This window comes from Litoreibacter sp. (assembly GCF_058136045.1).
Genome location: NZ_JBYVDD010000004.1, coordinates 1 through 55,141 on the forward strand (window position 1 = coordinate 1; position 55,141 = coordinate 55,141).

General features: G+C 54.2%; 61 protein-coding genes, 1 tRNA gene and 1 pseudogene (1 of these 63 cut by a window edge). 42 read left to right on the forward strand and 21 right to left on the reverse strand.

Annotation, left to right across the window (positions count from 1 at the left end; translation table 11 throughout):
• Nucleotides 1–254: 254 nt before the first annotated feature.
• From AC3Y7R_RS05335 to AC3Y7R_RS05345, 3 genes are all read left to right on the forward strand, one after another.
• The gene (locus AC3Y7R_RS05335) at nucleotides 255–536 is read left to right on the forward strand and encodes a hypothetical protein (RefSeq protein ID WP_490040989.1); all 282 of its coding nucleotides are present in this window, start codon (nucleotides 255–257) and stop codon (nucleotides 534–536) included.
• Nucleotides 529–702, forward strand: coding sequence for a hypothetical protein (locus AC3Y7R_RS05340; protein ID WP_490040990.1), 174 nt, complete (start codon nucleotides 529–531; stop codon nucleotides 700–702). Before AC3Y7R_RS05335 ends, AC3Y7R_RS05340 begins: the two co-directional genes overlap by 8 nt.
• 680 nt (nucleotides 703–1,382) lie before the next feature.
• Entirely contained in the window at nucleotides 1,383–2,294 is a 912-nt protein-coding gene (locus AC3Y7R_RS05345) for a BsuBI/PstI family type II restriction endonuclease (RefSeq protein ID WP_490040991.1), read from the forward strand.
• Here the strand turns inward: AC3Y7R_RS05345 and AC3Y7R_RS05350 are convergent.
• Complete coding sequence (locus AC3Y7R_RS05350; RefSeq protein ID WP_490040992.1) at nucleotides 2,291–3,700, reverse strand: Eco57I restriction-modification methylase domain-containing protein; 1,410 nt, start codon at nucleotides 3,698–3,700, stop codon at nucleotides 2,291–2,293. The genes AC3Y7R_RS05345 and AC3Y7R_RS05350 overlap by 4 nt on opposite strands.
• 184 nt (nucleotides 3,701–3,884) lie before the next feature.
• On the opposite strand from AC3Y7R_RS05350, the gene AC3Y7R_RS05355 reads away from it, so the two are divergent.
• From AC3Y7R_RS05355 to AC3Y7R_RS05370, 4 genes are all read left to right on the forward strand, one after another.
• Nucleotides 3,885–4,451, forward strand: coding sequence for a T4SS efffector SepA family protein (locus tag AC3Y7R_RS05355; RefSeq protein WP_490040993.1), 567 nt, complete (start codon nucleotides 3,885–3,887; stop codon nucleotides 4,449–4,451).
• A 279-nt stretch (nucleotides 4,452–4,730) separates the two neighbouring features.
• On the forward strand, nucleotides 4,731–5,180 hold the full coding sequence (locus AC3Y7R_RS05360) for a hypothetical protein (RefSeq protein ID WP_490040994.1): 450 nt from the start codon (nucleotides 4,731–4,733) through the stop codon (nucleotides 5,178–5,180).
• A complete protein-coding gene (locus tag AC3Y7R_RS05365) occupies nucleotides 5,177–7,936 on the forward strand; it encodes an AAA family ATPase (protein WP_490040995.1) in 2,760 nt (919 codons plus the stop codon). Before AC3Y7R_RS05360 ends, AC3Y7R_RS05365 begins: the two co-directional genes overlap by 4 nt.
• 439 nt (nucleotides 7,937–8,375) lie before the next feature.
• Nucleotides 8,376–9,767: an SEL1-like repeat protein gene (locus AC3Y7R_RS05370; protein ID WP_490040996.1), complete on the forward strand. Its 1,392-nt coding sequence runs from the start codon at nucleotides 8,376–8,378 to the stop codon at nucleotides 9,765–9,767.
• A gap of 344 nt (nucleotides 9,768–10,111) precedes the next feature.
• On the opposite strand, the gene AC3Y7R_RS05375 is transcribed toward AC3Y7R_RS05370, so the two are convergent.
• Nucleotides 10,112–10,855, reverse strand: a complete 744-nt coding sequence (locus AC3Y7R_RS05375) for a hypothetical protein (RefSeq protein WP_490040997.1) — start codon at nucleotides 10,853–10,855, stop codon at nucleotides 10,112–10,114.
• Nucleotides 10,856–11,215: a hypothetical protein gene (locus AC3Y7R_RS05380; RefSeq protein WP_490040998.1), complete on the reverse strand. Its 360-nt coding sequence runs from the start codon at nucleotides 11,213–11,215 to the stop codon at nucleotides 10,856–10,858.
• A 189-nt stretch (nucleotides 11,216–11,404) separates the two neighbouring features.
• On the opposite strand from AC3Y7R_RS05380, the gene AC3Y7R_RS05385 reads away from it, so the two are divergent.
• Both AC3Y7R_RS05385 and AC3Y7R_RS05390 read left to right on the forward strand, forming a co-directional pair.
• Entirely contained in the window at nucleotides 11,405–11,962 is a 558-nt protein-coding gene (locus AC3Y7R_RS05385) for a recombinase family protein (protein ID WP_490040999.1), read from the forward strand.
• A 136-nt stretch (nucleotides 11,963–12,098) separates the two neighbouring features.
• The gene (locus AC3Y7R_RS05390; protein WP_490041000.1) at nucleotides 12,099–13,292 is read left to right on the forward strand and encodes a Fic family protein; all 1,194 of its coding nucleotides are present in this window, start codon (nucleotides 12,099–12,101) and stop codon (nucleotides 13,290–13,292) included.
• An 86-nt stretch (nucleotides 13,293–13,378) separates the two neighbouring features.
• On the opposite strand, the gene AC3Y7R_RS05395 is transcribed toward AC3Y7R_RS05390, so the two are convergent.
• Nucleotides 13,379–13,726, reverse strand: a complete 348-nt coding sequence (locus AC3Y7R_RS05395; RefSeq protein ID WP_490041001.1) for a hypothetical protein — start codon at nucleotides 13,724–13,726, stop codon at nucleotides 13,379–13,381.
• A gap of 14 nt (nucleotides 13,727–13,740) precedes the next feature.
• Nucleotides 13,741–14,247, reverse strand: coding sequence for an antirestriction protein ArdA (locus AC3Y7R_RS05400; protein WP_490041002.1), 507 nt, complete (start codon nucleotides 14,245–14,247; stop codon nucleotides 13,741–13,743).
• Nucleotides 14,248–14,658: 411 nt separating this feature from the next.
• Here AC3Y7R_RS05400 and AC3Y7R_RS05405 point away from each other — a divergent pair, with 411 nt between their 5' ends.
• Nucleotides 14,659–18,411, forward strand: a complete 3,753-nt coding sequence (locus AC3Y7R_RS05405; RefSeq protein ID WP_490041003.1) for a YobI family P-loop NTPase — start codon at nucleotides 14,659–14,661, stop codon at nucleotides 18,409–18,411.
• Between the two features lie 206 nt (nucleotides 18,412–18,617).
• Here AC3Y7R_RS05405 and AC3Y7R_RS05410 read toward each other — a convergent pair whose 3' ends face one another.
• Nucleotides 18,618–19,916 carry a hypothetical protein gene (locus AC3Y7R_RS05410; protein WP_490041004.1) on the reverse strand — a complete coding sequence of 433 codons (1,299 nt, stop codon included), beginning with the start codon at nucleotides 19,914–19,916 and terminating at the stop codon, nucleotides 18,618–18,620.
• Between the two features lie 50 nt (nucleotides 19,917–19,966).
• Nucleotides 19,967–20,371: a hypothetical protein gene (locus tag AC3Y7R_RS05415; protein ID WP_490041005.1), complete on the reverse strand. Its 405-nt coding sequence runs from the start codon at nucleotides 20,369–20,371 to the stop codon at nucleotides 19,967–19,969.
• A gap of 218 nt (nucleotides 20,372–20,589) precedes the next feature.
• Between AC3Y7R_RS05415 and AC3Y7R_RS05420 the strand changes: the two genes are divergently transcribed.
• From AC3Y7R_RS05420 to AC3Y7R_RS05450, 7 genes are all read left to right on the forward strand, one after another.
• Nucleotides 20,590–21,036 (forward strand): hypothetical protein, encoded by a 447-nt coding sequence (locus tag AC3Y7R_RS05420; protein ID WP_490041006.1) that lies wholly within the window; start codon nucleotides 20,590–20,592, stop codon nucleotides 21,034–21,036.
• A 100-nt stretch (nucleotides 21,037–21,136) separates the two neighbouring features.
• On the forward strand, nucleotides 21,137–22,372 hold the full coding sequence (locus tag AC3Y7R_RS05425) for a hypothetical protein (protein ID WP_490041007.1): 1,236 nt from the start codon (nucleotides 21,137–21,139) through the stop codon (nucleotides 22,370–22,372).
• 197 nt (nucleotides 22,373–22,569) lie between these two features.
• Entirely contained in the window at nucleotides 22,570–23,100 is a 531-nt protein-coding gene (locus tag AC3Y7R_RS05430) for a hypothetical protein (protein ID WP_490041008.1), read from the forward strand.
• Complete coding sequence (locus AC3Y7R_RS05435) at nucleotides 23,100–23,474, forward strand: hypothetical protein (protein ID WP_490041009.1); 375 nt, start codon at nucleotides 23,100–23,102, stop codon at nucleotides 23,472–23,474. The genes AC3Y7R_RS05430 and AC3Y7R_RS05435 overlap by 1 nt, the downstream gene beginning before the upstream one ends.
• Complete coding sequence (locus AC3Y7R_RS05440; RefSeq protein WP_490041010.1) at nucleotides 23,471–23,779, forward strand: hypothetical protein; 309 nt, start codon at nucleotides 23,471–23,473, stop codon at nucleotides 23,777–23,779. Before AC3Y7R_RS05435 ends, AC3Y7R_RS05440 begins: the two co-directional genes overlap by 4 nt.
• Complete coding sequence (locus AC3Y7R_RS05445) at nucleotides 23,776–25,248, forward strand: type IV secretory system conjugative DNA transfer family protein (protein WP_490041011.1); 1,473 nt, start codon at nucleotides 23,776–23,778, stop codon at nucleotides 25,246–25,248. Before AC3Y7R_RS05440 ends, AC3Y7R_RS05445 begins: the two co-directional genes overlap by 4 nt.
• Nucleotides 25,245–25,490, forward strand: a complete 246-nt coding sequence (locus tag AC3Y7R_RS05450) for a hypothetical protein (protein WP_490041012.1) — start codon at nucleotides 25,245–25,247, stop codon at nucleotides 25,488–25,490. Before AC3Y7R_RS05445 ends, AC3Y7R_RS05450 begins: the two co-directional genes overlap by 4 nt.
• Nucleotides 25,491–25,498: 8 nt before the next feature.
• Here AC3Y7R_RS05450 and AC3Y7R_RS05455 read toward each other — a convergent pair whose 3' ends face one another.
• Nucleotides 25,499–25,765: a hypothetical protein gene (locus AC3Y7R_RS05455; RefSeq protein ID WP_490041013.1), complete on the reverse strand. Its 267-nt coding sequence runs from the start codon at nucleotides 25,763–25,765 to the stop codon at nucleotides 25,499–25,501.
• Between the two features lie 60 nt (nucleotides 25,766–25,825).
• Here AC3Y7R_RS05455 and AC3Y7R_RS05460 point away from each other — a divergent pair, with 60 nt between their 5' ends.
• The 5 genes and pseudogenes from AC3Y7R_RS05460 to AC3Y7R_RS05480 form a co-directional block, all read left to right on the forward strand.
• Nucleotides 25,826–26,287, forward strand: coding sequence for a hypothetical protein (locus tag AC3Y7R_RS05460; protein ID WP_490041014.1), 462 nt, complete (start codon nucleotides 25,826–25,828; stop codon nucleotides 26,285–26,287).
• Nucleotides 26,284–26,772: a hypothetical protein gene (locus tag AC3Y7R_RS05465; protein WP_490041015.1), complete on the forward strand. Its 489-nt coding sequence runs from the start codon at nucleotides 26,284–26,286 to the stop codon at nucleotides 26,770–26,772. The genes AC3Y7R_RS05460 and AC3Y7R_RS05465 overlap by 4 nt, the downstream gene beginning before the upstream one ends.
• A 33-nt stretch (nucleotides 26,773–26,805) precedes the next feature.
• Nucleotides 26,806–27,501, forward strand: coding sequence for a hypothetical protein (locus tag AC3Y7R_RS05470; RefSeq protein ID WP_490041016.1), 696 nt, complete (start codon nucleotides 26,806–26,808; stop codon nucleotides 27,499–27,501).
• Between the two features lie 109 nt (nucleotides 27,502–27,610).
• Entirely contained in the window at nucleotides 27,611–27,949 is a 339-nt protein-coding gene (locus AC3Y7R_RS05475) for a hypothetical protein (RefSeq protein ID WP_490041017.1), read from the forward strand.
• Nucleotides 27,946–28,968 (forward strand): annotated as a pseudogene (locus AC3Y7R_RS05480) (recombinase family protein); the annotation flags it as partial. The gene AC3Y7R_RS05475 and the pseudogene AC3Y7R_RS05480, both read left to right, overlap by 4 nt.
• 506 nt (nucleotides 28,969–29,474) lie before the next feature.
• Here AC3Y7R_RS05480 and AC3Y7R_RS05485 read toward each other — a convergent pair.
• Nucleotides 29,475–29,550, reverse strand: a tRNA-Thr gene (locus AC3Y7R_RS05485).
• A gap of 160 nt (nucleotides 29,551–29,710) precedes the next feature.
• Here AC3Y7R_RS05485 and AC3Y7R_RS05490 point away from each other — a divergent pair.
• Nucleotides 29,711–30,583 (forward strand): hypothetical protein, encoded by an 873-nt coding sequence (locus AC3Y7R_RS05490; protein WP_490041018.1) that lies wholly within the window; start codon nucleotides 29,711–29,713, stop codon nucleotides 30,581–30,583.
• A 3-nt stretch (nucleotides 30,584–30,586) separates the two neighbouring features.
• Here the strand turns inward: AC3Y7R_RS05490 and AC3Y7R_RS05495 are convergent, their stop codons facing one another.
• A complete protein-coding gene (locus AC3Y7R_RS05495; RefSeq protein ID WP_490041019.1) occupies nucleotides 30,587–30,844 on the reverse strand; it encodes a DUF2312 domain-containing protein in 258 nt (85 codons plus the stop codon).
• 132 nt (nucleotides 30,845–30,976) lie between these two features.
• Between AC3Y7R_RS05495 and AC3Y7R_RS05500 the strand changes: the two genes are divergently transcribed.
• On the forward strand, nucleotides 30,977–31,192 hold the full coding sequence (locus tag AC3Y7R_RS05500; protein ID WP_490041020.1) for a hypothetical protein: 216 nt from the start codon (nucleotides 30,977–30,979) through the stop codon (nucleotides 31,190–31,192).
• Between the two features lie 3 nt (nucleotides 31,193–31,195).
• Here AC3Y7R_RS05500 and AC3Y7R_RS05505 read toward each other — a convergent pair whose 3' ends face one another.
• Nucleotides 31,196–31,945, reverse strand: a complete 750-nt coding sequence (locus AC3Y7R_RS05505; protein WP_490041021.1) for an SDR family NAD(P)-dependent oxidoreductase — start codon at nucleotides 31,943–31,945, stop codon at nucleotides 31,196–31,198.
• A 76-nt stretch (nucleotides 31,946–32,021) separates the two neighbouring features.
• On the opposite strand from AC3Y7R_RS05505, the gene AC3Y7R_RS05510 reads away from it, so the two are divergent.
• Nucleotides 32,022–32,918: an NAD(P)-dependent oxidoreductase gene (locus AC3Y7R_RS05510; RefSeq protein ID WP_490041022.1), complete on the forward strand. Its 897-nt coding sequence runs from the start codon at nucleotides 32,022–32,024 to the stop codon at nucleotides 32,916–32,918.
• Nucleotide 32,919: 1 nt separating this feature from the next.
• On the opposite strand, the gene AC3Y7R_RS05515 is transcribed toward AC3Y7R_RS05510, so the two are convergent.
• A complete protein-coding gene (locus tag AC3Y7R_RS05515) occupies nucleotides 32,920–35,031 on the reverse strand; it encodes a 3-hydroxyacyl-CoA dehydrogenase NAD-binding domain-containing protein (RefSeq protein ID WP_490041023.1) in 2,112 nt (703 codons plus the stop codon).
• Nucleotides 35,028–36,074, reverse strand: coding sequence for a phosphotransferase family protein (locus AC3Y7R_RS05520; protein WP_490041024.1), 1,047 nt, complete (start codon nucleotides 36,072–36,074; stop codon nucleotides 35,028–35,030). The genes AC3Y7R_RS05515 and AC3Y7R_RS05520 overlap by 4 nt, the downstream gene beginning before the upstream one ends.
• A gap of 81 nt (nucleotides 36,075–36,155) precedes the next feature.
• Between AC3Y7R_RS05520 and AC3Y7R_RS05525 the strand changes: the two genes are divergently transcribed.
• From AC3Y7R_RS05525 to AC3Y7R_RS05560, 8 genes are read left to right on the forward strand one after another with little or no spacing between them, the layout of a single operon-like run.
• Complete coding sequence (locus AC3Y7R_RS05525; protein WP_490041025.1) at nucleotides 36,156–37,376, forward strand: acyl-CoA dehydrogenase family protein; 1,221 nt, start codon at nucleotides 36,156–36,158, stop codon at nucleotides 37,374–37,376.
• Complete coding sequence (locus tag AC3Y7R_RS05530; protein ID WP_490041026.1) at nucleotides 37,377–38,084, forward strand: dienelactone hydrolase family protein; 708 nt, start codon at nucleotides 37,377–37,379, stop codon at nucleotides 38,082–38,084.
• A gap of 33 nt (nucleotides 38,085–38,117) precedes the next feature.
• Complete coding sequence (locus AC3Y7R_RS05535) at nucleotides 38,118–38,528, forward strand: protein tyrosine phosphatase family protein (protein WP_490041027.1); 411 nt, start codon at nucleotides 38,118–38,120, stop codon at nucleotides 38,526–38,528.
• Between the two features lie 3 nt (nucleotides 38,529–38,531).
• The gene (locus tag AC3Y7R_RS05540) at nucleotides 38,532–38,882 is read left to right on the forward strand and encodes a ScnB-like protein (protein ID WP_490041028.1); all 351 of its coding nucleotides are present in this window, start codon (nucleotides 38,532–38,534) and stop codon (nucleotides 38,880–38,882) included.
• The gene (locus AC3Y7R_RS05545; RefSeq protein WP_490041029.1) at nucleotides 38,879–39,157 is read left to right on the forward strand and encodes an SH3-like domain-containing protein; all 279 of its coding nucleotides are present in this window, start codon (nucleotides 38,879–38,881) and stop codon (nucleotides 39,155–39,157) included. Before AC3Y7R_RS05540 ends, AC3Y7R_RS05545 begins: the two co-directional genes overlap by 4 nt.
• Nucleotides 39,147–39,815, forward strand: coding sequence for a nitrile hydratase subunit alpha (nthA, locus tag AC3Y7R_RS05550; RefSeq protein WP_490041030.1), 669 nt, complete (start codon nucleotides 39,147–39,149; stop codon nucleotides 39,813–39,815). Before AC3Y7R_RS05545 ends, nthA begins: the two co-directional genes overlap by 11 nt.
• A 3-nt stretch (nucleotides 39,816–39,818) precedes the next feature.
• Nucleotides 39,819–40,682, forward strand: a complete 864-nt coding sequence (locus AC3Y7R_RS05555) for a DMT family transporter (RefSeq protein ID WP_490041031.1) — start codon at nucleotides 39,819–39,821, stop codon at nucleotides 40,680–40,682.
• 3 nt (nucleotides 40,683–40,685) lie between these two features.
• A complete protein-coding gene (locus tag AC3Y7R_RS05560; protein ID WP_490041032.1) occupies nucleotides 40,686–41,633 on the forward strand; it encodes a lysophospholipid acyltransferase family protein in 948 nt (315 codons plus the stop codon).
• Here the strand turns inward: AC3Y7R_RS05560 and AC3Y7R_RS05565 are convergent.
• The 3 genes from AC3Y7R_RS05565 to acnA form a co-directional block, all read right to left on the reverse strand.
• Nucleotides 41,585–42,286 (reverse strand): DUF1223 domain-containing protein, encoded by a 702-nt coding sequence (locus AC3Y7R_RS05565; RefSeq protein WP_490041033.1) that lies wholly within the window; start codon nucleotides 42,284–42,286, stop codon nucleotides 41,585–41,587. The genes AC3Y7R_RS05560 and AC3Y7R_RS05565 overlap by 49 nt on opposite strands.
• 85 nt (nucleotides 42,287–42,371) lie before the next feature.
• The gene (locus AC3Y7R_RS05570; protein WP_490041034.1) at nucleotides 42,372–42,818 is read right to left on the reverse strand and encodes a methyltransferase family protein; all 447 of its coding nucleotides are present in this window, start codon (nucleotides 42,816–42,818) and stop codon (nucleotides 42,372–42,374) included.
• 99 nt (nucleotides 42,819–42,917) lie between these two features.
• Entirely contained in the window at nucleotides 42,918–45,605 is a 2,688-nt protein-coding gene (gene acnA / locus AC3Y7R_RS05575) for an aconitate hydratase AcnA (protein WP_490041035.1), read from the reverse strand.
• A 165-nt stretch (nucleotides 45,606–45,770) separates the two neighbouring features.
• On the opposite strand from acnA, the gene ccmA reads away from it, so the two are divergent.
• The 4 genes from ccmA to ccmD all read left to right on the forward strand — a co-directional run bounded on the left by ccmA (nucleotide 45,771) and on the right by ccmD (nucleotide 48,086).
• Nucleotides 45,771–46,400, forward strand: coding sequence for a heme ABC exporter ATP-binding protein CcmA (gene ccmA / locus AC3Y7R_RS05580; RefSeq protein WP_490041036.1), 630 nt, complete (start codon nucleotides 45,771–45,773; stop codon nucleotides 46,398–46,400).
• On the forward strand, nucleotides 46,397–47,053 hold the full coding sequence (ccmB, locus tag AC3Y7R_RS05585; RefSeq protein ID WP_490041037.1) for a heme exporter protein CcmB: 657 nt from the start codon (nucleotides 46,397–46,399) through the stop codon (nucleotides 47,051–47,053). Before ccmA ends, ccmB begins: the two co-directional genes overlap by 4 nt.
• A 97-nt stretch (nucleotides 47,054–47,150) precedes the next feature.
• Nucleotides 47,151–47,879 (forward strand): heme ABC transporter permease, encoded by a 729-nt coding sequence (locus tag AC3Y7R_RS05590; RefSeq protein WP_490041038.1) that lies wholly within the window; start codon nucleotides 47,151–47,153, stop codon nucleotides 47,877–47,879.
• A gap of 36 nt (nucleotides 47,880–47,915) precedes the next feature.
• Nucleotides 47,916–48,086: a heme exporter protein CcmD gene (gene ccmD, locus AC3Y7R_RS05595; protein ID WP_490041039.1), complete on the forward strand. Its 171-nt coding sequence runs from the start codon at nucleotides 47,916–47,918 to the stop codon at nucleotides 48,084–48,086.
• Between the two features lie 61 nt (nucleotides 48,087–48,147).
• On the opposite strand, the gene AC3Y7R_RS05600 is transcribed toward ccmD, so the two are convergent.
• The 3 genes from AC3Y7R_RS05600 to AC3Y7R_RS05610 form a co-directional block, all read right to left on the reverse strand.
• Nucleotides 48,148–48,645 (reverse strand): MarR family winged helix-turn-helix transcriptional regulator, encoded by a 498-nt coding sequence (locus AC3Y7R_RS05600; RefSeq protein ID WP_490041040.1) that lies wholly within the window; start codon nucleotides 48,643–48,645, stop codon nucleotides 48,148–48,150.
• 93 nt (nucleotides 48,646–48,738) lie between these two features.
• Entirely contained in the window at nucleotides 48,739–49,029 is a 291-nt protein-coding gene (locus AC3Y7R_RS05605) for a succinate dehydrogenase assembly factor 2 (protein WP_490041041.1), read from the reverse strand.
• A complete protein-coding gene (locus AC3Y7R_RS05610) occupies nucleotides 49,026–49,418 on the reverse strand; it encodes a helix-turn-helix domain-containing protein (RefSeq protein ID WP_490041042.1) in 393 nt (130 codons plus the stop codon). The genes AC3Y7R_RS05605 and AC3Y7R_RS05610 overlap by 4 nt, the downstream gene beginning before the upstream one ends.
• Nucleotides 49,419–49,511: 93 nt before the next feature.
• Between AC3Y7R_RS05610 and AC3Y7R_RS05615 the strand changes: the two genes are divergently transcribed.
• Entirely contained in the window at nucleotides 49,512–50,714 is a 1,203-nt protein-coding gene (locus AC3Y7R_RS05615) for a pyridoxal phosphate-dependent aminotransferase (protein WP_490041043.1), read from the forward strand.
• Between the two features lie 105 nt (nucleotides 50,715–50,819).
• On the forward strand, nucleotides 50,820–52,250 hold the full coding sequence (locus AC3Y7R_RS05620) for a tetratricopeptide repeat-containing sulfotransferase family protein (protein WP_490041044.1): 1,431 nt from the start codon (nucleotides 50,820–50,822) through the stop codon (nucleotides 52,248–52,250).
• A gap of 9 nt (nucleotides 52,251–52,259) precedes the next feature.
• Here AC3Y7R_RS05620 and AC3Y7R_RS05625 read toward each other — a convergent pair whose 3' ends face one another.
• Nucleotides 52,260–53,099 carry an NAD(P)H-binding protein gene (locus AC3Y7R_RS05625; protein WP_490041045.1) on the reverse strand — a complete coding sequence of 280 codons (840 nt, stop codon included), beginning with the start codon at nucleotides 53,097–53,099 and terminating at the stop codon, nucleotides 52,260–52,262.
• Complete coding sequence (locus AC3Y7R_RS05630; RefSeq protein WP_490041046.1) at nucleotides 53,092–53,553, reverse strand: nuclear transport factor 2 family protein; 462 nt, start codon at nucleotides 53,551–53,553, stop codon at nucleotides 53,092–53,094. Before AC3Y7R_RS05630 ends, AC3Y7R_RS05625 begins: the two co-directional genes overlap by 8 nt.
• An 81-nt stretch (nucleotides 53,554–53,634) precedes the next feature.
• On the opposite strand from AC3Y7R_RS05630, the gene AC3Y7R_RS05635 reads away from it, so the two are divergent.
• The 3 genes from AC3Y7R_RS05635 to AC3Y7R_RS05645 form a co-directional block, all read left to right on the forward strand.
• Complete coding sequence (locus AC3Y7R_RS05635) at nucleotides 53,635–54,255, forward strand: TetR/AcrR family transcriptional regulator (RefSeq protein ID WP_490041047.1); 621 nt, start codon at nucleotides 53,635–53,637, stop codon at nucleotides 54,253–54,255.
• Nucleotides 54,256–54,399: 144 nt separating this feature from the next.
• Nucleotides 54,400–54,807, forward strand: a complete 408-nt coding sequence (locus tag AC3Y7R_RS05640) for a hypothetical protein (RefSeq protein WP_490041048.1) — start codon at nucleotides 54,400–54,402, stop codon at nucleotides 54,805–54,807.
• Between the two features lie 4 nt (nucleotides 54,808–54,811).
• Nucleotides 54,812–55,141, forward strand: the 5' portion of a protein-coding gene (locus AC3Y7R_RS05645; protein WP_490041049.1) for a hypothetical protein. 198 nt of this gene lie beyond the right edge of the window; the window shows 330 of its 528 coding nt (coding positions 1–330); its start codon is at nucleotides 54,812–54,814; its stop codon lies beyond the right edge, outside the window.

Here is a 55,141-nt window from a genome sequence, read left to right on the forward strand (position 1 = left end):
CTCAGTGCGGTACGCGTTTATTCACTGCCCGGCAGGGTATTGCGCGGCAATGTCCCGAGAGGGAAGGCTCATCGGCCCGAGTTTTCGGTCCGCGCCATGTGCCGGATGCTAATGGTACATTCGCAGGTATTCGGGGAATGCAGTCTCAAAGCACTTAGTTGGAAGTAGCTGCTTAGAAATAGGTATGTCCTCCGAGCGATGGTTGTCCTGCCAATTAGGCACCATTGAAACAGCATCGGAAAGGATAAATCCAGATGCAACACAATACAGCAAACCACTTCCGCCCTACGACGGTCGCTGCGCAGCTTCCGGCGAAGGCACATGACCTCAAATCGTCATTGGAACACGAGATAACGCATCGCTGTCACCGCAAGGTGACAAAGCGGCTGGCATTACGGCTGGCTTATGCGGTGATCTCGGATGACCGTGACGGCATGTTCCTCGCTGAAAAGCTGGTTGATGAACTGCGACCTCGGGTCAAACACGAAGCTGCCTTGAGCGAAATATATCTGGAGAGGGAGGTGCGCCATGGATAGGAAACACATCGCACTCTTGATACGCTTCATCGAAGATTTTCCCGAAATTCGCAGGATCAAGATCCAGGCAGATGAAAGTGATGAAAGTGTTTTCGCCTTCGAAAACGGCAAGTGTGTCGCGGGTGTCGGAGAACTCTGTATTGGCCTAGAGGAGGTGATGGCATGAACATACTCAAGCCGACTGAGCTCAATCGAAACGAACTCTTGCGACTAGCAAATTCACTCACGAAACATGGTGTCACGAAGATCGTGGTTCATCGCGGTAATGAGATTCAAAACTTGCAGTCGGCGAATGCCAGCAAATGGCAGGCCACTCGAAGCATTGGGTCAAAGACATTGCGTAAACGCAGCGTGACGATTCCGACGGACTTCTACTAGCTAAATGGGGCGGCAATTGTGCCGTCCCTTCACTTCATTCAGCCGCCACCCACAGTCTCTGCGCGGCACACGCCGCATCTCGACCGAAACGACCCATGCGTCCGGCCCAACACTTGCAGTAAGATGCGCCAACTGTTGCCGGTTGATCAAATATCACCTCGCGCGTTTCGCGCCCGTCGCCCGGTGTGACAAAACGGTATTTTGTGATCGGCGAGAGCGCACGGCCTCGCCTGTTGCGGACCTTTTCAGACAGAGGTTGTGCCGCTCGGTGGTGATGTCGGGCGATCAAGTTTTTTGTATTCATGGCGTGCCCCTAGGCATTGGTTGATGGAGGCAATTCGATTGGACGGCATCCTAGTACTGGTTCAACCGGATAATGCAATCGACTCTTAGAATGGCCCGCAGTAAAGTTCTCCAAAACGATTTATTGAGGGGGCACAGGCAGATGGCATTATTGCACGACAAGGGGTGACGAAAAACAGGATTAGGGCAGTCCTGCAATATCTCGATCTTGGCAATAACAACGATCTAATTGATGGCGTATTTGCCCTTCTGGACGATGAGACGGACAGCTGGTTCACAACCGCGCCTAAGGGATCGAAGATCGAGGACGGTGCAACCACCGCGCATCTGGCCTGCCACATTGGCATTTTACAGCGTGGCATTGGCAAACTCGACCGTGAAGGGCGTGATTATTGGATCAAGCCTTTGCGCGAACTGGGTGGCATTGAACCTATCCTGTTGGAAAAAGGTGCGTTCATTTCCGGCCATGTCAAAGCAAAGTCACCTAACTCAAGCTACCGACTCGACCACACGCTGAAAACCGTATTGAAAGCCTCGGATGATACTTGGCAAGATTTGCTCAAACAGTGGGCCAACGAAGATATCGCCCGAGAGCGCCGTGCCTTCCAAGCCAAAATGGCCGAAGCATCGCGTAAATTGATCGACACAGGCCACGCCGATCTGATCAAGGCGAGCGTCGAAAACTACGCGCCACGCTTCCTCCCCGGCTACCAATTGCTTTACGTGGATGATGCAGATGGCGACCGCATCTCGGATGCTGAGCGTGCGAAGATGGATGCTGCTGGCGTCGCCCTGACTTTGGATGACGCAATGCCCGATGCGTTCTTTTGGAATCCCGACACCGACCATTTATGGGTGATCGAAGCAGTGACAAGCGACGGTGAAGTGGACGCCCACAAGGTCGCGCAGATGAACCGGCTTGCCGAACGCTGCGGTAAGCCTGGCGTCGGGTTCACGACCACTTACCGGACATGGAAGGACACTGCGGCACGGCAGGGGAAGCACCAGAACATTGCCTACGAAACATTCATCTGGATTCAGGGCGATCCAGCAAAGCAGTTCAAGGTGACAGGTTAAAGCAGGTCGTCCATCGTTGTGTCGCCTCGGCCTAACGCTTGCAACTGCTCACGGTCTGGATAGTGCAGGTTACGCAGGTCGGTTGCGTTAACTTGTGTGTGACCGGAAAAGATACGAAAATACTCGTCCACGGCTTCAGAATTTAGGAACGCTGAGAGCCCGCGCGCAAGATCGACTGGCAAACCTTCGCCATTCTCATGGAAGTAATTCAGATGGTTCTCAAATCCGGCTCTTCCGCCATCGAATATCGACGCGACGAGGCGGCGCTTTTCTTCCTTTGCGGAGAAGCGTTTTGTAAGGACAAATATTCCAGCGGGCGTGATCAACTTTGCCGTTGCATCGCAATCAACAAGCGCGTTGTGTTTTCGAAAGTTAGGTATCGGCCAACTGATCGACCCGTGGTCGAAGTGCTGTGGGTAGATGAGCGGCACCGTGTCGGTTGCGGCGTCTTTGCGCAAATGTTCTTTGGCGCGAAAACCGACAACACGCCCGGTCGAAACCTTGATACCCAAGTCCTCCAATACACATGGGAGCGATTGAATGCGGCTTGCGAGATCGTTGTCAGCAATGGGCAAGCGAATAAATGAGTGCTGATCCTTGGGGCGCACGATCTCTGCAAAATCAACGGCACGCACTGCAACAACGTCACTGGAGAGTTGCACAGTGGGTTGCTGGCCTCCCTTTCGTAACTTGAAAATCATGTTTTCTTGCAGAACATCGTCGTCCTTAAACGTCGATTTCCGCGACTCAAATACATGCAGTTTGTCAATGGAACACGAACCGAGCAATTGCTGGCGGAACGGTCGATAATAGGTTCCATTGCAGAACGAACGCGGAGTGATTGCGACGAGTTGACCGTCATTCGATAATAGCCGCATAGCTACGGCAACGAACGCCGTGTAGAGGTTCACTGTCTCGATAGAGAGTGATCTTAAGGCTGCTCGCCATTCAGACTTTGCGTTGACCTTCCCATAAGGCGGGTTGAGGATGACGCAATTGAACGTCAGGGGATCATTGAGCAAAGGCTCCGCCGAACGCAGCACGTAGTCGTCGCGGATCACCTGCCACTTGAACGCGATCCCAGCTTCGTTGCAAAGGTCAAAGCACTGGTCAAAGTTCACTTCGAGAAGGCCGGCAAGTTGATCGTCTACCTCATAGGCGGTCACGTCGATGCTCTCGGGTTTGTCGCCCCTACCACATGCGTCGGTAATGAACGCGACTGACAATGCGCCCATGCCCGCGCCTGCATCGAGTAATTTGACTTGCTGCGGCAGAGTATCGAACATACCTGCCATGAATGTCGCCACGCGAGCTGGTGTCATGAACTGACCGAGCTTGGATCGACGTTTTGGATCCAGAGTGGGCGATACTTCAAGGCGAGTCTGGTCGATAGATTCGAGGAGCAACTGTTCTTCCTTTGTTTTCCTCCACGCTACATCATGGGCTTGTAGTTGCCAACCAATCTAAATGAGATCGAACACACCCAAAACGCCGAACGTCAGGCCATCTGAGGCCATTATGTAACATATTATCTTAACTGATGCGGATAATATGTTACATAATGCCCTCAGAAGCGAAAAGGAGATAACCATGATGCCTGTAGTCAGAATTAGTGACGCTACCTTCGTCGACCTAAAGTCCATCTCGACGTGGCTGGGCACAGACACGCCGTCGAAAACAATTGAAAACTTGGTTCGAGATAAAATGGATGCACTCGATCTTGAGCGCGATGTGAACGACGAGCAATCTGAAGTGGTTGCGAGCGAAGGCGACGTGTCTGTTTTTGAGCGCACGCCCGGTCTAACGTTTACGCGAATCCTCTCAGCTACGATGAACGGCAAGTCGCTCAGCAAGCCTAATTGGGCCGGTTTGCTGATAGAAATGGCCAAGCACGTCAAAGCAAAAGGCTTTGTTGAAGACCGGTTGGCCACAGAACTGCAAATCCCAACTAATTCCGAAGCGTATGAAGAAGAAGGCTACAGGTTTTATCCTGAACTCGGCATTTCGGTCCAAGGCCAGTCTGCGCAGGATGCTTGGAAAGAAGTTAGCCGTCTGGCCGACAAACACCGAATCCCAGTCGAGGTCAAATTTCAGTGGCGGGAAAACGAAAAGGCTCAACATCCCGGGCGTGTGGGAATCATTCGAGCCGGAACCTAGCCAAACTCACAACGTTGCAAAATTGTTGCAAAAATCCAACCATCACAACTCACATGGTTTGAGTTTATCCAATAATTTCAAGAGTTGAAATGGTGCAGTTAACAGGACCAACCTAGAACCCGCACCGTTGGTTTCTATCCTTGAGGAATTAGAGGAATGGGACTCTCATCTCAAGGCTGACCCAGAGGTTATCCACAAGTTGCGCGCCTTTGAGAAAGCGGCACAAAAGATACCGCAAGATGACCTGCAACGCCCTGCCCGATTAAGGGGACCGTCGCTATGAAGACGGCGCAGCAGGATTTCCATGTAGCGTCACAGGCCTTGAATATGGTCAAACGCAGACCTGCGCGAAAATCGCATGCGCCCAATACGCCGCGTGATTGTCCGCGCGTGACATTGCGCTTGTCGCTGGAAGACCATGAGCGATTGAAAGAGATGGCGGATGGGATGGCCCTTGCCACGTTCATTCGCGCTCAAGTTCTGAATGAAGAACTGCCACGCAAGAAACGTCGCTCGTCAACATCGGTCTCCGATAAACAGGCAATTGCGCAAGTTCTCGGACTACTAGGCCAGTCCCGCATCACCAACAACCTGAACCAACTGGCTTATCATGCCAATGTCGGTTCCTTGGTTATGGATGAGGTAGCGCGCGCCCAAATCGAAGAATCCTATGATCATGTCATATTCCTGCGCCAAACATTACTCAAAGCACTGGGGATGCGTGAATGATCCTCAAGGGCAACCAATGCGCCAACGGGCGCGAACTTGCGTTACACTTGCTGAATGTAGAGGACAACGAGCATGCGGTAGTACACGAGTTGCGCGGATTTATGTCCGATGATCTGATCGGTGCATTTAAGGAAACTGAGGCGGTTTCCCTTGGCACAAAATGCCAACAATATCTGTTCTCGCTGAGCCTCAATCCGCCCAAATCCGCAAATGTGCCTATCGCTGAATTCGAGCGTGTGATCGGCGAGATCGAACGGCGGATGGGTCTGTCAGGCCAGCCGCGTGCGATTGTGTTTCATGAGAAGAAAGGCAGACGGCATGCCCACTGCGTTTGGTCTCGGATCAATGTTGATCAGATGCGGGCGATTAACCTTTCGCATTTCAAACTGCGACTGCGTGATATTTCGCGCGAGCTATATCTTGAGCATGATTGGGAGATGCCTGCTGGTTTTCAAAAATCGAAAGATCGCGACCCATTGAACTTTTCGGCAGAAGAAGCAGGTCAGGCGAAACGGGTCAAACGCGATCCTGCGGACCTTAAGAAATTATTCAAATCCTGCTGGGAAACTTCGGATTCAAAGTCGGCTTTTGGCAACTCGCTTTTAGAGCATGGGTTTTGCCTTGCCCGTGGAGATCGTCGCGGCTTTGTCGCGGTCGATGCAGATGGCGAGGTCTATTCGCTGTCTCGTTGGTTAGACATCAAGACAAAGGCGCTGAAAGCCCAACTTGGGGATTTCTCTGATCTTCCCGATGTCGAATATGCCGTTTCACTCCTAAACAGCCGCACACCAAATCCAAATATTGCAGAGCAGCGCAAACTCAAAGAACACAAGGTCAAGGTCGCGCATCTGGTTACCCAGCAACGTCAGCAACGGATTGATCTGTCCGAAGGCCACGAGACCCGTCGTATTGCTGAGCTAAAGTTGCGACAAGACAGGCTTCCGACCGGCTTGAAGGCTGTCTGGGCACGGCTTAACGGGCAATACCAACGGCTTTGCAAACAACTGGCCGAAGATGCGAAGACTTGTTCGCATCGTGATCAACGGGAACAACAAGCGCAGATAGATCGTCATCTGGCTGAACGCCGCGAGTTGGACCGAGAACGCGCATTCATCGATGCGCAACATGCGTTTGAGCAAGAAATCCGGGATCATGCACAGCGTGACATGCCTCCCAAATATCAATCTGACCCAAATCAGCCATTGATCCTCCCACGCGACGTGGTGCCATTCACGCGTGAGCAACTTATTAAACGGCCCAGTTTAATCCTGAGCCATCTGTCAGAGAAGAATTCTACGTTCACCCGCAACGATATCCTGCGCGGTTTGGCAGAGTTCATCCCCGATCCAGCACTATTGCGTGGAGCAGCTAACAAAGCACTCGCCGACCCTGAATTGGTGTCTTTGTCGATCAAAGGCAAAGACGCATTCGCAACGCAGGCGTTCCAATCTGTCGAACGCGCCTTGCAAACGCGAGTCAAAGAATTGGCCCAAAGTGGCGGCTTTAGTGTCAACAACCACAATATCGAGGCGGCAATAAATCGGCAAAACACTGATCTTAGGAAGCGTGTGGGTGCAAATCTGAGTATTGAACAGATAAGCGCAATCCAACACATCCTTTCACCAAGCCAGTTCTGCGCGGTTGTTGGTCTTGCAGGAACCGGGAAAAGCACATTGTTGGCGACTGCGCGTGTGGCGTGGGAACGGCAAGGGTGTCGCGTGCATGGCGCTGCATTGGCCGGAAAAGCCGCTGATAGCTTGCAATCTGCATCTGGTATCCCCTCGCGCACCTTGGCCTCATTCGAGGCAAGCTGGAAAAATGGATATGAGCCTATTGATTGCGGCGACGTTGTTGTAATCGACGAAGCCGGGATGGTTGGCAGCCGTCAACTTGCACGCGTGACAGAACAACTACAGCAGCGAGGCTGTAAGCTTGTCCTGATCGGTGATCCTGATCAGCTTCAACCAATTGAGGCCGGAGCTCCGTTTAGGGATATCGTTGAAAGCGTCGGTGCGTCCCACCTTACTGAAATCCGGCGTCAACAATCTGGTTGGCAGCGTCAGGCTTCACGTGATCTGGCCGGTGGGTTCATCGAAACGGCCCTGCAATCCTATGCTGATCATGGTTTGGTCCACAACGCATCTGACCGCGATCAGGCCATCGCGCAGTTGGTTGATGACTACGTGGCTGATTGGAAACAAGACGGGAATACAACATCCTGCCTTGCATTGGCCCATCGCCGCATAGACGTTCATGCCATCAATCAAGCCATCCGTGCTGCCCGAAAAACAGCAGGAGTAAGTGTTGAGGAAACCCTTTTCAAAACGGACCACGGCCCACGCGCATTCACTGCAGGTGATCGCATCCTGTTCACCCGCAATGATGCGACCCTTGGAGTAAGGAACGGTATGCTTGGCACGGTTAATAATATTGGCGATGCAAAACTCACCATTCAAATTGATACAGATGAAGAAAATATGGGGCGAAAACTTACAATTCGTCCAAATCAATTTGCATCCTTCGACCACGGCTTCGCCGTCAGCATCCATCGCGCGCAAGGTTGCACCATCGATAAGAGTTACGTGTTATCTAGTCGAAGCATGGACGAAAGCCTGACCTACGTTGCAATGACGCGACATATGCAGAAAGCTAATTTTTACACCGCGCCGGATATTGCGCCGAAGCAATTACAACGAGAGAGAAACATCGCAGTCCATGTAGATTCACAAAGTTCTGCCCCGACAAGGCGACGGTGAGGAATCGCCTGAGACAGTTGAAATTAAATGTGTGCTTTCGTGCATCCTTCAGCTAACGGCAGTAACGAGTTAATAGTTATCAGCTTGCTATAACCCAGCAAACAACTGCTTCTACGAGAGAGGCCAAAACCCTTTAACATCTGCGCGGGGTAAGAGTGAAATTTCCGTCGCACGGAATCAGGTAGCTTGGTTTGGTATTTTCCTCAATCGCACTGCTGAATGACACTTTCTTATCAATTGGTTATGAAGCTCGACAACAGCGTTGCGATATCCGGTTGCGACCAAGTCGCCGACAGACATCGGCAGTTTTTGGAGTACCCACTTGCTGATACGGTAACCCTCCCCACGGTCGGAAATGTCAGCACAAGCAATTGACATACAGGTGAGGCAAGCATCAAGGTCGAGTGGTGTCCAATCAATCCCCAAGAGATAGAATAAATTGCCAGATTTCCCAATAGAATTGATAACCCAAGCCGCTTTTGTATCCGCCTTCTTTGCCGGCCTTACAAAATTCTCCGTGAGCATTTTGAATATTCAATACAAAGAAGAAGTATCACTCTGGCTAATGGGGGCTGGCACCCAACAGGAATGGGCGGCGCGTTTTGTCGAAATATGTGATGGCTTGTACGGGCGCAAACTCTGGTCTCTACGCTCCTTTTTGATTTCCACAATTGTATCTGTGACAACTGTAGTGGCGGTATCATATGCCTTTCATCTTGTATCATTGCCCACGTCCAGAGGTTTTTCAGTTCCAAGCATCAACTATCTGATCATTTATGCCTTAGCGCTTAACGTAGTCGCTGATTATTTTTCACTAGCCCAAACAAGGCTTTTCCTCAAGTTCATCTCCCAAAAAAATTCCATTCCCCGAGCCGCCATTTTTTTTGCTACTGACCTAATTGCATCTGCGATAATAATTTTCCTATTCATTGCCGTTCTTAGTCGAGCATTGCCCGAAGCCGGAATCTCTGGAAATCTTTCAGATGCTATTGGGCTTTTCTCGCTATCATCCGTTTTCTTTTTAAGTACTTTTTCGACAAGCGCTTGGATATTCCTTTTTTTAGTTTCATCGCTAGTGTTCAGATTCACAAATTGGCTCAAGCCAGAGCGTATTTTTGATGTAGAAAAGTCGCCAGATACCATCCTTTCTCTTCTTGTGGGGATAGTAGCATTTTTTATCACGATCGGATTGTCGCCCTTAGCGCAAAGGGATGTCGGAGGCTTGAGCCCTTTTGATCACTCTATCTGCGCTGCCTTTCCAGAATCTGCATGCGAAAAAGTCGCCGATTTAACGTCGAGCGAAATCGAAAGACTAACTTTTCTCTTGGACGCTTGTGAAAAACACACAGTAGCCGTGTGTACTGAAGCTGGGCATTCCGCCTACAGAATTCGCCCAGAAGAGGCTCGAGAACTTTTATCTACTGGTTGTGGATTAGGTTCACAGAAAAGCTGTAACGGTTACGCTAGTATGCTTTTTGAAGGGCTGGGTGGCGAGAAAGACGTGTTTACGGCAGGTCAAGTATTCAAGGAATCTTGTGGTGCCGATTGGGGGGAATCATGTACAGGCTTGGGTCTTTTGCTTGGGGAAGTTGCTTCTCATGAAGAACTCATGCACTTTCTTAATGTACTGAATTGGAAAACGGTTAACCCGCTTGTTTTTTATAAGCGGGGCTGTAGCCTAGAATCGGCCTTTGGCTGTTTTAGAGCAGCGATGTATATTGCGAAAAACCCCTCCGCTGGTAGGCTAAGCGAAATAGAAACATTGATTGATAACGCTTGTGAATATGGCCATGAACGCTCCTGCGGAATGCTGACCATGTTTGGTCGCTAAGTGAAGTCACCCGTTTCGGCAATCACCTTTAACAACCCCTCATTATTTCAAATCAAGCAATCTACCGGACCTTTTTCTTGAGTTGAATACCCTTTCGCCATCCGTCCACATTCAGCGTTTGCGGCTTGGCGCATCTGAAGGGCCATTTTTCGCGCGCTGATCTTTCCGGATGAGCGTTAAAACTGAAGGGAAGCATACCCAATCGTAAGGAGGCATTTGTTCAGCCGCAGCGAAGGCCCACTTTACCTGCATCTTAGCAATTTGCAGTCTCCTCAGCAAATGGTAGCACTGGAAAGGGTTGCTGCTCCGTCGCATGATCGCCTACGATGTATAACGGCCTTTGATCACATTGGCGCAGGCGCAAAAGTTGTTATCACCTTTGATGTCTTCACGTTGGAAGCCAGGTCTTGCTTTGTTAGCTCGAAGCCCAGCATCGTTTGCGCCGCTACCGGCTTCATTCCAGGCACATGACCACGAACAGAGCTCGGCATAGCGTCCAGTAAATCAGCGTCGAGTTCTTCCAATTCTGCTTCGGAGATTTCACCATCGGCGATTTCTTCGCGGGCCACGTCCAGTTTTTCCTGATACGCAAGCAAATCCCCACGTTCAGATGTGAGCCCCTGAGCGGTTTCAACCTCGGCGCTGTAAGCTTCCCACGTTGGCGCTGTGGTTGGGATCAGATCAGCATCCAATTCATCTGCGCGAACAATGCCGCCGTTCTCGTCAAAGACCTGAGTGCCGTCTTCGGTCTTGAACACGCGTCGGCCATCTTCCATCACGTAGGCTTGTGCCAGTAATGTGTCGATACGAGCCTGCACTGCGTCCAATAACACCTGATTTTCCATCAACGCGGTAACCGTTGCTGCGTCGTAACTATCCAGCTTGATTTCGAACTCTTTAATCTGGGTCGCGGTTGCAGCAACAATCTCAGATATCCCGGTTGCCGTTGCGTTGTTACTTGCTTTGTCTTCCAAATCTTCGCGGCGTTGATGATCGTTTTTCGCCTTGATGAACCACTGGCGTTGGCGGGCCCATTCGCTATCGCGGCCCGCTCCTTCGCTTTTGAATTGCTCCATCAATGCAACCATCTATTCTCCACATTCTCTCTTAATCAAAATATACAACAACGGCTCCGCTGGCTTATCCAAATGCCGTTCAAACCATTGTGTGATTTGTTGGTGTCGGGCTTCCTCGCCCGTGTAGTACCAGTCGTAGATGCAGTTCATTCCCGTTTCATCAGGTTTGTCCCGCAAAAATCGTGAATAAGCCAAGCCCCCCACAATTCCTGATACATACGCCACCCGTTCCTCAGCAGACATTTTGTTTAGCACATCATCTGCTGTCAGGGCTGCTGCATCCCTTCCACCTGAAAGAAATGCCACCACTGCCAGTATCATGACAGAAAATGGTGAATAACTGGTTAATTTGGCCGGAATTCCATTCCGCATAATCGATCATTTGTGTGATATTTGAATATGTTAGATTGAATCTGCTATAATTATAAGAGATGAAAGGGAAACTGGGGGTTTAAGGCATTTTCCATATGTAAATTGCCCACCCTCAGACCTTAACGCAGAGAGGATCGTTTGTGTTGAGCGGAATACCGCTCGACACCTCTCGTTAAGGCATTGAAAAACATGAAGATAGGTTATCTGCGCGTCAGTACAGAAGAGCAGAATATTGATCGGCAAGCCGATGCTCTGCAACCGATCTGCGATGAGTTGCACATTGAGCGACTGTCAGCAGTGGCCAAATCGCGCCCGGTGTTTGAAGCGGTCCTAGCGCGGTTGGGCGATGGCGACACACTGGTCGTTTGGGATTTGGATCGGGCGTTTCGCAATACCAAAGACGCGTTGATCCATGCGGATCATTTGAAAGAACGCGGCGTGAATTTCAAGATCGTGAGCCTTGGCGTTGATACGGCCACTGCGGATGGTCGGTTGGCGTTCACCGTTGTTGCGGCTGTCGCCGAACATGAGCGCAACCGCTTGTCAGAACGCACAATACAGGGGTTGGCTGCTGCGCGGCGCAAGGGCAAACGCCTTGGCCCTCCCCCAAAGATGACTGATCGACAGGTAAGGAATGCGCAGGCGCGTCTGGAGCGTGGGGAAATGCGCAAGGACGTGGCGCACTGGTATGGGGTTCATCCGTGGACGCTAACGCGGGCAATTCAACGGCTTGAGGGAGATAAATGACATCTTCTAGATAACGGACATTGAACCGGACATTGTGTATACGAACGTGATGCTATCAATTTGCCCACCATCCTGCTATATATAGAAAAGAATGAAAAACGAACCGGACAATATACCGGACAAATTGCAGGCAGATATGACACTGAGAGACGATGGCGAGACCGTAGGATTGTTTGAACCGCTGATGGTGAGTGAAGGCTCAGGGCAGCGGGCAGAACTGAATGACTTGGCACTGGACCTTGCCACGCAGGCGGCAGCGTTCCGGGCGTCCTTGCCTGCCTCAATTGCCGAAGCATTGGCTGGGTTGATCCGGTCGATGAACTGTTACTACAGCAATCTAATCGAAGGCCATAGCACCCATCCCGTTGATATCGAGCGGGCGATGAGCGACGATTATAGCGCTGATCCTGAAAAACGCGATCTGCAATTGGAAGCAAAGGCTCATATCGAAGTACAGAAATGGATCGATGAAGGTGGCTTGGAAATCCGCGCTACCGCGCCTGATGCCATTCTCGATATCCACCGCCGTTTCTGTGAGCTGTTGCCCGCCGACCTGCTGGTGGTCGAACATCCCGGCACGGGTGAAAAAATCCCAATTATTCCCGGCGCAATCCGCGACCGCAATGTCGAGGTGGGTCGCCATATCGCGATTAGTCCCGGCGCGGTCTCCCGCTTTTTGGAGCGTCTGGATAAAGCTTACACCCACGCAGGTCGGATTGAGGCAATCCTCGCCGCCGCATGTGCGCATCATCGTCTGCTTTGGGTTCACCCGTTTCTGGATGGCAATGGCCGCGTTGCCCGGTTGATGTCTTATGCCATGCTCCGCGAAGCTTTAGACACGAAAGGTCTCTGGTCGGTTGCTCGTGGCCTCGCCCGCAATGAAGCGGAATACAAACGCCACCTGATGGCCTGTGATGCCCCACGTAAAGGCGACCGCGACGGGCGCGGTACGCTTTCGGAATCCGCGCTTGCCAACTTCACCCGCTTTTTCCTGCAATGCTGCATTGATCAAGTGGAGTTTATGGAAAGGTTGATGAAGCCTGACCGTCTACGCGACCGGATCATGATCTGGGTCGAAGAAGAAATGCGCGCAGGTAAGCTACCCGCGAAATCCGACACCGTTCTGCGGTCAGTGTTGCTTCAAGGCGAGCTGGCCCGCGCTGACGTGGTCGCACTACTAGGTGTCAATGAGCGCACCGCACGCCGTATTACGTCAGCGCTAATTGAAAGCGGTGCGTTGACTTCGGCCAGCACCCGCGCGCCCTTGCAACTCGCCTTCCCAGCTAAGCTGGCAGGCCGCTGGATGCCGGGACTGTTCCCTGACGAATAGCTCAAATACCCGAAAACAAATCAGCTTGGCGCGGCAGGCTGTCCAATGTTCTGAGATTGGCAAAATCATTGACGATATGGTTGTGCTTAAGACAGATCGCCGTATGAACCTCGTTGCATTCCGGCGCGGTGGTCTCGCCTCGTTTGGCGCGCCATTTTTGTAAGTCGCGCGCGTTTTTGTAAGTCGCGCGCGCATGTACGATAACGGGTAATGTCATCATGCAAGTCTTCCACGATCTGCGCCCGTAGCGCATCCAGCTTGGTGGAACGTTGCGGCTCGGCCTTGCGGTCGACTTCGGAAATAGTGCGCGCCAGATAGCCTGCATAATCGCCAGCGATAACGTTGGCCTGAATTGTTTTGACGGTTGGGATGGGACCTCCCAACAGGTAGTACCATGGATGCCCCAAATTGTAGCCTTGGTGAGTCAAAGTCATCACTTCTCCTCCCCTCAGCTCGCCCGATAGATCAGGCGGTCGCCCGCGATTTCGATCTCTGAGTATTCAATCGCCAAGTCACGAGCGATAGCGTCATAATCAATGTAGAATTGCAGATTCTCTGGGATTTCGCCGAACAGCCCTTCATCGGCAAATTGCTCTGCCAACTCGCGCATGGTCTCGACATGATAGACATCAATCCCATGGTGGTCAGGATCAACTTGACCGTCAAAACCATAGCCGCATTCGCCCACGGCAATAATGACATTGATCTTTTCCCAGTCGTCCCATGCGTCAACGCAGTCCAGATAGTCACGAAAATTCGCTTGGCTGAGGTCAATGGCTTTAGCGAGGTCACAATCGATCCGTTCGCCATCGATGAATTGGATTTCGAATTCTTCGACGGGGTCGCCGTGGATGTTGGTAAGCTGTTTGGTCTTCTCGTCGTAGTCTTCGGAACTGGTGAAATAAAACCCAATTGCACTGATATCATAGGGCTGTGCATGTAATGTAATCGTCATATTGTCCTCGCTTTCTGGTTAAAGGCGAAGCCGTTCTCTTCAACTCCGCGCTTGAACCTCTGCCCAGCGGCGAGCGTCCAACCTTGGAATCCGTGACGAGCCTTGCGAGGAGCGGATTGGACGTTCGATCAAACTCCGGGGATGGGTCAACATCTTCTCGGGAACAGCAAAGCGGCGGAAGATGATTGACGCACAGCCAAAGCGTCCTCGGATTTGATGTAAGCTGGAATGACAGGTTCCAAGCGGGCGATACGCACGCGCAATTATCAAGTGACGGCAATTTTGTCGCCCCAATCTCTCTTGAAAGGGATGGAAGCCGAAAGGCTGAAACGGCTTACGGGTTCGGTTCTCGACAGCCCGTTTGGACAACCAAGCACGTGCAATCAGAAGTTAAAATTCCCAAGATAGATATTGGATACTCAAGCCTTTGGCTTACACGTTAAAAGTGATAAAGCTTCAGAAACAAATTTAACAGAAGCGATCAAAGTGAAATTTTTCAAAGACATTCTTCAGGCGCTGCCCATCGGTTTTTTCGGGCAACGAAAGACAAACCCGCAGAGTAGCAAGTTCGTTGACCTCGCACCAACCGACCAGGCTGACGAGAACGGTGTTTATTCCGAAGCTCTCAATTATGCGACCAACAACAGCAATGTATTCAACATCGCCCTCACCGGCCCCTATGGCTCCGGTAAGAGCAGCGTGATCAAAACTTACCTCACAGAATACGAAAAGAAACCAAAACGGGCCGCCTTAGAAATATCGCTGGCATCATTCGATTCTGGGCCCAATGTTGACGAGCCAGTAAACTCAGACGAGAGCGACGGTCAAGGCGCTGCGAAATCGACTGGCCGAAAACCCGATATTAGCAAGCAAGAGATTGAAAGGAGCATTCTGCAGCAGATGCTCTACGGTGCCGATGCCAACAAGCTACCGCTATCCCGCTTCAAGCGGATACAAACACCGAAACGATGGGCTGGGGCTGTTTCCCTTCTGATTATGTTGGGCTGTGGGTCTGTATGGCACCTGTTTCAAAACAGATCCAAGATCGTGTCAGGGGATTTTTTCAAACCCCTCGAATTGTCAGGTTGGCTCAATCTTAGCGTTTTCGTCTTCGGTGCCCTTTTCATTTGGCTAATCGTACATCGGTTATATTTGCAAAGCTTTGGCCTATCGTTGAAAGGCATTTCCCTCAAAGACATCGAAATCGCCCCGAAGGCTACGGACGAGGAATCTATCCTGAGTCGCCATTTGGACGAAATCATTTACTTCTTTCAGTCCACCTCTTACGATTTGGTCGTCATTGAAGACTTAGATCGCTTCGACAACCCAGAAATATTTGTCACACTGCGTGAGATCAATAAACTGATCAACTCAAACGCAAGTGTAAACCGACATGTCCGGTTTTTGTATGCTTTACGCGATGACATGTTCGAGAACACGGATCGCACCAAGTTCTTTGAATTCATCATTCCCGTCGTTCCTATCATCAACCATTCAAATTCAATTGATATGGTTCTGAAGCAAGGGCAACGATTGGAACTTGTCGAACGTCTCGACCAGCGTTTTTTACAGGAGGTGTCGGGTTATCTGCGCGATCTCCGGCTCATCCGCAACATTTACAACGAATATGCCATCTACGTTCAGAATCTGGAGAGCGATGACGACAGCGACCTTGATCCCAACAAACTCCTAGCAGTTTTGATTTACAAGAATGTCCTGCCCAACGACTTTGAATCCCTGCACCAACAGAAGGGTGCCCTCGCCAACCTTCTGGGACGATATGACGATCTAGTAGTTAGCGTTGAGGCCGATCTCAACGACCAAATTACCAAAATCGAGGCGGAGATTTCCAGGGCCAAAAAACAGTTGCCAAAGGACATGGGCGAACTGCAAAGAATCTATGCCATGGCCTTGGTCGAGAAGCTGCCAGTTAGCCACGCTCATATTCGGTTTGGCAACACTAATATTCCAATTGGTCAACTTTCAGGCCGCGAGGACCTAGGCCAGATTATTACAGAAAAAACCTTGTCTACTTCACCAAGTCAAGGCGGAGGATGGTATCAATTCAATGTTCCGGACATCGAGAAGCAGGTTGATGAACGTATGACATTCGCAGACCGCCAGGAGGGAATAAGGCGAAAATCTACGGAGTATATTGCTCAGTCGGGACAAAAGGTCCGTTCACTTAAGTCGGAAATCTCGACGCTGCGCATAAGAAAGTTCGCAGAAGTCGTCCGTTCCCAGTCAAACATTGTTGAAGATTGCTTCAAAGGCTTGGGCGACAATAAAGACCTAATGAGATTCTTGGTGTTCGAAGGACATCTTGACGACACTTACTACCAATATATCTCGCTGTTTCATGAAGGTCGATTGTCTCCTCACGACAACAAGTTCCTTCGTCAAATTCGCAGCTTCAACACGCCGGACCCGGATTTCCAAATCGACAACCGCGCCGAAGTAATCGTTGCCATGCGCACGGAAGATTTCGGCCAAAGCTATGTGTTGAACCGACATCTCTTTGACTGCTTGTTCGAAAACCCGTCGAAATATCAAGCACAGATATCCTCCGCACTGCGGTATATCGCGGCACATTTTGAAGACTGCGAAGCGTTTTTTAACAGTTACTATGAAAGAGGCCGCAATGTGCCAGCTCTTGTGACGTCGCTTATGGCTCAATGGCCCGATTTCCCCGCAGTTGCCGCCGAAAGCGAACGGAGCATCTCTCATGTCGCAAGGCTTGCCGCATATGCACCAGAGAAGGCGCTAAACGAGGCTTCCTTTTCAGATGGTCCTATTGCCGCATGCCTGTCCATGAATACTGCTGAAGTCTTGAGCGAAGGGGTCGAAATCGAACTATCCAATTTGAGAAAATTGAACATCGAAGTCGCTGACCTTCCCGGTTTGTCCGGCTTTACAAAGGTGCAAGAATTCGTAGCGGTCGAAGGCCTATATTCAATCAACATCCCGAATATTCAGTTTGTATTCGAGCACTCAGGAAATCCCGCCGAACTTTCAACACTGGGGATGGAACACTACTCCACTGTTCTTGGGTCAGAAAACGAAACCTTGATAAGCTGCGTCGAAACCGATTTTATTAGGTATGTGCGTCACGTGCTGTTGAAACTTGAGGGCAACACTGGTGAAGAACATTCTGCGATTTTGGCAGCGCTGCGGCATGACGAAGTCGCCGTTGAGTACCTAGAAGAATTTTGGAGTCAGCAAGCGACGATTTTGCCGTCGCTGTTTGAAATCCCACACCACTTTCATTCATTTGCGCTCGAACACAGACGAATTGACGTGTCGTGGCGGAACTGCCTGACCTTTTTAACGAGCGAATGCTATAATTCGGATCATCTGACTTCGTACCTAGAAGATGACAGCGTCATGAAGGCATTACTGACTTCAGAAACCCCTGGTGACAAAGATGCTCTGCCTCTGCGCCAATTCTTACTGAACAACGAAAGCTTCGACAATGATATCTACCGTTCATATATTCGAAATCTACCAAGAGAGTTCAAGGAGTTCCCCGACGAACTTACTACCGATAAACTTAAGATAGTGATCGAAGAGCGAGCAGTTTCGTTCACAGTGGAGAATTTCAATTCCCTTGCGGACCAATCCGATCTCCAAGCCCTATTTGTCGCCCTGAATATAGACTCCTTCCTTGCAAAGGCGGATGAATTTGATGTTGATGACGATTTCAGAGCAAGGTTGCTAGCATCAAAAATTTCCGATGATCAAAAACGAGAAATATTTGGAAATATGGACCTGATTTTGATCTCAGCAGACACGGTATGCGCCTCGTTGATTGGCCCGATTTTGGATCGAACAAGTTTTGAACCCGAAGAAATGGGCTTTGACTTACTTCAATCTTTGATCCTGAATTCCAAACCAATAACTGTGCAGGTATCTTTACTGAACAAGAGCCAAGGTGCGCTAACCGAAGAACAGGTTCGGGGTATTCTAACAGGGTTGCATGAACCTTTTTCTGAAATCGCGGCGTTTGGGAAGTCGCCCAAAATCCAAAACACGCTGCTAAACAGATCGATGGTTGAGTGGTTGGAAGAGCGCCAGATTATTTCTTCATGGAAACCAACATTCACGGATAAAGAGCTACGAATTCACACTTTCAGGTCGAAGCAGCAAGACGAAGAAGTCGAGTGACGCCGAAAAAGTTGGCGATACACGAACTGTGGTGGGATTCACCTACGGTTCAGAGGGATGCAACGGGGGGTCACCCCCCTTGCCAAGTGGTGGGGTCTGCCCCCACACATCTTGCCTCTGCCTATATAAGCAAAATCTACTAAGATCAGGTACGTTTGAACAACGTAAGCTCTTTGCAATATCACAGATATTTACTATCCGTCGCTTCAAATAAACGAATAAATATTCCCAACAGAAAGATCGTCTTCGCTAGGTTCCTTATTCCCGTTCAAGAAGTGAATTGCGAGCAGCCTCTTTTCGATAGTGAAACGGACCTCTGTTGGATCATCCCCAGAATTATAGCTCATGGCCATGTACTCAAAGCCAAGTAACGCAATGTCAGCGAGAATTGTGCTGTCTTGCTCCTTTGCTGCCCGCATTAAATGGTCGCCTGCTTCTTCTGACATAGCAGTCCATCCTCTATAGCCTTCACCTTTTGTGTACAGTGCCACAGTTTCAGTGACTCTAGGGAAAATGGTTTCTGAAGATATACTTGGATTGCCACTATTGATGAGAGACAACAAAAGTGCGGGATAGTCATTTTCAAACATGAACCTACGGGCTGGGAACCGAACAGATGTGTTTTCGACAATCCTATCAAACGAAATTGCGATAAAGGAGCACAATTCGCAATATAGGTATATTTCTTCGGAGAATGGCACCAATGACATGGCTTCACGATAAGCAGTAAGCGCACCAACGACATTTTCCTGCAGGACGAAGTTCCTCGCACGTTCGATATGCACTTTTGCTGTTTGTTCATTAAAGGCAACAGAGCGGCGTTTCGTGAGAACACGGACAGCTTTTTGAAACAACCGTTCGGCGGCTATATGATTGTTGCGAGCAATCTTACCTTCTGCCTTCACAACAATTCTGGCAGCCACTTCGTCATGAAGAATATCACGACGTAAATGCTGCCTAAATTGCATATGCAGCTCGGTCAGTTGTTCTTTTAAGACTGTATTATCATCAAGTAACTTCTGCTGTCCCACAACTAAACCATCAATCACTTCTGCAATGGGTGCGGAACTTACGCCTGCCTCCAGTTCAAGTGGATCTTCAACAAAAACGTCTATTCCACGATCTCTGAAGGTAGCCTTGAATATCAGCTCGTCAATTTCATCCGCCCATTTTAGTTCACTGAGGAGACTGTGAAATCGATAATAAACCGCTAGATGAAAAATTGCGTCGCTCTTGGCCCTCATAATGTCAGCGGCCTGTTCGTCATTAATTCCCCTGATCGCTTCCCAGTTCTCGTCAAACGTAATTTGCTCGAACCAATCAGACCATTTTTGATGGCGGGCCAATTTATCATTGGTTCCGCGAAGGTGAGTGTCACGATACCGACGCAATACATCCCCAACGAGGTGTTGGAATTCTTTATAACGTGGCTGCCTAGGTTTGGTGAACTCAAGTGGAACCAGAGTCTTAAATTCAGAAAATTGAATTTTTGCTTTCGGATTCACAGCACCTATCCATCCATATGCGTCTAAACTGGATCATGTAGGCTGCGAAACTAGCGGTCAAGCTGTGGCGAAAATTTTGGCGAAACTTCTTGATCATCCACGAAGTATTGCTCAGAAATTATTTCGCCGCTGTCTTTATCTCTTTGGATTATGGCCGGTTCCGAAAAAGATCGGTGTGCTTTTCCAAACAGGCGGTACTCTTCGTAAATACAGATTCCGTTCTCCGGGTTTAATTTCACAAGGGCGGGCCCGTTAACTCTGTGATATCGATTTTCGCTAAACCACCCCATTTCCTCTGGGCGTCCGAGATCATCAAAGATCACTTGGGCTGGTCGCCCGTCTGCGGCACAGTGCAGCTTCTCATTTTGCCAAGTATTCTGCCACCTTGGGAGATTCGTTTCGATATCTCGCCCGACTTCTAATGTAAAAACTTCTCTTAGTACCTCGTTGCTCATATAAAATCATGGCACGTTTTGGTATTTAGGTCAATAATATTGACATATTATATCACATAAAAACAATAAGTTAAAATTCCATAAGTTTCCAAAACTGATTTGGACCAATCTGGACCTTGTATATGTTTCGTTGGCTGCACGGTTCAAGTGTTTGGGAATGCCTCTCGCACTGCGAGCCTAGGAAAAGGCCTTTTCTCCACCCCATGCGGAGAAAGAACATGGAAACGAACACGTCAGACACCGGCAGGAATATTTGCACCTGCCATCACAAAACACCAGGAAAGTTCACGTTCACATCACCGCCGTTCAACAAGGTTACGGCTATTCGTGCGGCCAACTTGGATCAAAGCGGAACCCAAACTTGGGACTTCATCGTCGAAGAGCTAAGTCGGCATCACACAGGCCAGCTAACGGACATAAATGGCACGCCATTTTGCTTTCGAAGCGATGATCTCAAGGATGTCAGAGCATTCGATCAATCCATTAGGGATGATCAAAAGAGCCATGTGAACAGAATAAAGGCGAAAGCTCGCGATGGCTGGAAAGGTAAATACCGCCTGCAAAAACGGATGATATATCCAATGATGCTCTTGTGGTTTTCTTTGGAATGCCACGATTGCCGGACCCGTGGGAAATGCTCTCAAATCACTGAGAACCGCGACTAGATTCCGCTCGCATTCAGCCTGAGACGCGCCCGCTTTCGGCCCGTCTCAGGCCAGACATTCAATCACAATCAAATCACTCGATCTCAAAAAGGATGATTTCATGACACCTAAAAAACCGATTAGTGGCGGTCCCTATGATTTGCCGGAATCCATAGCGCGTGCCCGCACCCCCAAAAACCGGCAATCGGATCACCAATCCAAGATGAAACTTCTAAGCATATGCTCAGCGATACTATTTGCGCTTGGCACATATTGGCTGATTGATCCTCAATCCGTTCCACACTGGATTGAGGTCGCAACTATTGGCATCGCAGGCGGCATTGCAACCTATGCGATTAACGGGGTCGCTATTACGCGCGGAGCCTATCAGGCTGCTAGTGGTGTCGCAGGCGCGATGGCAGCAAGTGTTGGGGCGGTTCTTGTGACCGGGCTAACGATCTCGATGGTCTCTTTTACCGGGCTGACAATCAATTCAATAGATCAAATGGTGATGCAACAGTTTGGTCGCGAGAACTCACTTTATGTAGACACCTACGTTGCAGCGGTTCGCCAGTCAGACGAAATTGTGGTGGCGGTGGATGCCGCTTCGAATCAGGTTTCCGCTTCGGCGGAATGTGAACGCTCTTCGAGCTGCATTAGCCGCAGGGGTAGCGGTGGTGAGGGCCAAACCTTTCATGTGTTGAATGGTATCGTGACCCAAGTTGATACGGTGCTTCAAAGCCTGACCGAGGGTGAAGCCGCGCGAGATGAAGCTTTGATAGCTTTGGAAGAAACTGACGCAGAAATACAAATCGCGCTGAATACAGAAACTGGGTCACGCAAGGTTCGCCGCGCGCAAGTGTATGCGTTGCTTTCAGATCAGCGCGCGGCTCTGGCTGATCTTGAGCGCGCGTTGCCCATATCAGTCGTAACAAGTCTGGCAGACACGCTAAAAACGGGTGTCACCATTTCGAATGATCGGGACCTTACACAGCGAATAAATGCCAACTTAGCACCGATTGGCGTCGGTATCATGCAAGCAATCGATAACCTCGAGATTACGGACTTGCAGCGCCCGGACCTACCGCCCGAAACAGGTGTCATGACGACGCTCGGGTGGGTTGGTTTTTTCTTACCGCTGTTTTCGATGCTGATTTTGATCGACACATTGTTCCCATTGCTTTTGTGGTTCTTTGCCTATTCAGCCCTTCGTCCTCTTGTGGAGCCAGAAGAGGGTGAGGCCGACAATGATCCATTCTCTGTGTCGCGCGTTCTTGATGCACCTCCAGTCCAAATGAGCCCTACAATCGGCACAAGTAAAGCTGCGCCACGCACCAAAGGGCAAACATCAAAGTAAGCAACATCAACACTCACTTTTAAATGAATGTTAGGCCCAGCGGCAAAAAGCTCGCTGGGCCTTTTACGTTTTCTGGAGTGGCCGATGTCGAGGAGAGCGGAATTGAACAATAAAAGCCTCACACATTCCGCTCAGACATCACCCAGTTGGACGATTAAAAGCCCGTATGTCTCCGAAAGCAAAAAGGAGATATCGAAATGTTTGAACTCAATTCGCTTCCAATTCCTGGCGGCGTTATCATCGCAGGGATAACCAGCGCAGCCCTATTCGGGTTCGCGTTGGGGCCTCTTGTTGCTGATCGCACAATCAACAAATCTGGATGGCATCACACCTGTGTGACTGATCTGCAGGAGAGAACGACGGCAGCGTTGCCGTCCAACGCCCCAACACCGTCTATAAATTGCAGCGAGATGATGGGTCTATTCGGCCAAGATGCAAATCAACTGTGTGATCTAGGTGGCAACGCCTTCTTTCTAATGCTTATGCTTGATCCATTGGCAGGACAGAAAGAACAGGTTCGGCGTCAGGCCACTGCACGTTTGTCACGTATCGCAGAATTGGCCCCATCGCGCTGCTCATGTGCCTCATCCGTGGTTGCATCTGAGCGATTGAGTTGGGGGCTATATGCCGGTTCTGCGCGGATTGTTGGTGGTCCAAACGACCTAAAGGCTGAACTGACTGCAGCTTTACATTCCCCAACCTGCGCACGTCTTGGGGAGGTTGAATAATGATCTTCAGCAAAATCGAAATCAACAACGGTGTCTTGCATACATCTAACGACAGTTATGCCTTAACCTCGAACACGACATTTTCCGCACCTCGCCCGTTTAGGGCGGCGGGAATTGTTACGGCCACGATGATCGTTGCGTTTGGCATCGCCTTCGCTGATTTATTATACTGGCACGAAAGCCTTACCGTAGCGATAAGCGCTGCTGCTTGTTTCGTAGTTGGAAACACCATTTCACATTTGCTAATTGTGAACAGTGATCTTCGGGGCTCTGATCTGTCAGTAGCGGCTTGGGGGACTTACCATCATTTGAACCGCGTCCGTCGCGAGCTTGCCAACTCAGTGCAACGCAAAGCTGATGAGGTGTCTTCATGATCGACAAGGCACCAGGATGGAAAGATATCTTACGGATCAATGTGCGGTTTATGGGGGCCGTCTTGGCATTTGCCTATGGATGGGCCTGTTGGCAAGGAGCATCAAAGGAATGGTATGGCTTCTGGCTTATTGGTGGCTTGTCCATGCTGGGCGGCGGGATGGGTTTTTTGGGCGCGTGTTTTGAGCTGATCGGCGCATTCAGGCGGTTCCGCCAACTCAAGGCCTTTGGCAAGGAAAGCGTTGAGGCGCGTGCAGATCGCGCGCCGGATCATGATGATCTGAAAAGCCGGGGGATGACACGGTGAACCGTTCTTTCCGCAGAAGTCTGGATGCCGTTGCGCGCAAGATGAAGGTTGCGCAAAAGGAAGAGCTGCCAGAAACCGACCCCCAAGGACAGCGGTTGATTGGCCTCACCGAAGATACCCATCAGCCGCTTTGGGCACCCAAAGGCCATTCAACGCTGCTGAGTGCTGCTGGAGGCGGCAAAACCACTTCGGGCGCAATGCCTTGGCTTTATTCTTTGATATCGTCAAACCCGCGCAAAGCTGCGCTGGTGATGGACAGTAAAGACGGGGAATTGGCCGCGCAATCCGCTCAGATGATTGCGGACATGGGGCTGCCGGTTGCTGTCATCGACGACATGGGCGTGTTTCCTAAAGATTACCCCCACCGCGTTTCTTTGAACGCGGTGGGGGCCGTTGTCTCAACATTCAAAGATGCTCCAGAAGATTTGATCTTCGCAAATGAGATGGTCACTCATGCTCTGATTGAAGAGCCTGAGAAGGACCAACGCAACCGGTACTGGCGATCTTGGCCGCGAATTCTGATTGAGTTTGCCGTCTATGTGCTTTTGAAACGCAATATCGCGCTGGCCACGCCGGGCGGTGTTTGGTCGCTTTTGAGCAATCCCGAAATGCTTCGCAAATTCGCTGTCATTGAAGCCAGTGAAGGCGAAGGCATGTTGCAGGTTTTGGCGCGCAATGTCCTCGGTATGGTTGGTCATGAACATTGGCCTCAGCATTTAGAAGCCGCTCAGGAAGCGCTCCGCATCTTCGCGATTGGCTCGCGCCTTCACCATGCAGGTGCTGGGGCCAGCAAAACACATTATGACCTGATCAAGGAAGGCACGATCATCTTCTTGGTGGGTCCACAGGCCTATATGAACCGGCTTGGCGCTTATTATGCGTTGCATATCATGTGCTTAACCCATGCGCTTTATCGTGATGCAGGGCCGCTGACGTTCATAAATGATGAATTTTCCAATGCCCCACTTCGCCCTTTTGTAGAGGCCTTGACGACGCTCAGATCGTATGGTGGCGAAGCCCACAATATTGCCCAGAGCCGCTCGGAAATAGAGCGCAAAATGGGCAAGCTGGAAATGCAGACACTGGAAGAAAATTCCATTGTCAAACAATGGTTTGGCTTCTCGGGATTCAGCGAGGCGCGCTTAGTGAGCGAAATGATGGGGGAGCAACACGCGATCTCATCAACGCTTGGCGCGGATACAGAAACGCTGCGCCTACAAACCAACCTATCGCTGATCAAACAACGCTGGATGTCTCCTGCGGAACTCATGGCGATGCGCGACGATCAACAATTGATCCACGTGAAAGGGCTTGGTTTCTTCCTCGCCCGAAAGATCGGCATGCAAAACATTGAGCCCTATTGCCACTGGATTGCACCGAACCCGCAGGAGGGCGGCACGCTGACGCCTGACCCTTTGATCCGGCTTTCAACCCCAAATTCTAGCAATTCCAAAGGAGAGAACTCATGAAAATAGTGGCACTGTTTCTCTGGCTCGCGTTACCGATGGCGGGCTATGCAACCTTCGCACTCTATGGGCTTCCCCATATCCCCTGGAGCTACACCTTCAGAGACAATGGCGACCAATATAACCCGTTTGCTGATCGGTATTATCTGAGCTGCACGTTCACAGGATGGTACGGCACATTCACGGTAAGCGCCAAAGGCGGGCGTTGCGGTTGGTACCATTTTTTCAAGGCTTCAGATGAATGAAAGGCCATTTATTGAATCGTTGTCGGAAATCTGGCGATGCTGGGCGTATAAATGCGGTCCTTCAGATCAAACGCAACCCGCAACTCCATCACGGCAAAACCTTTGAGCCCGCTGAGGATTAAACCAGCCCCCACCTTTCCGCTCGCAATCAGCCCGTCGCAATGATCTCGGCCCTGCAAAGTAAGGTGGTAAGGCGCAATCGCGTCCCAAAATGCAATGTAGTCCAAGGGCTCTAACCACTCTTCAACATCCTGAATATCTTCAAAAATAACCATGTGAAGAGTTTAGCAAATAGCCCGATCACAAAGCAAATTTACGCAACGCTGAGGTCAACCATGACGATTGATACAGATATCGAACTACAAAAAACCTTCCATGAAGTCGTGATGAAATATGCGCAGGATACTCTTAAAACGGGCGGTGACTGGGCCAAAGCTGATCAAATCATCAAGCGCGGGACCAAGGAACGCGATCAATTAAGAACTGAATATGATGCCAGCTATAACAAACGCATAAAAGATGAGCGCCAACGTTTGCGGGCAGGATCAGACAAGCCCTCGTTTGAACATCCCACTCCAAACGGCGTGATCTTCAATAAAGATGCCGCAATAACCAAACAAGCGGAGCTCAATGTTAAAAACACCCATCAGGGTGATCTGCAACGTTCCCGTGACGGTCAGCAACATCAGATAGAACAGTTGATGGTGAAGGCCCAATCTCAAGGCCACCAAAGAGGCAAAGCGCGTGATGCATTCAGCCAAGCCGTTGAGCGCAGCACACCGGAGCGCCGCCGATGAAAACGACTGAGAAACAAGGTGATCTGCTGCAAAATCTTGGGCCAGAAGTGGATGTTCAATATTGGCAAAAGAAAGCCGATGATATCACCCGGCTTGCCGATTGGGAAAAACTACAAGACATCAACACGCGCTTTGAGCGCGAGATAAAAACTCAGAACCGCAAGTATGACCGCGATTTTGAGCAACGCTATGACATGGCCTGTCGCCACATTGCCGGTCTGCGCGGTGAGAAATTTGATAAACTGCAACGTCGCAAAACTGAGCGCGCGCAGCATTTGACTAAGTTCATCCAAAATTCAGCCATGCGCGATGTCGAGGCGGATCACCAGCGCCGCCTAGGTGTCTTGCGAGAGCGCTATGCAACGGAACTGCGTGATTTGGTTGAAACCGCCCGCGCCCGCGAGGCCGGTCCAAATGACCCACAGAAATTATTGACCGATGGACGCGACAATCCTGACCGCCCGGTTTTTATCCGAGGCCGATAAATCATTTGGCTTAGATCAAACCCGCCAGTGCACGTGCCATCAGATAATCAATCGGATGCGCCAAAATTGCCAACTAAGGCAGCAACTATGACGAACTTAAATTTAACCAAGGAGACGAGAATGACCAACAACGATCAAACCAAACAAATTGATGCCCGTAACAGCTTTACCGGCAAGAACTTAACCGCCAGCCAATTTGATGAAAGCTGGGCAATTGCGGGTGTACTGGAACGGGAAATCCGCAAAACAGGATCGTTTCGTGAGAAACTAACAGATTACTCCCATGCGTTTTCTCGCTCGGAGAAGTTCGACCAGCTTAGAGATGAAACCATCCTGCGCGATATGTTCAAATCTCGCTTTGGCACTACTATGAATCAAATGCGTGAAAGCTTTATGGATCGCGAGAAGCTCATGGCCGACAGCAACCACGAAGGGGCACTTGCCCAAGCGCGCACGGTTAAAGACCTGATCAAAGATGGCGAGACGATGCCCTTCTATCGCGCGTATGATCGGGCTGCTGTTGAAATGGCGCAAAAGCATAGCATCACTGAAACAGGGGCCAAAACCCTGATGAAAGATGCGTTTGCGCGCGCAGAGGGCCGCGAGTTTTATGTCGCCAGCAAGGAAGTTGAAAAAGAATACCACGAGCCAGTGCGCCAAGCTGAGCGGGCCGAACGGGAGCCCAATCAAGCACAATCGAAAAAGCGCGCACCCGCCCGGCATATATAAACCCAACAAATAGCTTGCGCGAAAAGAGATAAAAGCTCAAAGTGTTCCGCTTATGTTCTCATTATTGAGAATGCAACAGAGGAGACACGACAAGAACGAAAGGCCCAATATGTTAGAGGATACCCAGAGCAGACAAATGCCTCAATCAGAAAATACCAAAAGCACACCAGCCATACATTTTGACTGGCGAGATTGGGAACATTTCCTTGAAGAGGCCGAAGGTTCGGTTGAGGAAAAACGCGAACTCATTGAGACTGTGCAAAAGATTGTGCTGTGTTTTGTGGATGCAGGCTTTGCACTCAATCCTTCGCAACAAATCTGTGGAGAAGATATTGACCTGACGGCAATCTTGATGCGCGATGTGGTAAAATCAAAGGATCAATCCAAACCTGCATTTAATGCCGCTTGCGTTCAAGTGGGTAAAACTGCACAAGGAGGCCGTTCATGAGCACTGAAATACCAAGCAGCCTAAAGAAGGCCGTGATTTATTGCCGTGTGTCCTCCAAATCGCAGGAGAACGAAGGTCACGGTTTGGAAAGCCAGGAAACCCGTTGCCGTGAATATGCTGCTTTAAAGGGTTATGACGTAGAGGCCGCTTTCCCAGATACCATCACCGGTGGCGGTGATTTTATGAAACGCCCCGGCATGGTGGCCTTGCTGTCTTACCTGGATGCACAACCACATGAGAATTACGTCGTTATCTTTGACGATCTCAAGCGCTTGGCCCGTGATACCCGCTTCCATCTTGATCTGCGCGACGCCTTCCATCGGCGAGGCGCGCGGATCGAGTGCCTAAACTTCAAATTTGAAGATACGCCAGAAGGTGAGTTCATCGAAACGATCATGGCAGCCCAGGGCGCGCTTGAACGCAAGCAGAACGGACGCCAAGTTGCCCAAAAAATGAAAGCGCGCATGCAGGGCGGGTATTGGATACACCGTGCTCCCAGCGGTTACAAATACGTCACCATCAGAGGGCGTGGTAAGCTTCTTATGCCTGATGAGCCACTCGCTGGTATCATCCGCGAGGCCTATGAGGGATACGCCATGGGGCGTTTCCAGACGCAAGCTGAGGTGAAGCGATATTTTGAATCGCAGCCGGATTTCCCGAGAAATAACAAAGGCACCATTACCCATGAACGGGTGACGGAAACGCTCTCCAATCCGCTTTATACTGGGTTCATCTGCAGCAAAAGTTACGGGATTGATTGGCTGGAAGGTCAGCACGAAGGCCTGATCTCTCTTGAAACCTTTGACAAGGTTCAGGCGCGCCGACAGGCGGTCGCAAAGGCACCCGCGCGCAAGAATACAGGCAAAGACTTCGCCCTGCGTGGCATTGTTACCTGTGGCGAGTGCAATGTGCCCCTGCGCAGTTCTTGGTCAAAAGGCAGAAGCCAAAGCTATGCTTACTATCTTTGCCAGACCAAGACTTGCGACAGCTACGGCAAATCCATTGCGCGCGACAAAATTGAAGGTGAAGTCGGCGAGATCATCAAAACTCTGCAGCCCAAGGAAAACCTTATGGCACTGACCAAGGCGATGTTTGCCCAATTCTGGGAGCAACGTGAGGTGCAAGCCAAAGATGCTTTGAAAACCTATGATCGCCAAGTTCTAGCCGCTGACAAGCAGATCGAGGCCCTGTTAGGCCGCATCATGGATTCGACCAATGAAACAGTGGTCCGTACCTATGAAAACAAGATTGGTGAACTTGAGCGCAATAAACTTATTTTACGCGAAAAAAAGGCAAAACAAGCCATTCCAAAAGGAACCATGACCGAAAAACTAGAACCGGCCCTTCAATTCCTCGCAAATCCTTGGAAACTATGGGAAAGTGGTAACGTAACACTACGTCGCTTAGTGCTGAAACTGGCCTTCGCAGAGCGTATCCAATACCACCGAAATCAGGGTGCTAGAACCCCTGAATTATCCTTACCATTCATGATGTTAAGGGGTAGTTTGACTACTGAAGTAAGTAATGGTGCCCCCACACGGACTCGAACCGCGGACCTACTGATTACAAATCAGTTGCTCTACCAGCTGAGCTATAGGGGCATTACGCGGCTTATAAGACCATCTCGCACAGCTTCGCAAGGCCGCAAATACAACAATTGCACCGATGTTACCGTGCCAATGTGCTTTCGTGTTTGCCTGAGGCAGAATGGCCCGATAAACAAAGGGGAAACATCGCATAATGACCTAAGGCTAGGCTCTCATGGAAATCGCCCTACACATCGGCGCGCACAGCACGGACGAAGATAACCTTCTGAAATGTATCTATAAAAATCGTGACGCCCTTGCAGCTTACGGCACCATCATCCCGGAGCCTTCGCGCTATCGCCCTGCAATTCGTGAAACCATGCAGGCTTTGGTGGGTGACATTGCGCCGCTAGAGACTCAAGAGGCCTTGCTCGACAGCATCATTGATGAGGATAACGCCCACCGGGTCATTCTAAGTCACGAGAGTTTTCTATGTGTTGCCGGTCGCTCTGTCGGCAATGATAAGCTCTACCCAACCGCCAGTTTAAAGTCCGCCCGCCTGCGTAACCTATTCTCACGCCAGGAGGTTCGTTTTTGCGTTGCCCTTCGCAATCCGGCCACCTTCATTCCCGCCGCCTTTGAGCGCGCCAAGGACCCCAATTTTGACAACTTCCTCGATGGCTCTGACCCGATGGGCCTGCGCTGGTCGGACATGATCACCCGTATGCGAACCATGGTTCCCGACGCGCCCATCACCGTTTGGTGCAACGAGGATACGCCGATGATGTGGCCGCATATTTTACAGACCATAGCGCAGCCGCCCGAAGGCTTTGTCTTTGACGGGGTGAACGACTTTCTCGGCACCATTATGGGGCGTGGCGGGTTGACCCGCCTAGAGAGCTACCTGAAAGCCCATCCGCCACAAAATGAGAGCCAGCGCCAACGCATTGTGGCCGCTTTCCTCGACAAGTTTGCGGGCGATGCCATGGAGCAGGAAATTGACCTGCCGGGCTGGACCGAACCCTATATCGAGCAAATGTCGGAGTTGTACGAGCGGGATCTGGAACTGTTGGACGCCATGCCTGGCGTCACCTTCCTGACCCCGTAAGCCCTACATCCCAAGCGCGTCTTTGTACAACTCAAGCACCGCTTCTTCTTCCGAAATGTCTTGCGGGTCGCGCTTGCGCAGTGCCATAATCTTGCGCAAAACTTTGGTGTCGTAGCCGCGCCCTTTGGCCTCGTCCATCACCTCTTTTTGGGCCTCGGCGATATCTTTCTTCTCTTGATCAAGGCGCTCGTAGCGCTCGACAAACTGGCGCAATTCATCTGCGGTGACGCGGTAAGTGCTATCGGTGACGGTGTCGGACATGGGCTGTTTCCTTGGCGCTAAAGAGGGTCAGACCCACGGGATACTAAGACCCGCGCGCGCGTTCAAGGTGCAAACGGTTGCGCGATAGCACCGTGTGCGGTAGGCCGTGGCCAAAGCTTGCGGAGATACCAGATGTCCAACCTAATCCCCCTCGGGGCCATCATCACCCTCATGGGGTTATTCGGCCTGATTTGGTGCATCATAAAAGTCGCCCGCGCCCGCAAGCAGGGCCTCAATGACGAGGAGCTACACGCAGTGATCAAAACCACTGTTGGCTTGAACCTTGGTGCATTCTTTCTGTCCGCAATCGGGCTGATGATGGTCGTATTCGGGATCATCTTGGCCTAGAGCCTAGATCGAGCCGGCATCCACCATATAATTACTGGCCGTGCACAGTGCCGCGTCATCTGATGCCAAAAACACCACCATCCGCGCCACATAAACCGGATCAATCAGGTCAGGCAAACACTGGCTTTGGCGGTGGTTTTCCAAGGCCTCGGGCGTGGCCCATAACTCTTTTTGGCGCTCGGTCATGATCCAGCCGGGCACCACCGTGTTGACCCGAATGCGGTGCTGTCCCAAGTCGCGCGCCATGGTGCGGGTCAGCCCGTGCACCGCCGCTTTCGCCGTCGCATAGGCTGGAAAATTGCCCACTGCCTCCCACCAGGAATTCGAGCCAAGGTTAATAATTGACCCGCCTCCGGCCTTGATCATACCCGGCGCAACCGCTTGCATGGCGAAAAACATATGGCGCAAATTGGTGTCCATACGCTCGTCCCAATACTCTGGCGTCACTTCGCGCCAGTCGTGGCGGTCATCGCGCGCGGCATTGTTCACCAAGACTTCAAACGCCCCTTGCTCTGCGGCCAGCCCTGCTATCGCGGCTTGCGTCGCCTCAATATCGCGCAGGTCGCAAAGCGCGTGTTTTGCCCCCGTCGCCTTGGACAAGGCAGCGCTCGCCTCCGCATCGCGGTCAAGGAACGCCACCTTGGCCCCCTGCCCCACAAAGGCTTTGACCGTCAGCGCGCCGATCCCCGACGCCCCGCCGCTGATCAGAACGCTTTTGCCGCTCAGGCTTGGGTATGTTGCAAATTTTGACATCTGGGTCTCCTCATAAAAGGCTGGTTGCGCGCACGCACAGTCCCCGCCACACTCCGCCGCAAATGGAGGAAATGCAATGAGCAAAGATATCATCGGTTTCATCGGCGTGGGCCTCATGGGGCACGGCATGGCGCGCAACATTTTGGCTGCGGGCTACCCGCTCAGCACCATCGTCCACAAAAGCCGCGCGGCGGTCGAGGATTTGGTCGAGAATGGGGCCTCCGAGGTCTCTCACCTGACGGATATCGCCCGCGCCTGCACCATCATCCACATCTGCGCGCCCGGCTCGCCTCAGGTCGAGGCCATCCTCCACGAGATGCTCCCCGCCATGACCAAGGGCACCGTCGTGATCGACTGCTCGACTTCGGACCCCGGCTCCACCATCAAACTGGCACAACTCCTTGAAACCAAAGGATGCCATATGGTTGATGCACCCTTGGGTGGCACCCCGGTACAAGCCGAGGCGGGCCAGCTGGCGACCATGGTTGGCGCGACGCCAGAGGTCTTCGCGCAGGTGCTCCCGGTCCTCAAGGCTTGGGCCGGTGGCAGCATCGTTCACATGGGTGCCGTCGGCAAAGGCCACCAGATGAAACTGCTCAATAACTTCATCGCCATGGGCTACGCCGCGATGTATTCCGAGGCCCTCGCCCTGTCGGAAAAATCCGGCATCAGCACCGCGCAATTCGACAGCGTTATTCGTGGCTCGCGGATGGATTGCGGCTTCTATCAGACCTTCATGGGCTACGCTTTGGAAGGCAATCCCGAGGCCCATAAATTCACCCTCACCAATGCGCTCAAAGACATGCGCTACCTGTCCTCCATGGCCGATGGCGCGGGGGTGGCGAACCCGATGGGCAGCGCCGTCAAGAACAGCTTTGCGATGGCGGTGAACACTGGCGGCGATGGCGCGCAAGACTACGTGCCGCATCTGGTGGACTACGTGGCCCGCGCCAATGCGGTGACTAAAAGCTAAATCAAACGGCGTTCAGACTGGCGAATTTCTGGCGTTCGCGCGCCAACATGCTCAGCACTGGCGCCGCCGCCCACAGCTTCGGTTCCTCGCGCGCCAGCACCGACAATCGCGAGGCGATGATCGACGGCGTGGTCATATCCGCGTCCAGCATCGGGCCACCGCGCGCGCGCGGGTAGCCAAATCCATGCACCATAACAGCGTCGATATCGCTTGGCCGCGCCGCGACCCCTTCGCCAATCAAACGCGCGCCCGCGTTAACGATTGCCAGCAAAATACGGTCACGAATATCGCGGTCCGTAAACTTGCGCGGCGTGATCCCCAACTCTGCCCGGTGCGCGGCAATCAGTTTCAGCACGTCGCCATTTGGCACACCTTGGCGCTGGCCCTCGGCGTAAATATAGTAACCTCGCCCTGATTTCTGCCCCAGCCAGCCTTGCTCCACCATTTTGTCGGCAATGGCCACATAGCGGCTCTCAGGGTCGCGCGGTTTTGCGCGGCGCCGGGCATAGCCTATGTCCAGCCCCGACATATCCGCCACTTGGTACGGACCCAACGCAAAGCCAAACGCACGCATCGCCCCGTCAATCTGCGCCGGTGTCGCGCCGTCTTCCAGCATGATATCTGCCGCGCGGCGGTAGGTTTCAAGAATGGCGTTGCCGATGAAGCCTTCGCCAAATCCCGCTGCCACACGCGCCCGCACCGCGACCTTACCCAAGGCCCGCGCAAAGCCATGCGCCGTCATAACCGCCTGATCCGAGACCGCATCATGGACGCCCACCTCCACCAACCTGTTGGCTTGTGCGGGCGCAAAGAAATGCAGCCCCACAACGTCTTGCGGCCTGCCTGTGGCCTCGGCCAAAGCGGCCAAATCCAAGTAGGATGTATTGCTCGCGATCACCGCGCCCGCCTTGGCTAATGCGCCGATCTCGGCCAAAACGCGGGTCTTCAACTCCAAGTCTTCGGCCACCGCCTCGATCACCAAATCCGCCTCTGCCAGCGCGTCCAACTTGGTGGTCAGCTGCAAATGGGTCAGCGCCGCAGCGCCTTGCGCCTCGGATAGGCGACCCTTGGAGACCGCGCGCTCGTAATGCGCGCCGATCCGCTCTAGCGCCGCGCTCACCCCGGCTTCGCCTTGCTCAATCAGTGTCACGACAAAGCCGTGTTGCAATGCGGCAATGGCGATGCCCGAGCCCATCAACCCGCCGCCCACAATGGCCACACGGTCGATTTGGGCCGCTTTGACCTCGGCTGCTTCAGGGAATTTCCCCGCCGCGCGTTCGGCAACGAATGCGTGCCGCAGCCCGGCACTGACCCGCGACGAGACGCATTCCTCAAACGCTGCGCGCTCCATCTCAAGGCCGGTTTCCATCGGCAGCAACAATGCCGCCTCGACGCAATCCACAATTTTCAACGGTGCAAGCGCGCCTGTCCCCTGCTCTAACTTCACCTGCGCTCGTCGCGCGGTGATGCTGGCCATGTAAGCCACCCCATCGCTCAATTGATCACGGCGCGCAGAGGTCGGCCGCGGGGCCTGCAAGCTGCGCGCGAAGGCCACCGCCTCGGCGCGCAAATCATTGCCCGTCACCCGGTCCACCAGCCCCATTTCGGCGGCGATCCCCGCACTTACAGGCGTGCCGGCCAGCATCATATCCAGCGACAATTCTGCCCCCACAAGGCGCGGCAAGCGTTGCGTGCCGCCCGCGCCGGGCAAAATCCCAAGGGTGATTTCCGGCAACCCCATGCGCGCGTCGGTTGCGGCAATGCGGTAATGCGCGGCCATGGCCAGCTCTAATCCGCCCCCCAACGCAGTGCCGTGCAACGCTGCCACCACGGGCTTGTCCGAGGCCTCGATCAACGTGCACAATAGCCCCAGCGACGGCTCTTGCGGCTCCATATCAAACTCGCGAATATCCGCGCCTGCGGGGAATGTCCGCCCGTTGGCCGCAATCACCACCGCATCGGTTTTGTCGTTGGCCAGCGCCGCATTCAACGCCGCCGCAATCCCGCGCCGCACCGCAGCACCAAGGGCGTTCACCGGTGGGTTTTCAATCACAATAAGCGCGATATTGCCTTGGCGCTCCAGCCGAACGGGGTGTTTTTTTGCCTGTTTCATAGGGCTTTTTCGCTTGCTTCTTGGGCTATGTCCACAGCCTGATTAATCAATATCGGAATGGCCGCGTGATATTTCTGCGCGGCCTCGGGGTTGGAGGCATTTCCCCCTTTTGCGCGCGCCACCACGCCTTGCAATATCGCGGTCAAGCGGAAGTAGCTGAACACCAAATAAAACGCCCAATTGTCCGGCTCTGCGATGGCGCGCGCCGCGCAATAGTGCCCGATGTATTCTTGCTCGGATAGCACCCCCAATGCAGCGCGATCCAGTCCGCCCAAACCACGCATCCCCCCCTCATGAGGCAGGCGCAACTGCATGCATTGATACGCCAAATCCGCCATGGGATGGCCCAGCGTTGCCAGTTCCCAATCCAGCAGCGCCACGATTTGCGGGCCGCTTTGGGCAAATATCATGTTGTCCAGCCGGTAGTCGCCATGCACCAGCGTCACCTGCCCGTCGTCCTCTGGCAGGTGCAACCCCAGCCATTCCATGATCCCGGTCATGCCCCGATCCGGCACCTCGACCGAGGCCAGATATTGCCGCGACCAGCGGTCAATCTGGCGCGCAAAATAATTGCCCGGCTTGCCAAAATCGCCCAAACCAACGGCCACCACATCAACATCATGCAGCGCGGCCAGCCCCTCGGCCATCGCCTCATAATAGCCACCGCGCTGCGCTGCTTCCAATTCTGGCAGGCTGGGGTCCCAAAATATGCGACCTTCCTTGTGCTCCATAATGAAAAAAGCGCGCCCCAACGGCGACACCTCATCGGGGGCCAAATAGATCATCTCGGGCACCGCCACCGGCGTGTCAGACAGTGCTGCCATCACGCGAAACTCTCGCTCCACTAAATGCGCCGAGCGCAGCAACACCCCCGCGGGCTTGGCGCGCAGGACGAAAACTCCAGCTTCACATGTCATCTTATAGGTCGGGTTCGACTGACCCGTGCTAAACTTGTCAAGCTTGCGCACGGCCCCCAATTCAGGCGCTTGCTCCGCCAGAAATGGCCGCAAGCTGGCAATCAATAAATCCGTGGTCCCGCTCATAAGTTAACATTACCTCGCTTTGCACAATTGACAAGCGCCGCCCGCGCGCAGACCCTCGTCCAAAATCCAGAAAGGCACGTCATGGACCTAGGCATCAGCGCAAAATTGACCCCTATCCGCACCGCAGTCACCACAATGGTGCGTGATGATATTGCACCACTAGACGCAGAGTACTTCACCCAAGTTGAGGTCGGCAATCGCTGGAGCTTCACCCCGCGCCAAAGCGAAATCGTCGAGGGCCTAAAGACACAAGCCAAGTCGCGCGGGCTTTGGAACCTGTGGTCGCCCGTCGCCGGGCACGCCCTGTCCACCGTCGAATACGCCTATCTGGCCGAGGAAATGGGCAAAGCCCACCTCGCGCCTGAAACCTTCAACTGCAACGCGCCCGACACTGGCAACATGGAAGTGTTCGAGAAATACGGCTCTGACGCGATGAAACAGCAATGGCTGGAGCCGCTGCTTGCGGGCGACATCCGCTCCGCCTATCTGATGACCGAGCCGGACGTTGCCTCCTCTGACGCCACGAATATTGCGCTGTCTTGCGTGCGCGACGGCGATGATTACATCCTGAACGGCGAGAAATGGTGGGCAACGGGCGCAGGTGATCCGCGCTGCAAAGTCTACATCGTGATGGTGCGCACCGCGCCTGACGGCCCGAAACACCAACAACATTCGATGGTCGTGCTGGACGCCAAAACCCCCGGTATCGAAACCCTGCGCGCCATGCAGGTTTATGGCGACGACGAGGCCCCGCACGGCCATATGCACATCCGCTTTACGAACGTGCGCGTGCCCGCAAGCGCCATGTTGCTGGGCGAAGGTCGCGGCTTCGAGATCGCCCAAGGCCGTCTCGGGCCGGGTCGCATCCACCATTGCATGCGCGCCATCGGCATGGCCGAGAAAGCGTTGGAACTGATGGCCCGACGCGCCCTGTCTCGCGAGGCTTTTGGCAAGAAACTGGCCCAGCTCGGCGGCAATTTCGACTATATCGCCAATGCCCGTATGCAGATCGAGCAGGCCCGCCTGTTGTGTCTGAAAGCCGCGTGGATGATGGATCAGGGCGATGCGCGCGCCGCCGCTCCGTGGATCAGCCAGATCAAGGTCGAGGCCCCGCGCATCGCCCTCGAGATCACCGATCAAGCCGTGCAAATGTTTGGGGCCTGCGGGATTTCCCAAGACACTCCGCTGGCGCGTCAATGGGCGCATCTGCGCACCCTGCGCCTTGCGGACGGTCCCGACGCGGTGCATCGCCGCCAAGTTGCACGCGCCGAGTTGCGCAAATACACGCAGGAGAAAATCTAGATGACTGAACAGCGCTACATGGCAGGCGACACCGAATGCATTGGCTATGTCGCACAGCCGACACATCAGGGCCCACACCCCGTGGTCATGGTCGCACCCGCGTTTGGCGGGTTGGATAATTTCACCCGCAGCAAGGCCGACTGGCTGGCCAGTTTGGGCTACATCGGCTTCGCGCTGGACTACTACGGTGAGGGTCGCACTGCGCGCGACGAGGCCGAGGCGCGCGACATGATGCATGTGCTCCAAGCCGATCGCGCGACGCTGTTGGTGCGCATGCAAGCCGCGCTGGAGACCGCACGCACCCTGCCCATGGCCGACGCCACCCGCATCGCCGCCATGGGCTTTTGTTTCGGCGGTAAATCCGTGCTGGATCTGGCGCGCTCCGGGGCCAAACTGGCGGGTGTCGCGCCTTTCCACGGGGTCTATGACGCGCCGCCCTCCGGCTGCCAAAAGATGAACACCTCGGTCTTGGTCCTGCACGGCTGGGACGACCCGCTGGCCACGCCCGCACAAACCGTAGCCCTGACCGAAGAGCTGTCGCAACACTGCGACGACTGGCAATTGCTGGCCTTCGGGCACACCGGCCACGCCTTCACCAACCCAAACGCACAAGACCCCGCGCGCGGCATGCAATTCGCCGCCATCTCCGACAGCCGCGCCTTTGACGCCCTACAACGCTTCCTCGCCGAGCGCTTCAAAGCCCCCTAGACGCAAACCCCGCCCCGCAGTATTTGGACACCCATGGACATTCGCACACTCTCCCCCGACTTCGCCGTAACCCCGCAGATTCACGCCTCCGACTTTGACGCGATCAAGGCCGAGGGCTTCACCCATATCCTGTGCAACCGCCCCGAGGGCGAAAGCATGCCGGGCGACAAACCCGACGATATCAAAGCCGCCGCAGTGGCCGCTGGCATGGGATTTTCCAACAACCCGATCGTCATGGGGCAAATGAATATGGACAATGTCGCGGCCCAAAAAGTTGACGGAAAGGTCTTGGCCTACTGCGCCTCCGGCACAAGATCCGCCATCGTTTGGGCCTTCACACAGGCAGGGAAACAGCCGACCCAAACCATCCTGGACACATTGGCAAACGCCGGCTTTCCAATGCCCCAAATGGCCCCGCAGATCGACGCCTTGGCGAAAGGATAACGGATGAGTTTCTCACCAAAGTCTAACGACCCTGCGCGCCGCTGGCACGACATGGGCGGCGACGCCGCTGGCTCCGTCCCGATGGAGGGCCACGACTTTGCAATCTGGGAAAAGCGCGTCGACGCACTGGTTATTCTTGGCCAAATGCGCGGGCATTTCACCGTCGACGGGCTGCGCCGCGCCCTAGAAGACATGGGCGAGCAAGCCTTTGAGAACATGAGCTATTACGAGCGGTGGGTCGCGGCCCTGAACCATAACCTGCTGGAAGCAGGGGTGTATTCGCTCGAAGAACTCGGCACCAAGATGGAACAAGTCAAAGCCCGCGGTGACACCTATGGCGCGGCGCAATCATGACCCTTGATGTCGGCACAACTGTCCGGATCAAAACCATGTCCCCCCTCGGCCATATCCGTACGCCGCATTACTTGCGCGGCAAAACCGGCATTGTGGAACGCGTCCTCGGCCCGTTCAAAAACCCCGAGCAACTGGCCTACATGGTCCCTGCCCTGACCCGCACGCTCTACCGTGTGCGTTTCGAGATGGGTCACATCTGGCCCGATGCAGAAGCCCCGCAAGACACCCTCGACGCCGAAATTTACGCGCATTGGATTGACCAAAATGCCCCATGACCACCACGACAATGATCATGATCATGACGGGCCATTGTCACCCTCGGGCCACCCCTACCGCAAAGACAATGACGCGGCGCTGAGCTATTGGCAGACCATGGAAATCGCCATCCGCGAGTTGATGGTCGAAAAAGGCGAGCTAACACCGGCCCAAATTCAGGCCCAGATCGACGCCATGGACGACCGATCCCCCGCCAACGGGGCCGCCGTGGTGGCGCGTGCGTGGACCGACCCCGCCTTCAAAACCCGCCTGCTTGCCAATGCCTCGGACGCGGCGCGCGAAATGGGGTTCGACATTGGCCCGATGCACCTGATTGCCGTCGAAAACACCGCCGACACCCATAATCTGATCGTCTGCACCCTGTGTTCATGCTACCCGCGCAACCTGCTGGGCTTGCCGCCTGATTGGTACAAAACCCGTGAGTATCGCTCGCGGGCGGTGCGCGAGCCGCGGGCGGTGCTGCGTGAATTTGGCGTGGATCTGCCGCCGCAAACGACCCTGCGCGTCCATGACAGCACTGCCGACATGCGCTATATCGTGCTGCCCGCGCGCCCCGAGGGCACGCAAAACATGGACGCCACACAATTGGCCACGTTGGTCACCCGCGACGCCATGATCGGCACTGGCTTGCCCAAATCCGCGCCGAAAACCGCGTAACTCATGGCGCAAAATAATATCGCGCGCGGCATCGCCTTGATGGTCGCGGCCACCTTAATGTTCACCTTGATGGATGTCTGCGCCAAGACGCTCTCGACCCGCGTGGACACGATCCAGGCTCTCTGGGCGCGCTACACCGTGCAAATGGTGGTGGTCACCTTGCTTGTCGCGCCACGGTTGCGCACGGTCGCGCGCACCCAACGCCCCGGACTACAGGTCTTTCGCGCTTTTGCCTTGCTGGCCACCACTGGGTTCTTCTTCTTTGGCTTCCAGAAAATGTCGCTGATCGAGACCACAGCCCTGATGCAAATCAGCCCGATTTTCATCATGGTCGGCGCGGCAGTGTTCTTGGGCGAACGCTTCGGTGCGCGCCGTGCGGTGGCGGCGGGGGTGGCGCTTCTTGGGGCCATGATCGTGCTGCGCCCCGGATCAGACGCCTTCACCCCCTACGCCCTGCTGACGCTTTGCGGCACGGTTTGCTACTCCAGCTATGCACTGGCAACGCGCTATGCTGGGCAAAACGAGGACGTCTGGACCTCGCTGTTCTACACAGGCTCCGTCGCCACGGTGCTGCTGTCCGTGATCGTCCCGTTTTTCTGGCAACCACTCGAGGCCTCCGACCTGCCCTATATGCTAGGCCTCGGGCTACTTGGCACCATGGGGCAATTGCTACTGATCCGTGCACTCTCCATGGCTCCGGCCTCGGTGCTGGCCCCGTTCACCTATGTGGCACTCATCTTTTCCAGCCTTTGGGGCGTGATGTTCTTTGGCCATTTTCCCGATGCCCCGGTCTATATCGGAGCGCTTGTGATCGTCGGAGCCGGGCTTTATGTCTGGCACCGTGAAACACGTATCAAACCCACCTAGATCATGGCCCTAGGACGCACAGCAAAAGGCCGCCGCGGCCCCGTCGAACTGGCAACCTATCTGGCCATTCGCGCCATCATCGGCTTGGCGCTTCTGGTGCCGTACCGCTGGCGGGTGCCAATGGCGGGCTGGGTCGTCTCGCGCGTGATAGCCCCGCTCGCGGGCTACTCAAAACGCGTGCGCGCAAACCTCGCCTATGTTTGCCCCGACTTGCCAAAACCTGAGGTAGAGCGCCTCGTGCGCGCGGTCCCGGACAACGCTGGCCGCACCCTGATCGAGATTTTCTCGGGCAAAGGGTTTACCGACCGCTTCAAACACGCGCCCCTAACCGGCGAGGGCGTGGCAGAGCTGCACAAAGCCCATGCCGAGGGCCGCCCCGTGGTTCTTGTGACTGGCCATTTTGGCAATTATGACGCGCCCCGTGCGGCCTTGATTGCGGCGGGTTTTAACGTCGGCGCGCTCTATCGCGAAATGAACAATGCCTACTTCAACCCGCATTACGTCGCAGCCATCAGCACCGTCGGCACGCCAGTGTTTGCGCGTGGCCGTCAAGGCTTGGCCGGATTGATCCGGTTTCTGCGTGGCGGCGGGATGGCGGGGTTCTTGGTGGACCAATATATGTGGGATGGCGCGGATCTAACCTTCTTCGGCAAACCTGCGCCAACCGCGCTCTCTGCCGCCGAATTGGCCTTGAAATACAACGCCGTAGTCATCCCTACCTATGGGGTGCGCCAGCCAAATGGTCTTGATTTCGAGGTCATCTGCGAGGCGCCTATCGCGCATAGCACACCGCTGCAAATGACCCAAGAGCTCAACAATTCACTCGAAGCATTGGCGCGCCAGCATATGGATCAGTGGTTCTGGATTCACCGGCGCTGGAAGCCCGAGCAGGCCGAACAGCGTCAGTCGATACGCGCTGCGGCTAAAATGGGGCCAAACGAGCCCTCTTGAATCAGCACCACTGACGGATCATCCCCAAGGGTCTCGGCCGTCAAACTCAGGGCGCGGTCGCCGTTCCATTTGCCAATGGCCTCCAGACTTGCCACAACATTGCGATACGTTATGGTCTTGCCTGCGTTCTCCCCCGTGAGGATGTCCACATGCTCTTCTGGCAGGTAGCGGATTAATTGCACCAGCATTTTCCGAGGGACATCGCCAGTGCGCCGCGCCTCAATATGCAGCGCGCCACTGCCATCGCGACTTAGCTTCAACGTGACCGGAGCAGGCATATTCTTGTGCTTGTTTATCTGATCGGCCAGTTGCATGGCCTTGGTGCCTACAACCTGATCACGTCCGCCAATAACCATCTGGGGCGTGTAAACCATGGTCGAATGGGCCGCATGGGCATAGCCACGCTGCCGCTCGGTATGGGCAGGCTTGGCAAAAACATCCGCCCAGCCAAGGTAGTCCCAATAATCCACATGCATGCTCAACGCGATCACGTCATCGCGCCCGGCCAGTTCACCCAAAATCGCATCCGCTGGCGGGCAGGACGAGCAGCCTTGCGAGGTAAACAACTCCACCACAACGGGGCCACCCGCCACGGCGGGCAAGGCAGGGGCCAGCATCAAGGCGGCAACGGCGGCGGTGGTTAAGCGCTTCATCATGTGTCTAGGTATCCCATCTGTGTCTTTTCCTGTTTAGGGTGTCACCCCCTCGCGCGCCAATCAAGCCTTTGCGAGCAATACGTCAGACCCAGCGGCGGGTCTTTTGCAAATAGGTCTCAGCCTGCGCGCCAAATGCCGCCCTAAGCCCCGCCTCTTCCGCCACAATGAAGCGCCGGTTGAGGATCACCACGAAAATTGGCAATAAAACCAAACAGATCACCTGCCCACGCCCCAGAATGGATCCGCCAAGGATAATCGCCATCGCCAGATAAATCGGGTTGCGCGACAGGCGGTACGGCCCCTCAATGATCAGCGATTTAGGCGCGTGATGCGGCTCAATCGGGGTTTTGTGGTGCCAAAACCACCATGCTGACCATGCGATTAGCACCAAGCCGACTGCGATAAACCCCCAGCTCAACACGCTTAACAGGGTCCAATTCACAGCGCCGGGCAGCACGCGGGCAACAGCCCAGTTCAACGCAAGGAACAGCAAAAGCCACAAAGGCGGGAGATCAGGAAAACCTTTCATCGCGCCATTGTGCCAACCTGCGCGGCGTTCGTCACCCGTAAAATGCAAAGCCCGCCGCAAAATCAATTACGGCGGGCCAAACTAGGTATTTCAAGTCAATCAGGACGCAGCCAGATCGCGCAGCACGTAGTGCAACACGCCACCATGCTCAATGTATTCCTTCTCGATTGCAGTATCAATCCGGCACTTCAACGTGATGTTTTTCACCTCACCGTCCGCCATAGTGATCGCACAAGGCACCTCGGAAAGTGGCTTCAAATCGCCCTCAAGGCCCATGATCGACACGGTTTCTTCACCGGTCAGGCCCAAAGATTTGCGTGTATCACCATTGGTGAACTCGAACGGGATAACGCCCATGCCCACCAGGTTAGACCTGTGAATACGCTCGAAGCTTTCCGAGATCACGGCTTTCACGCCCAGCAATGCCGTGCCTTTCGCCGCCCAGTCCCGCGAAGACCCCGCGCCGTATTGCTCGCCACCGAAGATCACCAGCGGAGTACCCTGTTCTTGATACGCCATCGCCGCATCAAAGATCGCAGCCTGCGCGCCGTCTGGCCCTTTGGTGTAGCCACCTTCAACGCCGTCCAGCATCTCGTTTTTGATGCGAATGTTGGCAAATGTACCGCGCATCATGATCTCGTGGTTACCACGACGCGACCCGTAAGAGTTGAACTCGCGCGGTGCCACTTGACGCTCTATCAGATATTGCCCCGCTGGGCTGGTCTCAGCAAATCCGCCCGCCGGAGAGATGTGGTCCGTGGTGATCATATCGCCCAGAACCGCCAAAACTTTGGCATCCTTCACATCCGAGATTACACCCGGTTCCTTAGACATGCCTTGGAAGTAAGGTGGGTTTTGCACATAGGTCGATGCCGCAGGCCAGTCGTAAGTCTGGCTGTCAGTCGTCTCGACGCCCTGCCACTTCTCGTCGCCCTTAAACACGTCCGCATATTTCTCTTGGAACGCTTTACGGGTCACGGTTTTCTCAACCATTTCAGCAACTTCTTGCGTCGTTGGCCAGATGTCTTTCAGGTAGACATCATTGCCGTCTTTGTCTTGCGCGATCACGTCTGTGGCCAAGTTAATGTCCAACGTACCGGCCAAAGCATAGGCCACAACCAATGGCGGAGACGCCAAATAATTGGCCCGCACATCAGGGCTGATCCGCCCCTCAAAGTTCCGGTTGCCCGACAAAACTGATGTCGCAACCAAGTCACCCTCAGAAATCGCCGCAGACAGCTCAGGTTGGATAGGACCAGAGTTGCCGATACATGTCGCACAGCCATAACCCACAAGGTTAAAGCCAATCGCATCCAGATCTTTTTGCAGATCAGCCGCTTCCAGATAGGCCGAAACCACCTGTGATCCCGGTGCCAAAGATGTCTTCACCCAAGGTTTACGATCCAAGCCCAATGCAGCCGCTTTGCGCGCCACAAGACCCGCACCGATCATCACATAAGGGTTCGATGTGTTCGTGCATGACGTGATCGACGCGATCACAACCTTGCCCGATTCCATGGTGTAATCTTCACCAGCCACAGCCACTTCTTTGCCCATTGGGCGCTTGAAAGTGTTCTTCATTTGGTCGTGGAACGCTGACTGACCGTCGGTCAGGGCAATGTAGTCTTGCGGGCGTTTCGGGCCCGAGATCGCAGGAACAATCGTTCCCATATCTAGGCTCAATGTGTCCGTATAAACGGGCGCGTAATCCGCGTCGCGCCAGAAGCCGTTCTCTTTGGCGTAGGCCTCGACCAATGCGATGGTCTCTTCTTCGCGCCCTGTATTGGTCAGGTAGCGGATGGTCTCTTTGTCGATCAAGAAGAACCCACAAGTCGCGCCATATTCCGGTGCCATATTGGCAATCGTTGCACGGTCCGCCAATGGCAGATTATCCAACCCAGCGCCGTAGAATTCAACGAATTTACCAACAACACCTTGGGCGCGCAGCATTTCCACAACCTTCAGCACAAGGTCAGTACCAGTTGTACCCTCGACCATAGCACCAGTTAACTCAAAGCCGACAACCTCAGGGATCAACATCGAGATAGGCTGACCCAGCATCGCAGCCTCAGCCTCGATCCCGCCAACACCCCAACCCAAAACGGCCGCGCCGTTTACCATGGTTGTGTGGCTATCCGTGCCCACCAACGTGTCAGGATATGCAACCATTTCGCCAGCTTGATCCGTGTCGGACCAAACGGTTTTGGCCAAATACTCAAGGTTCACTTGGTGGCAAATACCTGTGCCGGGGGGCACAACGCGGAAGTTGTTAAAGGCGTTTTGACCCCATTTCAGGAAGGTATAGCGCTCAAGGTTGCGCTCATATTCGCGCTCAACATTCATCTTGAATGCGCGCGGCGTGCCGAACTCATCGATCATGACCGAGTGGTCAATGACCAAATCAACCGGGTTCAGCGGGTTAATCTTTTCAGCGTCGCCCCCCAAAGCCACAAGGCCATCGCGCATCGCAGCCAAGTCAACTACGGCTGGAACGCCGGTGAAATCCTGCATCAAAACGCGGGCTGGACGGTAGGCGATCTCTTTTGGGTTTTTGCCACCCAGTTTAGCCCAATCCGAGAATGCCTTGATATCCTCGACTGTGACGGTCTTGCCATCCTCAAAGCGCAACATGTTCTCTAGCACCACTTTCAACGCGGCTGGCAGTTTAGAGAAATCACCAAGGCCGGCCTCTTCGGCGGCTTTGATCGAATAAAAGGCAAAAGATTTGCCGCCTGCTGTGAGGGTGCGGCGGGTCTTGGCGGTGTCTTGTCCTACGACAATAGGCATAGCTGGAACTCCCGAAAATGGCATAAAATGCGGTCTCTGGAGTGGTCATGCCTTAAGTTTTATGGGCAATCAAGGGGGCATCACGCCGCTGGAGGTGTTTTGGTATACTATTGCATACATTTTTACCTGTTTTCGTCCGCCAAACGATACGCTACCCCTAGGGAGATGAATTTTGGCGTCCAAAACCTGGCCTGCAAACGAGGCGAAGTAACCGTACTGTCCGGCGTGACCTTTACCGTCGCGGCTGGCGAGGCCATAATTTTGCGCGGCCCCAACGGTGCAGGCAAAACCACCTTGCTGCGCTGCCTTGCCGGATTAACGCCCCCCGTTGCGGGGGATTTAAATTTCTCACCCGATGATGTCGCCTATGCGGCCCATGCCGATGGGCTAAAGGCACAACTCAGCGTGGCCGAAAACTTGCAATTCTGGGCAGATATCTTTGGCACCCACGATATTACCCCCGCCATCATGGCATTCGATCTGGAAACCCTGCTCACGCGCCGCGCCCAAGACCTGTCCGCCGGGCAAAAACGCCGCCTGTCACTCTCGCGCCTTATGCTAACTGGGCGCTCTATCTGGGCGCTGGACGAGCCGACCGTCTCGCTCGACGCCCAAAACGTCGCGCGTTTTGCCGCCGCAGTCACCACACATCTGGGCACGGGCGGCTCCGCAATTCTTGCGACCCATATCGACCTTGGCCTTCCCAAGGCACGCGTGCTCGACATTTCACCCTTCCGTGCCGCCTTGCTGGACACCCCCTCGGATGACCCTTTCCTCGACGAGGCCCTGTCATGATTGCCCTCCTGCGCCGCGACCTGACCCTTGCCACCCGTGCGGGGGGCGGATTTGGCCTTGGCTTGGCGTTCTTTTTGATTCTCGTGGTGTTGATCCCGTTTGGTGTCGGTCCGGATTCTGCAACCTTGTCACGCATTGCGCCCGGCATCTTATGGGTCGGTGCATTGCTCTCATGCCTACTCTCGCTGGACCGTATTTTCCAGCTCGATTTCGAGGACGGCACACTCGACTTGCTCGCCACATCGCCCCTGCCCCTCGAAGCCGCAGCACTGCTAAAAGCACTATCGCACTGGTTAACTACCGGCCTGCCCCTTACGCTCATCGCGCCGTTCTTGGGCATTTTCCTAAGCATGCCCAGCCAAGCCACAGTCTGGCTGGTCGCATCGCTGGCCCTTGGCACCCCAGCCCTTTCCGTGCTTGGCACATTCGGCGCAGCACTCACGGTTGGGCTAAAGCGCGGCGGGCTGCTGATATCACTACTGGTCTTACCCCTCTATATACCCACCCTGATTTTCGGAGCCGAAGCCGTGCGCCGCGGGGCCGAAGGCTTACCCGCGACCACTCCGCTACTTTTCCTCGCGGCAATCACAGCGGGCTCTGCCGCCCTCTTGCCCTTTGCCTCTGCCGCAGCACTTCGGATGAATCTGCGCTAAAACCTCATCCCGTGAATGCCCCGACCTTGGCCAACGCGACACTACGCCCTGCGCAAATTCCATTGCCCCGCATCAAACCATCCCATAACACTACCCCATGTCGATCTGGGAATACGCAAATCCAACCCGCTTTATGCAGACCTCTAGCAAGTTATTGCCAGCGGTGGCGCTGCTGTCTTTAGCATGCCTTTTAACTGGCCTGATTTGGGGTTTCTTCTTTACCCCCGATGACTACCGCCAAGGGGCAACTGTAAAAATCATCTATCTCCACGTCCCATCTGCATTTCTGGCCATCAATGCGTGGATCATGATGCTGGTCACCTCGCTGATCTGGCTGGTCCGCCGCCACCATGTCTCGGCGCTGGCAGCCAAAGCTGCCGCCCCGATTGGCCTAACCATGACCCTTATTGCACTGATTACCGGCGCCATTTGGGGGCAACCAATGTGGGGAACCTATTGGGCTTGGGATCCGCGCCTGACCTCTTTTCTCATCTTGTTTTTGTTCTACCTTGGCTACATGGCTCTTTGGGCCGCGATCGAGAACCCCGACACTGCCGCAGACCTCACATCAATTTTATGCCTCGTCGGCTCGGTTTTCGCCCTCTTATCGCGCTATGCGGTCAACTTCTGGAACCAAGGGTTGCACCAAGGCGCATCGTTATCTCTGGATAAGGAAGAGCACGTCGCGGACGTATTCTCGTCCCCTCTCTATGTATCCTTGACCGGCTTCGTCCTCTTGTTTATTGCCCTCGTCCTTCTGCGGACAAGAACCGAAATCAGACTGCGCCGCGCCGGAGCACTCATCTCACGCGAAAGACTTGGATAATGCCGAACACGCAATGGCGTATAAAAAGGATCACAGATGCTACCTGATCTAGGGAAACACGCGGACACAGTGTTGTCCGCCTATGTGATATCTATCGTCTTGCTTGTTGGCCTTGTCACCTTGTCGTTTTGGCAATCTCACCGCGCCAGAATTAGGCTCTCCCAGATTGAATCCCGCCGGATATCGGCCCCGCGAAACTCCCCATAGGCAAGCTAAGATGTCGTCTGCCCACACTACTCAAGAAGATCACAACAGTTAGCCATAAGCCTTAGTAAATATAGCGGATTTGATCTGACCAATAACGCTCCATCCGGTGTAGCGAGTGGTTGATCATGTCGATCCCATCATTCCCAAGGATACCTTTTTCCTCTAGGCCAATGGCATGACGCTCGAAAAGCTCTCCGACCTTGTCGCGCACGTTGCGACCCCGCTCGGTCAAGCGCACACGCACGGATCGGCGGTCAATCTCGCACCGCTGATGGTGCATATAGCCCATTTCCACCAACTTCTTAAGGTTATACGACACGTTCGAGCCTTGATAGTAACCGCGTGACTTCAACTCACCTGCGGTGACTTCATTCTCGCCAATATTAAACAACAACAGTGCCTGCACGGAGTTGATATCTAGGATACCAAGCCGCTCGAACTCATCCTTGATGACGTCCAATAGCAACCGATGTAGCCGCTCCACCAAGGCTAGGCTTTCTAAATATCCCGTCATAAAAAGGCGGGCCTGCGGGCTTGCAAGTGGTTTTTGCATACTCATTGATCTCTCCGACTACTTCTGCTCTTGCAGTCGAAGTAGCCGGAGAATCACCAATAAACGGTTAAACGCGCGCAAATTTGCGTAAAAACTTGATCAGAAGACCTGAGACTCCGTCACAGCACGCTTGATCAAACCAGAAAACCTGTCCGGCGCGGGCACATGTCCACAGGCCCAGGCATACATATCGTGATCATTTTCGCTTAGCATTTCGTCGTACAAAGCCAGATCATCATCACTCAGGCTATCCAGCGCGTGGGTCGCGAACCCGCCAAGGATCAGGTCCATTTCCTTGATCCCGCGCCGCATCGAGCGCAACTTCAAACGCCGTAGCTTAATCTCGCGCGGCTCACCAGTAGGCCCAATTTCATTCATAACTTCACTCATGATACGGTCTTCAACGACTTGGCCAAACGCTTCTCTAGCTGGCCCAAATGGTCCGCCAAGCGCGAAAATTCAGCCTTAGTGCGGCGCAACTCCAGCAAAATATCCTTCACATCACCGGACAATTCCACCCCGTCAACTGGCCCCTCGACCCCGCTGCCCTCGCCCGTTAGCAGCCAGCGCATCGACACGTTCAACAACCCCGACAGCATCGACAGCTTGTTTGCGCGCGGCTCGTCCACGTCGTCTTCCCAGCCACGAATGGTCTTCAATTTCACGCCCAGCTTTTTGGCCAGTTCTTCTTGGCTTAACCCCTGCGCCTCGCGCCCGGCGGCCACGCGGTCGCCAAAAGTTGCACTGTCATTGCCGAAATAAGCGTCCGTGTCGTCCATGTGGGGCATCCTCCAAGGGGCGTTATCGCTTGAATGCGTCGGGGCCTATCCGTAAGACCGAATTGTCCATAATTCAACCTGACGAGGCGTCACATGTCCTTTCTGTCCGAAACTCTGTCCCGCGTAAAACCTTCCCCCACTATCGCCGTCACCCAAAAAGCGGCTGAATTAAAGCGCGCGGGCAAGGACGTAATCGGCCTTGGCGCTGGCGAGCCGGATTTTGACACGCCACAAAACATCAAAGACGCCGCCGTTGCTGCCATCGCGGCTGGCAAAACCAAATACACAGCCCCCGACGGCATTCCAGAGCTGAAAGACGCCATCTGCGCCAAGATGAAACGCGATCATGGGCTGGATTATACCCCCGCGCAGGTTTCCGTCGGCACTGGCGGCAAGCAAACCTTATATAACGCCTTTGTCGCCACTTTGAACGAGGGCGACGAGGTCCTGATCCCCGCCCCCTACTGGGTGTCCTACCCCGATATGGTGCTGCTGGCGGGCGGCACCCCGATCACGGTCGAGGCCACACTAGAGAACAACTTCAAACTGACCCCCGCGCAGCTCGAGGCCGCGATCACGCCCAACACCAAATGGTTCATCTTCAACTCACCCTCCAACCCCACCGGCGCGGGCTATACTTGGGACGAATTGAAAGAATTAACCGACGTGCTGCTGCGCCACCCGCAGGTCTGGATCATGACCGATGATATGTACGAACACCTCGCCTATGACGGGTTCGAATTCTGCACCCCCGCACAGGTAGAGCCACAACTCTACGAGCGCACCCTGACCTGCAATGGTGTCTCCAAAGCCTATGCCATGACGGGCTGGCGCATTGGTTATGCCTGTGGTGCAGAAAAATTGATCAGCGCGATGCGCAAGGTGCAATCCCAATCAACCTCCAACCCCTGCTCTATTAGCCAATGGGCCGCGGTCGAGGCGTTGAATGGCACGCAAGACTTCCTTGCTCCCAACAACGAGATATTCGTGCGGCGCCGCAATATGGTGGTCGAGATGCTCAACGCGGCACAGGGCCTCACCTGCCCAACACCCGAGGGCGCGTTCTATGTCTACCCCTCGATTGCGGGCTGCATTGGCAAAACATCGCCAGCAGGCACCAAAATCGAAAATGACGAGATTTTCGCCACCGCCCTGCTGGAAGAATACGGCGTCGCAGTGGTGTTCGGCGCAGCCTTCGGCCTCAGCCCGAATTTCCGCGTCAGCTACGCCACCTCGGATGAGAACCTGCGCGAGGCTTGCACCCGCATCCAAACTTTCTGCGCAGCGCTCACTTAAACCACACCCCCGCCTCGGCCCAATGGGCTGCGGGCGGGGGTGACGACTACCAGACGCACCGCCTTGCCACCTCTGGCTGCTTCGACAATTTGAAAGGCCTGTGACGTGAGCCAATTCGATCACAAAGTCATCAACGCCCGCAAGCAGGCCGCTGCCGGAGACCTATCCGGGGCGTTGCAGTCGATCTCTCAGGCCATACTTGAGGCCCCCAATGACGGCACCCTCAAGTTGTTTCGCGCCCGCCTGCTTCATGCCCTTGGGCAAGACCGCGCTGCCCTGCAAGATTTGCCCCCCTTGAATGCAACTCAATCCTCGCCACAACTTATGGCCTTCCGCGCCGAGGTCGAGGAAGGCGCGGGCAATTTCACTGCGGCGATTGCCGCGCTTGGCCACCTAATTGATGGTGCTCAAAAAACCACCCCCCTGCTGGCCAAACGCGCCGTCCTTCACCAAGCCCTTGGGCAATTTAACGAGGCCCGCACCGACCTGCTCGCCGCGATCAAGGCCAATCCCGCCGATGGCGAATTATACCGCCTGCTTGGCGCGCAACACCGGTTCACCAAAGGCGATCCCTTACTGGGGAAGATGCGCAAGGCGCGCACCAAAACCAAGTCCAACTCCGCCGCCGCCGCGCATCTGGACTTTGCGATATCCAAAGCCCTCGATGACCTGGATCAGCCCGATCAGTCCTTCAAACACCTGCTGCGCGCCAACGCCATTATGCGCAAATTGCACCCCTACGATATCCAAGACCGCCTGAGCCAATTGGCCCAATACAAGCGCGCGTTTGCCTCCCTCCCTGCGGCCCCCACCGCAGAGGCCAGCACCGCCGCGCCGATATTTATCACCGGTCTGCCGCGCTCTGGCACCACGCTGGTCGAGCAAATCCTCTCCGCCCACCCCGATGTCACCGGCGGCGGTGAGATGGCCATTTTCGGCACTGAGTTGCGCCGCATCCTTGGTGATCTCGCAAACCAGCCTGCTGACAAGCTAGATCTAACGCCTCAAAACCTTGCAACCCTCGGCCACGCCTATGTAGATGCCGCTCAAACCCGCCACCCTCAGGCCGCGCGCATCACCGACAAATCCATCCAGACCGCGGTCTATATGGGCGCAGTTGCCGCCGCCCTGCCAAATGCGCGCATCATCGTGGTCAAGCGCAACCCGCATGGCAACGCGCTATCCCTGTTGCGTCAGGTTTTTCAGCCGGGAAAACAGACCTTCAGCTACAACCTTGCCGATATCCGCGCCTATCAAGACAGCTTCGACGATATAGCCGCCTTCTGGCAAACCCGCCTGCCCGATCGGGTCCACACCATCAATTACGAAGACCTTGTGACAACGCCCGAGCAAACCACCCGCGACTTGCTCGCTATGGCGGGTCTTGCGTGGAACGACGCCTGCCTGCACCCCGAGGAAAACACCCGCGCAGTGCAAACCCTCAGCGCGGTGGCCGTGCGCAAACCGATCAACACCCGCGCCGCCCACTCATGGCACCGCTACGCCACGCAATTGGGCGCAAAACCTACGCCATAACAAACCGGCCTAAACGCCCTGCCAGACAGCGGCATGGCGCGCCACAAAATCGTCAACACTCGCCCCAGCTTGGCCCGTGATTTTGCGCAGGTTGTCCGTCGTGCGGTCCTCCGCCCCCGTCGAGATCACCTCATCCATCCCCGCAAGGGTCTGTGCGTAATCTGCCGGAAACCCCAGCCCCTCAAAACGACCTGCAATTCCCGCCACATCCAAGCGCCGATGCGCTATGTTGCGCCCCAAATGGCGCGAGAAAACTGCGGCGATATCATCATAGGAAAGGGCCTCGGGTCCGGTCAAAATGTAATCCGAATTCTCGATTTTTTCGGCCCTCAGCAGCGCCACAGCGCATTTGGCAATATCTGCGGCATCAATGAAGCCGATGCGCCCGTCACCTGTCGCCGAGAAGACCGCCGATTCATCCCTTATCGGCGCAAGATGCTGCCCCTCGGAAAAGTTCTGCATGAACCATGACGGGCGCAAGACCGCCCACTCAGGTGCATTTTCACGCAGCCACCCATGCACGGCCCCCATCATCGCACCGCCCTCTTCAAGCGAGGATGCACTCAGCAAAACGAACCGCGAGACCCCCGCCTTGCGCGCAAACTCAAGGGCTGGTTGCATGGCGCCAATGCTGTCGAACGTATCGGTCGGCGCCACCAGATAAACCGCCCCTACACCGTGAAATGCCCCTTCGAAACTTGCGGGATCTTGCCAGTTGAAGCGTATCTCGCCCGCGGCTTTCGGGGTTCGGCTTGCGATGCGCGGGCGCTCGCCTGCCTCGCGCAAACCCGCAACAACACGGCGGCCGGTCTTGCCGGTTCCGCCAGTGACAAGGATAGGTTTAATCATTGGTAAACTCCTGAAAATGCGCCACTAAAGGCGCGCTGCCGCCGACGGCGCCAAGTAAAATAAGGGGGTTCCAGTAATCGCGATATTGAACAATTTCGCCGCCGCGAACGCGGATAACTGAAATATAGTCCTGATCATAGTCGCCACCGCTCAGCATGCCGTGCCCCTTGCACGAGAACTCCAGAACAAAGGTTTCGCCATCCACCGAGGCATGCGTGACCGGCATGCTCATCACATCAAAGGCGATCAACTCGCCAACCTTTTGTATATAGGCCGCCAGTTGGGCTTTGCCCCGGACCTCGCGCACAAGCCCGGCTGGCGCATAGGGAAGCTGGAACACGATATCCTCAGAACACATTGCCAGAAAACCTGTGCCCGCGCGGCTCGATACAACCTCGCCCAACGCCGCGCGCAGCATGGCACCAAAACTTGAAACAGGTTTCTGATCGGACATGATATCCCCTCGGTGGTTAGGGCTTGAACCGCATGAAATACGTCGATACGGTAGCGTATCATCGCAATAAAGGAAGTCACGATGGAACGCAACAGTTCTAACGACAATTCTTCACAGAAACCGCCACGCAGCCCGGCTGGTGCCGCTGTTTTGCAAACATCTGTCACCGATGCGCTGCACCGCGCCTTGTTTGAGGAATGGTCCGAGACGGGCTATGCCTCCTTGCGCATGGAGCGCATCGCGACCCGTGCGGGCGTGGGCAAAGCCGCCCTATACAGACGGTGGAAAACCAAACGCGACTTTGCCTACGACGGCGTGCGCGCCACCGCTCTGACGATCACCCCAATCCCGGACACCGGCTCTCTTGACGGTGATGTCTCGCGCCTTATCCGGCAGTTCGCAATCGCCCTGCGCCACCCGCTTATCCGGCGCATATTGCCCGATCTGCACGCCGAACATGCCCGCTCGGATGAGTTGGCAGAGCTTCTGAACAGCGTCACCAAAGAGCGCCGCGCGCAGGCCGAAATCGTGCTTGAGCACGCAATCCAGCGCCGTGAACTACCTGCGACAACCGACCGGAGGCTAGCGCTCGACATGTTGATAGCCCCGCTCTACTGGCGGATCATCGTGCAAAAAAGCCGCCCCTCTCACCGCGAGATAGATCAAATCACCAAGATTGTTTTGCTCTCGATCCGTGGCTAATGCTCAGACCGAACATGCGCCTTCACAACGCCCGCCCTTTTGGCAATCGGCAAACTTGACACGCCCCGAGCAAATCAGCATTTCCGTACCCGACTTGCTTGTGCTAGCCTCTGGAAAACCACCAATAACGGGTCAACCGAGTATATGTCAGGCGAGCTTCCAGAGTTTTATTTTCGCGTTCGCGAGAACGGCGCCACCGTGTTTCGGGTGGATACAGAGAACCGGCAACGGCGCATTGAGATGTCCGAGATTGCGGTGGTCAACATTCGCAACGGGCAAATCAAGCCGCATGGCGACCACGAGCTAAGCGCCGACGAGCTGGAAGTCATTGAGGACTGGATGCAAGAGCGCGCAACCGTGCTTGGAACCCGCGACATCGACGATATTTACCGCGCCATCGACTACCTGAACCTGACCACGCATTGGGCGCAAACCCGCAGCGAGGAGGACCAACTCGAAGAGGTCACCGACGCGCTGCTTCTGGCGATGCATGACCTGCGCTCGGTATTAGTGCGCAAGAAAGCCGACCGGTTGCTCAAAGGGGACCAATAACCCTATGTGGCCCTTCACGGGACGCCGCTCCGAACCGGCCACGACACAAGCCGCGCTTTGGGCGCATCTCGATGCCTGCGACATCGCGTTTCGCAGCTCCGTACATGAAATTGCTGCGCAGCATGGCAGCCGCCCCGCCCCGTGGGATCACCAGATCGACCTGTGCGATCTTCCCTCAACCCGGCCCTTCATTCCCCATGTTGATCACGGACCACAAATTCAAACCAGCCCCAGCAGCGCCACTGGAACGCCGCCCGAATGCCTGTGGTTTACCCTCCATGGCGCGGGTGATTACCGTATCAACTATGCCCGCGCGGCCCATGGGCTTGCCGCG

Coding starts and splice junctions, on each gene's coding strand:
- AC3Y7R_RS05460 (WP_490041014.1), top strand. CDS start 25,826: ATGACGATTGATACAGATATCGAACTACAAAAAACCTTCCATGAAGTC.
- AC3Y7R_RS05385 (WP_490040999.1), top strand. CDS start 11,405: ATGAAGATAGGTTATCTGCGCGTCAGTACAGAAGAGCAGAATATTGAT.
- AC3Y7R_RS05415 (WP_490041005.1), bottom strand. CDS start 20,371: ATGAGCAACGAGGTACTAAGAGAAGTTTTTACATTAGAAGTCGGGCGA.
- AC3Y7R_RS05545 (WP_490041029.1), top strand. CDS start 38,879: ATGACCCTTGATGTCGGCACAACTGTCCGGATCAAAACCATGTCCCCC.
- AC3Y7R_RS05465 (WP_490041015.1), top strand. CDS start 26,284: ATGAAAACGACTGAGAAACAAGGTGATCTGCTGCAAAATCTTGGGCCA.
- AC3Y7R_RS05400 (WP_490041002.1), bottom strand. CDS start 14,247: ATGACGATTACATTACATGCACAGCCCTATGATATCAGTGCAATTGGG.
- AC3Y7R_RS05360 (WP_490040994.1), top strand. CDS start 4,731: ATGAAGACGGCGCAGCAGGATTTCCATGTAGCGTCACAGGCCTTGAAT.
- AC3Y7R_RS05380 (WP_490040998.1), bottom strand. CDS start 11,215: ATGCGGAATGGAATTCCGGCCAAATTAACCAGTTATTCACCATTTTCT.
- nthA (WP_490041030.1), top strand. CDS start 39,147: ATGCCCCATGACCACCACGACAATGATCATGATCATGACGGGCCATTG.
- AC3Y7R_RS05570 (WP_490041034.1), bottom strand. CDS start 42,818: ATGAAAGGTTTTCCTGATCTCCCGCCTTTGTGGCTTTTGCTGTTCCTT.
- ccmA (WP_490041036.1), top strand. CDS start 45,771: ATGAATTTTGGCGTCCAAAACCTGGCCTGCAAACGAGGCGAAGTAACC.
- AC3Y7R_RS05565 (WP_490041033.1), bottom strand. CDS start 42,286: ATGAAGCGCTTAACCACCGCCGCCGTTGCCGCCTTGATGCTGGCCCCT.
- AC3Y7R_RS05435 (WP_490041009.1), top strand. CDS start 23,100: ATGATCTTCAGCAAAATCGAAATCAACAACGGTGTCTTGCATACATCT.
- AC3Y7R_RS05495 (WP_490041019.1), bottom strand. CDS start 30,844: ATGTCCGACACCGTCACCGATAGCACTTACCGCGTCACCGCAGATGAA.
- ccmB (WP_490041037.1), top strand. CDS start 46,397: ATGATTGCCCTCCTGCGCCGCGACCTGACCCTTGCCACCCGTGCGGGG.
- AC3Y7R_RS05450 (WP_490041012.1), top strand. CDS start 25,245: ATGAAAATAGTGGCACTGTTTCTCTGGCTCGCGTTACCGATGGCGGGC.
- AC3Y7R_RS05340 (WP_490040990.1), top strand. CDS start 529: ATGGATAGGAAACACATCGCACTCTTGATACGCTTCATCGAAGATTTT.
- AC3Y7R_RS05420 (WP_490041006.1), top strand. CDS start 20,590: ATGGAAACGAACACGTCAGACACCGGCAGGAATATTTGCACCTGCCAT.
- AC3Y7R_RS05630 (WP_490041046.1), bottom strand. CDS start 53,553: ATGTCCGATCAGAAACCTGTTTCAAGTTTTGGTGCCATGCTGCGCGCG.
- AC3Y7R_RS05440 (WP_490041010.1), top strand. CDS start 23,471: ATGATCGACAAGGCACCAGGATGGAAAGATATCTTACGGATCAATGTG.
- AC3Y7R_RS05535 (WP_490041027.1), top strand. CDS start 38,118: ATGGACATTCGCACACTCTCCCCCGACTTCGCCGTAACCCCGCAGATT.
- AC3Y7R_RS05455 (WP_490041013.1), bottom strand. CDS start 25,765: ATGGTTATTTTTGAAGATATTCAGGATGTTGAAGAGTGGTTAGAGCCC.
- AC3Y7R_RS05490 (WP_490041018.1), top strand. CDS start 29,711: ATGGAAATCGCCCTACACATCGGCGCGCACAGCACGGACGAAGATAAC.
- AC3Y7R_RS05635 (WP_490041047.1), top strand. CDS start 53,635: ATGGAACGCAACAGTTCTAACGACAATTCTTCACAGAAACCGCCACGC.
- AC3Y7R_RS05515 (WP_490041023.1), bottom strand. CDS start 35,031: ATGAAACAGGCAAAAAAACACCCCGTTCGGCTGGAGCGCCAAGGCAAT.
- AC3Y7R_RS05355 (WP_490040993.1), top strand. CDS start 3,885: ATGATGCCTGTAGTCAGAATTAGTGACGCTACCTTCGTCGACCTAAAG.
- acnA (WP_490041035.1), bottom strand. CDS start 45,605: ATGCCTATTGTCGTAGGACAAGACACCGCCAAGACCCGCCGCACCCTC.
- AC3Y7R_RS05475 (WP_490041017.1), top strand. CDS start 27,611: ATGTTAGAGGATACCCAGAGCAGACAAATGCCTCAATCAGAAAATACC.
- AC3Y7R_RS05510 (WP_490041022.1), top strand. CDS start 32,022: ATGAGCAAAGATATCATCGGTTTCATCGGCGTGGGCCTCATGGGGCAC.
- ccmD (WP_490041039.1), top strand. CDS start 47,916: ATGCTACCTGATCTAGGGAAACACGCGGACACAGTGTTGTCCGCCTAT.
- AC3Y7R_RS05365 (WP_490040995.1), top strand. CDS start 5,177: ATGATCCTCAAGGGCAACCAATGCGCCAACGGGCGCGAACTTGCGTTA.
- AC3Y7R_RS05610 (WP_490041042.1), bottom strand. CDS start 49,418: ATGGACGACACGGACGCTTATTTCGGCAATGACAGTGCAACTTTTGGC.
- AC3Y7R_RS05395 (WP_490041001.1), bottom strand. CDS start 13,726: ATGACTTTGACTCACCAAGGCTACAATTTGGGGCATCCATGGTACTAC.
- AC3Y7R_RS05560 (WP_490041032.1), top strand. CDS start 40,686: ATGGCCCTAGGACGCACAGCAAAAGGCCGCCGCGGCCCCGTCGAACTG.
- AC3Y7R_RS05505 (WP_490041021.1), bottom strand. CDS start 31,945: ATGTCAAAATTTGCAACATACCCAAGCCTGAGCGGCAAAAGCGTTCTG.
- AC3Y7R_RS05375 (WP_490040997.1), bottom strand. CDS start 10,855: ATGGTTGCATTGATGGAGCAATTCAAAAGCGAAGGAGCGGGCCGCGAT.
- AC3Y7R_RS05525 (WP_490041025.1), top strand. CDS start 36,156: ATGGACCTAGGCATCAGCGCAAAATTGACCCCTATCCGCACCGCAGTC.
- AC3Y7R_RS05605 (WP_490041041.1), bottom strand. CDS start 49,029: ATGAGTGAAGTTATGAATGAAATTGGGCCTACTGGTGAGCCGCGCGAG.
- AC3Y7R_RS05500 (WP_490041020.1), top strand. CDS start 30,977: ATGTCCAACCTAATCCCCCTCGGGGCCATCATCACCCTCATGGGGTTA.
- AC3Y7R_RS05555 (WP_490041031.1), top strand. CDS start 39,819: ATGGCGCAAAATAATATCGCGCGCGGCATCGCCTTGATGGTCGCGGCC.
- AC3Y7R_RS05590 (WP_490041038.1), top strand. CDS start 47,151: ATGTCGATCTGGGAATACGCAAATCCAACCCGCTTTATGCAGACCTCT.
- AC3Y7R_RS05335 (WP_490040989.1), top strand. CDS start 255: ATGCAACACAATACAGCAAACCACTTCCGCCCTACGACGGTCGCTGCG.
- AC3Y7R_RS05430 (WP_490041008.1), top strand. CDS start 22,570: ATGTTTGAACTCAATTCGCTTCCAATTCCTGGCGGCGTTATCATCGCA.
- AC3Y7R_RS05615 (WP_490041043.1), top strand. CDS start 49,512: ATGTCCTTTCTGTCCGAAACTCTGTCCCGCGTAAAACCTTCCCCCACT.
- AC3Y7R_RS05520 (WP_490041024.1), bottom strand. CDS start 36,074: ATGAGCGGGACCACGGATTTATTGATTGCCAGCTTGCGGCCATTTCTG.
- AC3Y7R_RS05625 (WP_490041045.1), bottom strand. CDS start 53,099: ATGATTAAACCTATCCTTGTCACTGGCGGAACCGGCAAGACCGGCCGC.
- AC3Y7R_RS05530 (WP_490041026.1), top strand. CDS start 37,377: ATGACTGAACAGCGCTACATGGCAGGCGACACCGAATGCATTGGCTAT.
- AC3Y7R_RS05390 (WP_490041000.1), top strand. CDS start 12,099: ATGACACTGAGAGACGATGGCGAGACCGTAGGATTGTTTGAACCGCTG.
- AC3Y7R_RS05425 (WP_490041007.1), top strand. CDS start 21,137: ATGACACCTAAAAAACCGATTAGTGGCGGTCCCTATGATTTGCCGGAA.
- AC3Y7R_RS05640 (WP_490041048.1), top strand. CDS start 54,400: ATGTCAGGCGAGCTTCCAGAGTTTTATTTTCGCGTTCGCGAGAACGGC.
- AC3Y7R_RS05600 (WP_490041040.1), bottom strand. CDS start 48,645: ATGAGTATGCAAAAACCACTTGCAAGCCCGCAGGCCCGCCTTTTTATG.
- AC3Y7R_RS05540 (WP_490041028.1), top strand. CDS start 38,532: ATGAGTTTCTCACCAAAGTCTAACGACCCTGCGCGCCGCTGGCACGAC.